Origin of the sequence: Methylobacterium endophyticum (genome assembly GCF_050591105.1) — a bacterium.
In the GTDB taxonomy this organism is placed as follows: Bacteria; Pseudomonadota; Alphaproteobacteria; order Rhizobiales; family Beijerinckiaceae; genus Methylobacterium.
Genome location: NZ_JBNHES010000011.1, coordinates 1 through 55825, shown reverse-complemented (window position 1 = coordinate 55825; position 55825 = coordinate 1). Strand labels below are relative to the sequence as shown.

At 72.1% G+C, this 55825-nt stretch carries 48 protein-coding genes and 2 tRNA genes (1 of these 50 cut by a window edge); 26 read left to right on the top strand and 24 right to left on the bottom strand.

The genetic code is table 11. From position 1 onward, the window contains the following. Nucleotides 1-157 carry the beginning of an NHLP bacteriocin export ABC transporter permease/ATPase subunit gene (locus ACP56T_RS13620; RefSeq protein ID WP_430912667.1) on the bottom strand. The gene continues 2699 nt to the left of window position 1, outside the view, so 157 of the gene's 2856 nt are visible here — the first part of the coding sequence; the start codon lies at nt 155-157; its stop codon lies beyond the left edge, outside the window. Nucleotides 158-165: 8 nt separating this feature from the next. Next, on the bottom strand, nt 166-2301 hold the full coding sequence (locus tag ACP56T_RS13615; protein ID WP_430912666.1) for an NHLP family bacteriocin export ABC transporter peptidase/permease/ATPase subunit: 2136 nt from the start codon (nt 2299-2301) through the stop codon (nt 166-168). Nucleotides 2302-2737: 436 nt separating this feature from the next. On the opposite strand from ACP56T_RS13615, the gene ACP56T_RS13610 reads away from it, so the two are divergent. After that, entirely contained in the window at nt 2738-3574 is an 837-nt protein-coding gene (locus tag ACP56T_RS13610) for an alpha/beta fold hydrolase (RefSeq protein ID WP_430912665.1), read from the top strand. 185 nt (nt 3575-3759) lie between these two features. Here the strand turns inward: ACP56T_RS13610 and ACP56T_RS13605 are convergent. Continuing rightward, nucleotides 3760-3833: transfer RNA gene (locus ACP56T_RS13605), tRNA-Gln, on the bottom strand. A 237-nt stretch (nt 3834-4070) separates the two neighbouring features. On the opposite strand from ACP56T_RS13605, the gene ACP56T_RS13600 reads away from it, so the two are divergent. From ACP56T_RS13600 to ACP56T_RS13590, 3 genes are all read left to right on the top strand, one after another. Continuing rightward, nucleotides 4071-6812 (top strand): DUF2339 domain-containing protein, encoded by a 2742-nt coding sequence (locus tag ACP56T_RS13600; RefSeq protein ID WP_430912664.1) that lies wholly within the window; start codon nt 4071-4073, stop codon nt 6810-6812. A gap of 124 nt (nt 6813-6936) precedes the next feature. Further along, nucleotides 6937-8388 carry a protein adenylyltransferase SelO gene (locus ACP56T_RS13595; protein ID WP_430912663.1) on the top strand — a complete coding sequence of 484 codons (1452 nt, stop codon included), beginning with the start codon at nt 6937-6939 and terminating at the stop codon, nt 8386-8388. Beyond that, a complete protein-coding gene (locus ACP56T_RS13590; RefSeq protein WP_430912662.1) occupies nt 8385-8618 on the top strand; it encodes a hypothetical protein in 234 nt (77 codons plus the stop codon). Before ACP56T_RS13595 ends, ACP56T_RS13590 begins: the two co-directional genes overlap by 4 nt. Nucleotides 8619-8635: 17 nt before the next feature. Here ACP56T_RS13590 and ACP56T_RS13585 read toward each other — a convergent pair whose 3' ends face one another. Both ACP56T_RS13585 and ACP56T_RS13580 read right to left on the bottom strand, forming a co-directional pair. Then, entirely contained in the window at nt 8636-9841 is a 1206-nt protein-coding gene (locus ACP56T_RS13585) for a GNAT family N-acetyltransferase (protein ID WP_430912730.1), read from the bottom strand. Nucleotides 9842-9843: 2 nt separating this feature from the next. Further along, nucleotides 9844-11274, bottom strand: coding sequence for a lipopolysaccharide biosynthesis protein (locus ACP56T_RS13580; protein WP_430912661.1), 1431 nt, complete (start codon nt 11272-11274; stop codon nt 9844-9846). A gap of 283 nt (nt 11275-11557) precedes the next feature. Between ACP56T_RS13580 and ACP56T_RS13575 the strand changes: the two genes are divergently transcribed. The 3 genes from ACP56T_RS13575 (at nt 11558) to ACP56T_RS13565 (ending at nt 15745) form a co-directional block, all read left to right on the top strand. Next, nucleotides 11558-13423, top strand: coding sequence for a tetratricopeptide repeat protein (locus ACP56T_RS13575; RefSeq protein ID WP_430912660.1), 1866 nt, complete (start codon nt 11558-11560; stop codon nt 13421-13423). 275 nt (nt 13424-13698) lie between these two features. Beyond that, nucleotides 13699-15261 (top strand): DEAD/DEAH box helicase, encoded by a 1563-nt coding sequence (locus tag ACP56T_RS13570; protein WP_430912659.1) that lies wholly within the window; start codon nt 13699-13701, stop codon nt 15259-15261. Between the two features lie 298 nt (nt 15262-15559). Further along, entirely contained in the window at nt 15560-15745 is a 186-nt protein-coding gene (locus tag ACP56T_RS13565) for a YegP family protein (RefSeq protein ID WP_430912658.1), read from the top strand. Between the two features lie 10 nt (nt 15746-15755). Here ACP56T_RS13565 and ACP56T_RS13560 read toward each other — a convergent pair whose 3' ends face one another. Continuing rightward, a complete protein-coding gene (locus tag ACP56T_RS13560) occupies nt 15756-17621 on the bottom strand; it encodes an ABC-F family ATP-binding cassette domain-containing protein (RefSeq protein ID WP_430912657.1) in 1866 nt (621 codons plus the stop codon). A 132-nt stretch (nt 17622-17753) separates the two neighbouring features. Further along, on the bottom strand, nt 17754-18647 hold the full coding sequence (locus ACP56T_RS13555) for a UDP-3-O-acyl-N-acetylglucosamine deacetylase (protein WP_430912656.1): 894 nt from the start codon (nt 18645-18647) through the stop codon (nt 17754-17756). Between the two features lie 330 nt (nt 18648-18977). On the opposite strand from ACP56T_RS13555, the gene ACP56T_RS13550 reads away from it, so the two are divergent. From ACP56T_RS13550 to ACP56T_RS13535, 4 genes are read left to right on the top strand one after another with little or no spacing between them, the layout of a single operon-like run. After that, nucleotides 18978-19664: a Crp/Fnr family transcriptional regulator gene (locus tag ACP56T_RS13550; protein WP_430912655.1), complete on the top strand. Its 687-nt coding sequence runs from the start codon at nt 18978-18980 to the stop codon at nt 19662-19664. 4 nt (nt 19665-19668) lie between these two features. Further along, nucleotides 19669-20760 (top strand): ABC transporter ATP-binding protein, encoded by a 1092-nt coding sequence (locus tag ACP56T_RS13545; protein WP_430912654.1) that lies wholly within the window; start codon nt 19669-19671, stop codon nt 20758-20760. After that, entirely contained in the window at nt 20757-21665 is a 909-nt protein-coding gene (locus tag ACP56T_RS13540; RefSeq protein WP_430912653.1) for an ABC transporter permease, read from the top strand. Before ACP56T_RS13545 ends, ACP56T_RS13540 begins: the two co-directional genes overlap by 4 nt. Beyond that, nucleotides 21662-22432 (top strand): ABC transporter permease subunit, encoded by a 771-nt coding sequence (locus ACP56T_RS13535; protein ID WP_430912652.1) that lies wholly within the window; start codon nt 21662-21664, stop codon nt 22430-22432. Before ACP56T_RS13540 ends, ACP56T_RS13535 begins: the two co-directional genes overlap by 4 nt. Nucleotides 22433-22442: 10 nt before the next feature. On the opposite strand, the gene ACP56T_RS13530 is transcribed toward ACP56T_RS13535, so the two are convergent. Next, the gene (locus ACP56T_RS13530) at nt 22443-24299 is read right to left on the bottom strand and encodes an AsmA family protein (RefSeq protein WP_430912651.1); all 1857 of its coding nucleotides are present in this window, start codon (nt 24297-24299) and stop codon (nt 22443-22445) included. Between the two features lie 366 nt (nt 24300-24665). Here ACP56T_RS13530 and ACP56T_RS13525 point away from each other — a divergent pair, with 366 nt between their 5' ends. From ACP56T_RS13525 to ACP56T_RS13500, 6 genes are all read left to right on the top strand, one after another. Further along, nucleotides 24666-25403: a CoA transferase subunit A gene (locus ACP56T_RS13525; protein ID WP_430912650.1), complete on the top strand. Its 738-nt coding sequence runs from the start codon at nt 24666-24668 to the stop codon at nt 25401-25403. Nucleotides 25404-25540: 137 nt separating this feature from the next. Beyond that, nucleotides 25541-26200 carry a 3-oxoacid CoA-transferase subunit B gene (locus tag ACP56T_RS13520; RefSeq protein ID WP_430912649.1) on the top strand — a complete coding sequence of 220 codons (660 nt, stop codon included), beginning with the start codon at nt 25541-25543 and terminating at the stop codon, nt 26198-26200. A gap of 169 nt (nt 26201-26369) precedes the next feature. Continuing rightward, nucleotides 26370-26774 (top strand): hypothetical protein, encoded by a 405-nt coding sequence (locus ACP56T_RS13515; protein ID WP_430912648.1) that lies wholly within the window; start codon nt 26370-26372, stop codon nt 26772-26774. 137 nt (nt 26775-26911) lie between these two features. Beyond that, nucleotides 26912-26987 (top strand) — tRNA-Ile (locus ACP56T_RS13510). Between the two features lie 397 nt (nt 26988-27384). Then, on the top strand, nt 27385-28497 hold the full coding sequence (gene sfnG, locus ACP56T_RS13505) for a dimethylsulfone monooxygenase SfnG (protein ID WP_430912647.1): 1113 nt from the start codon (nt 27385-27387) through the stop codon (nt 28495-28497). A gap of 47 nt (nt 28498-28544) precedes the next feature. Continuing rightward, nucleotides 28545-29804, top strand: coding sequence for an SfnB family sulfur acquisition oxidoreductase (locus tag ACP56T_RS13500; RefSeq protein WP_430912646.1), 1260 nt, complete (start codon nt 28545-28547; stop codon nt 29802-29804). A gap of 11 nt (nt 29805-29815) precedes the next feature. Here ACP56T_RS13500 and ACP56T_RS13495 read toward each other — a convergent pair whose 3' ends face one another. After that, nucleotides 29816-30937 carry a hypothetical protein gene (locus tag ACP56T_RS13495; RefSeq protein ID WP_430912645.1) on the bottom strand — a complete coding sequence of 374 codons (1122 nt, stop codon included), beginning with the start codon at nt 30935-30937 and terminating at the stop codon, nt 29816-29818. Nucleotides 30938-31013: 76 nt separating this feature from the next. Here ACP56T_RS13495 and ACP56T_RS13490 point away from each other — a divergent pair, with 76 nt between their 5' ends. The 4 genes from ACP56T_RS13490 to ACP56T_RS13475 are packed head-to-tail and all read left to right on the top strand — an operon-like array spanning nt 31014 to nt 35089. Beyond that, nucleotides 31014-31448, top strand: a complete 435-nt coding sequence (locus ACP56T_RS13490; protein ID WP_430912644.1) for a GlcG/HbpS family heme-binding protein — start codon at nt 31014-31016, stop codon at nt 31446-31448. 7 nt (nt 31449-31455) lie between these two features. Continuing rightward, complete coding sequence (locus tag ACP56T_RS13485) at nt 31456-33051, top strand: peptide ABC transporter substrate-binding protein (protein WP_430912643.1); 1596 nt, start codon at nt 31456-31458, stop codon at nt 33049-33051. Next, nucleotides 33048-33971, top strand: a complete 924-nt coding sequence (locus ACP56T_RS13480; RefSeq protein ID WP_430912642.1) for an ABC transporter permease — start codon at nt 33048-33050, stop codon at nt 33969-33971. Before ACP56T_RS13485 ends, ACP56T_RS13480 begins: the two co-directional genes overlap by 4 nt. Further along, nucleotides 33968-35089 (top strand): ABC transporter permease, encoded by a 1122-nt coding sequence (locus ACP56T_RS13475; protein WP_430912641.1) that lies wholly within the window; start codon nt 33968-33970, stop codon nt 35087-35089. The genes ACP56T_RS13480 and ACP56T_RS13475 overlap by 4 nt, the downstream gene beginning before the upstream one ends. Nucleotide 35090: 1 nt before the next feature. On the opposite strand, the gene ACP56T_RS13470 is transcribed toward ACP56T_RS13475, so the two are convergent. Beyond that, nucleotides 35091-35351 (bottom strand): hypothetical protein, encoded by a 261-nt coding sequence (locus tag ACP56T_RS13470; RefSeq protein WP_430912640.1) that lies wholly within the window; start codon nt 35349-35351, stop codon nt 35091-35093. Between the two features lie 117 nt (nt 35352-35468). On the opposite strand from ACP56T_RS13470, the gene ACP56T_RS13465 reads away from it, so the two are divergent. Beyond that, a complete protein-coding gene (locus tag ACP56T_RS13465; RefSeq protein WP_430912639.1) occupies nt 35469-36947 on the top strand; it encodes an MFS transporter in 1479 nt (492 codons plus the stop codon). A gap of 123 nt (nt 36948-37070) precedes the next feature. Here ACP56T_RS13465 and ACP56T_RS13460 read toward each other — a convergent pair whose 3' ends face one another. From ACP56T_RS13460 to otsB, 3 genes are all read right to left on the bottom strand, one after another. Continuing rightward, a complete protein-coding gene (locus ACP56T_RS13460; protein ID WP_430912638.1) occupies nt 37071-37316 on the bottom strand; it encodes a type II toxin-antitoxin system Phd/YefM family antitoxin in 246 nt (81 codons plus the stop codon). Nucleotides 37317-37396: 80 nt separating this feature from the next. After that, on the bottom strand, nt 37397-38401 hold the full coding sequence (locus ACP56T_RS13455; RefSeq protein ID WP_430912637.1) for a glucokinase: 1005 nt from the start codon (nt 38399-38401) through the stop codon (nt 37397-37399). Nucleotides 38402-38432: 31 nt separating this feature from the next. Next, nucleotides 38433-39188 (bottom strand): trehalose-phosphatase, encoded by a 756-nt coding sequence (gene otsB / locus ACP56T_RS13450; protein ID WP_430912636.1) that lies wholly within the window; start codon nt 39186-39188, stop codon nt 38433-38435. 214 nt (nt 39189-39402) lie between these two features. Here otsB and ACP56T_RS13445 point away from each other — a divergent pair, with 214 nt between their 5' ends. Continuing rightward, nucleotides 39403-40638 carry a serine hydrolase domain-containing protein gene (locus ACP56T_RS13445; protein ID WP_430912634.1) on the top strand — a complete coding sequence of 412 codons (1236 nt, stop codon included), beginning with the start codon at nt 39403-39405 and terminating at the stop codon, nt 40636-40638. Nucleotides 40639-40656: 18 nt separating this feature from the next. Here ACP56T_RS13445 and ACP56T_RS13440 read toward each other — a convergent pair whose 3' ends face one another. The 8 genes from ACP56T_RS13440 to ACP56T_RS13405 form a co-directional block, all read right to left on the bottom strand. Then, nucleotides 40657-41097 (bottom strand): GFA family protein, encoded by a 441-nt coding sequence (locus ACP56T_RS13440; RefSeq protein ID WP_430912633.1) that lies wholly within the window; start codon nt 41095-41097, stop codon nt 40657-40659. Between the two features lie 33 nt (nt 41098-41130). Continuing rightward, nucleotides 41131-41796, bottom strand: coding sequence for a DUF2147 domain-containing protein (locus tag ACP56T_RS13435; protein WP_430912632.1), 666 nt, complete (start codon nt 41794-41796; stop codon nt 41131-41133). A 223-nt stretch (nt 41797-42019) separates the two neighbouring features. Then, the gene (locus ACP56T_RS13430; RefSeq protein ID WP_430912631.1) at nt 42020-42229 is read right to left on the bottom strand and encodes a hypothetical protein; all 210 of its coding nucleotides are present in this window, start codon (nt 42227-42229) and stop codon (nt 42020-42022) included. 225 nt (nt 42230-42454) lie between these two features. Beyond that, nucleotides 42455-43075, bottom strand: coding sequence for a DUF938 domain-containing protein (locus ACP56T_RS13425; RefSeq protein WP_430912629.1), 621 nt, complete (start codon nt 43073-43075; stop codon nt 42455-42457). A gap of 26 nt (nt 43076-43101) precedes the next feature. Next, a complete protein-coding gene (locus ACP56T_RS13420) occupies nt 43102-44400 on the bottom strand; it encodes an MFS transporter (RefSeq protein WP_430912627.1) in 1299 nt (432 codons plus the stop codon). 25 nt (nt 44401-44425) lie between these two features. Further along, nucleotides 44426-44818, bottom strand: a complete 393-nt coding sequence (locus ACP56T_RS13415) for a tautomerase family protein (protein ID WP_430912626.1) — start codon at nt 44816-44818, stop codon at nt 44426-44428. A 40-nt stretch (nt 44819-44858) separates the two neighbouring features. Beyond that, the gene (locus tag ACP56T_RS13410; RefSeq protein WP_430912625.1) at nt 44859-45275 is read right to left on the bottom strand and encodes a MarR family winged helix-turn-helix transcriptional regulator; all 417 of its coding nucleotides are present in this window, start codon (nt 45273-45275) and stop codon (nt 44859-44861) included. Nucleotides 45276-45362: 87 nt separating this feature from the next. Beyond that, nucleotides 45363-46286: a LysR substrate-binding domain-containing protein gene (locus tag ACP56T_RS13405; protein WP_430912623.1), complete on the bottom strand. Its 924-nt coding sequence runs from the start codon at nt 46284-46286 to the stop codon at nt 45363-45365. Nucleotides 46287-46384: 98 nt separating this feature from the next. On the opposite strand from ACP56T_RS13405, the gene ACP56T_RS13400 reads away from it, so the two are divergent. Beyond that, on the top strand, nt 46385-47260 hold the full coding sequence (locus tag ACP56T_RS13400; RefSeq protein ID WP_430912621.1) for a pirin family protein: 876 nt from the start codon (nt 46385-46387) through the stop codon (nt 47258-47260). 70 nt (nt 47261-47330) lie between these two features. Further along, on the top strand, nt 47331-47951 hold the full coding sequence (locus ACP56T_RS13395; RefSeq protein ID WP_430912620.1) for a glutathione S-transferase family protein: 621 nt from the start codon (nt 47331-47333) through the stop codon (nt 47949-47951). Between the two features lie 288 nt (nt 47952-48239). Here the strand turns inward: ACP56T_RS13395 and ACP56T_RS13390 are convergent, their stop codons facing one another. The 3 genes from ACP56T_RS13390 to ACP56T_RS13380 all read right to left on the bottom strand — a co-directional run bounded on the left by ACP56T_RS13390 (nt 48240) and on the right by ACP56T_RS13380 (nt 53804). Continuing rightward, nucleotides 48240-50225: a TniQ family protein gene (locus ACP56T_RS13390; protein ID WP_144767101.1), complete on the bottom strand. Its 1986-nt coding sequence runs from the start codon at nt 50223-50225 to the stop codon at nt 48240-48242. 619 nt (nt 50226-50844) lie between these two features. Next, complete coding sequence (locus ACP56T_RS13385; RefSeq protein WP_144767100.1) at nt 50845-52674, bottom strand: helix-turn-helix domain-containing protein; 1830 nt, start codon at nt 52672-52674, stop codon at nt 50845-50847. Continuing rightward, on the bottom strand, nt 52671-53804 hold the full coding sequence (locus ACP56T_RS13380) for a TniB family NTP-binding protein (protein ID WP_430912619.1): 1134 nt from the start codon (nt 53802-53804) through the stop codon (nt 52671-52673). Before ACP56T_RS13380 ends, ACP56T_RS13385 begins: the two co-directional genes overlap by 4 nt. A 267-nt stretch (nt 53805-54071) precedes the next feature. On the opposite strand from ACP56T_RS13380, the gene ACP56T_RS13375 reads away from it, so the two are divergent. Further along, entirely contained in the window at nt 54072-55628 is a 1557-nt protein-coding gene (locus tag ACP56T_RS13375; RefSeq protein WP_430912729.1) for an ISL3 family transposase, read from the top strand. The last annotated feature ends 197 nt before the right edge of the window (nt 55629-55825 follow it).

Here is a 55825-nt window from a genome sequence, read left to right as displayed (position 1 = left end):
GGAACAGGTGGTGGCGCGCGCCCGCCGCCCCGCCGGGCGCGGTCTCCATCGCGAAGACCTCGACATGTCCGGCGACGACCCGGAGGGCGTCCGTCCGGCTGTCGAGCCGATGCGGGCGCCGGCTGTCGAGGGGGATCCGGGCCGGCCCCTCTTCCATCGTCTCGCTCATTGCAGGGCCAGGAGCTGCGCGTAGCTGCCGCGCCGCTCCAGGAGCTGCTCGTGCGTGCCCCGCTCGACGATCCGTCCGGCGTCGAGCACGATGATCTCGTCGCAGTCGCGGATCGTGCTGAGGCGGTGGGCGATGACGATGCAGGTGCAGCCCCGGCGGCGCAGGTTGTCGTCGATCAGCTTCTCCGTGACCGGATCGAGGGCGGCGGTGGCCTCGTCGAGCAGGATGACGGAAGGATCAGGCACGAGCGCCCGCGCGATCTCGATGCGCTGGCGCTGGCCGCCGCTGAAATTCGCCCCCCCTTCCGCCACGTAGCAATCGTAGTTGCCCGCCCGGCTGGCGATCTCGTCGTGGATGGCCGCGTCCTTCAGCGCCCGCGACAGGTCCGCCTCGCCGACGCTCCCGTCCCACAGGGTGAGGTTGTCCCGCGCGGTGCCCTCGAACAGGAAGATGTCCTGGTCGACATAGGCCAGCGAGTTCGCCAGCACGGAGGCCGGGATGCTCTCGAGGGGCAGGCGGTCGATCCTGATCTGCCCCTCCCAGGGGCGGTGGAGACCGCAGATCAGGCGTCCGAGGGTGGATTTCCCGCTGCCCGACGCCCCGACCAGGGCCACCCGCCTGCCCGGCTCCACCGTGATGGAGAGCCCCGAGATCAGGGGGGGCTCGAGCGGAGAGAAGCCGAAGGCGACGTTGTCGAGCTCGACCCGGCCCGCGAGCTTGGGCGGGACCGGTGCCTCTCCCTGCCGCTCCCGGTCCGGCACCGGATAGCCGAAGACGTCCTGCAAGCGTTCCAGCCCGCTCGCGATGGTCTGCACGGCGCCGGCCTGGTTGACGATCGTCGTGATCGGCTCGGAGAAGCTCGCCATCAGCGACTGGAAGGCGACGAGGCTGCCGAGCGTCATCGAGCCGTCGATGACGCGAAGGCCGCCGATGCCGAGGACGGCGGCCGTCGTCAGGCCGGTGAGCAGCGTCGGCATCAGCTCCAGCAGGGTCGAGGACAGTCCGAGCCCCTGCTCCGCGTTCAGCGACTTCGCCTGGATGCCCGACCAATGCGCGAAGGCCTCGTCCTCCAGGCCGCTCGCCTTGAGGGTCTCGATGCTGCGCACCGCGCTCACCGTGCTGCCGGAGAGCTTGCCCTGCTCCAGGGCGAGGCCCCGGCTGAGATCCGTCCGGTGGCGGGAGACGAGCTTGAGGGCGGCGACGTTCAGGAGCGACAGCCCGATGCCGATGGCGGCCAGCAGCGGATCGAACACCGCCATCGCGGCCCCGAAGAAGACCACCGAGAGGCCGCTCAGCGCGTTGGCGGCGACGCCGCCAGCGAGCAGCGTCGCGATCTGCTCGTTGGTTCCGACGCGGTTGGCGATGTCGCCCACATGACGCTGCGTGAAGAACTCGATGGGCAGCGAGAGGACGTGCCACAGGAAGCGGCTCACCATCACCACGGCGAGCTTGGTCTGGAGCCGCAGGAGCAGCGATTGCTGCACGGCCGCGACCAGCGCGCGGAAGGCCGCCGCCAGGGCCATGCCGATCAGCATCGGCACCAGCCAGGAGGTGTTGCCCTGGATGAGGATGTCGTCGACGAAGATCTTCGAGAAGGCCGGGATGACGATGCCGGGGACGACGAGCGCGAAGCTGACGGCGGCGAGCAGCGCCACGGCGGTCTTGGACGCGCTCAGGCCCCGCAGCAGCAGCCGCAGGACCTTCGGCCGCCCGCCGGTCTTCGCGAAGGCCGGCGTCGGCTCGAAGGTCAGCACCACGCCGGTGAAGGCGAGATCGAGCTCCTTCAGGTCCGTCTGCCGGCGGCCGATCGCCGGATCGTTGATGTAGACGCGCCCGCCCCGGATGCCCTCGAAGACGACGAAATGGTTGAAGTTCCAGTGCAGGATGCACGGCAGCGGCATGGCGGCGAGCGCCTCGGGCTCCTTGCGGAAGCCCTTGGCCGTCATGCCGAGCTGACGGGCCGCCTTGATGATGTTGCTCGCCTTGCTGCCGTCGCGGGACACGCCGCAGGCGACCCGCAGGCGTTCGAGGGGGATCCAGGCGCCGTGATGGGCGAGGATGATCGCCAGCGAGGCGGCGCCGCACTCGATCGCTTCCATTTGCAGGATTGTCGGTGTGCGCTTGATACGCATGACGCTCGCATGCCGGCCGCGTGGCCGGATGTATGCCCTGTCGGCCAAAGCCCGGCAAGGCGCCCGGTGCCGGCGGATTATTTCTTGCCGCGCCGCTCTCGAAGTATTTTTTGATTATATAGGATACAGGGAAAATATTTCGGGCGGCGTCTAGTGAAATCGCGTTGTTTCTCGATCGGGTTCTCATGGGGTGGTAGATGTATGAGCGGAACCGGGGGGCGTTCCTTCGCGATCCGCCGGATGACGTGGCCGTCTTGTGCCTGTAGGCTCTTCGGGGTCTTGCGAAAATCCTGTTTCGGCAAAGGTTTGCGCGAAGAGTGTTTTCCGCGGGGCGCCGGGATGGGCCCTCCATCGACATCGTCCCGCCGATCGGCCAGTCGTGTTCTCCGCGGGCGCGGGAACGAATCCCCTTCGCGCGCAAAGAGGAGAGAGCCCCATGACGTTCGTGACCACACGGGACGGGACGGAGATCTTCTTCAAGGATTGGGGCCCGAGGGACGCGCAGCCCCTCGTCTTTCATCACGGCTGGCCGCTCTCGTCGGACGACTGGGACGCGCAGATGCTGTTCTTCCTGGGGCACGGCTTCCGCGTCGTCGCCCACGACCGGCGCGGGCACGGCCGCTCGGCGCAGGTCTCCGACGGCCACGACATGGACCACTACGCCGCCGACGCTTCGGCGGTGGCCGAGCATCTCGACCTGAGGAACGCCGTCCATATCGGCCATTCCACCGGCGGCGGGCAGGTCGCGCGCTACGTCGCCCGGTACGGCCAGCCGCAGGGCCGGGTGGCCAAGGCGGTGCTGATCGGCGCGGTTCCGCCGCTGATGGTCAAGACCGAGGGCAATCCGGGCGGCACGCCGATGGCGGTGTTCGACGGGTTCCGCGCGGCGCTGGCCGCCAACCGCGCCCAGTTCTTCCTCGACGTGCCGGCGGGCCCCTTCTACGGCTACAATCGCGAGGGCGCGGCGGTCTCGCAGGGGACCATCCGCAACTGGTGGCGCCAGGGCATGATGGGCAGCGCCAAGGCCCATTACGAAGGCATCGCGGCCTTCTCCGAGACCGACCAGACCGAGGACCTGAAGGCGATCACGGTGCCGACGCTCGTCATGCAGGGCGACGACGACCAGGTCGTTCCCTACGAGAACGCTGCCCTCCTCCAGGACAAGCTCCTCGCCGACAGCACGCTCAAGATCTATCCGGGCTTCTCGCACGGCATGCACACGGTCAATGCCGAGGTGATCAACGCGGACCTGCTGGCCTTCATCCGGGCATAGCGCGCGCCGGACCGGTGCGGGGCGCCGCCCACGGCGAGCGCCCTGCCCCATCGGCGCGGGATCCCGGAAAGGCCCGCGAAGGGCGAGGCCGGACCGCTTTTGTCGCGAGGGCGCGCGACCGAGAGCTCACGCTGCGGGGCGCCCGCGCGAGAGGCTCAACGATCCGAATGAGTTAGGATTTTCAGTGGCTGGGGGACCAGGATTCGAACCTGGACTAGAGGAGTCAGAGTCCACTGTTCTACCGTTAAACTATCCCCCACCGAACCCGCTGGACCAGAACGGGTTTCAGGAATCGACGCGTAAGGGGCGGGCGGCTGTGGCCGGCCCCGGTGCCGATGCGGGCAGGGCATAGGCTGAATGATCGCGAGGGTCAACCGCCCCGTCGCGGCCTGCGAGGCCGCTTCCGGCGCCCGGCCGAACGCGGCGTGAGCCAGCGCACGGATTTCTTCACGTCCGGCCGCTAAGCGGCGCGATCCTCCAACGGCGCTCCCGGTCGATGTTCGATTCCGAAACGACGCTCCTGCTGAGCCTTGCCGTTCTCGCCTTCCTGGCCGCCCTCTCCGGGCCGGTCGCCTTCGTGCTGGCGCTCGTGCAGCGGGGGCGCCTCATGCGGCTGGAGGCGAGGCTGACGGAGCTGGAACGGCGCCCCCGCGCCGCGCCCTCGCCCTCTCCCGCGCCCTCCCCTTCCTCGCCCTCCCCTGCGGCGATCCCCGAGGTCCCCGCGCGCCCGGTCGGGCCCGTTACCGACGCCTGGACCGCCCCGCCTCCGCCCCCCGCTGCGCCCGTGGCCGCCGTCCCGCCGCCGCCGTCCGGGATCGCCGCCAGGGTCATTCCCGAGCCTGCCCCGAAGGCCAAGGCCGCCCGGCCGTCCTTCGAGGAACGCTTCGGCACCCGCTGGACGGTCTGGGTCGGCGGGCTCGCCCTGGCGCTGGGGGCGGTGCTGCTGGTGCGCTATTCCGTCGAGCGGGGCTTCTTCGGGCCCGCCGCGCGGATCGGCCTCGGCGTCCTGCTGGCGTTCGCACTGCTCGCCGGGGGCGAGGCCCTGCGGCGGCGCCTGCGCGGGACGGATCCCGCGCCCGGCCTGCGGCCCGACATCCCGGCGATGGTGACGGCGGCAGGCACCGTGGCGCTGTTCGGCACCCTCTACGCGGCCCATGCGCTCTACGGCTTTCTCGGGCCCTCGCTCGCCTTCATCGGGCTCGGCGCGACGGGGCTCGCCGCCATGGCCGCCGCCCTGCTGCACGGCCCGGCGCTCGCCGGCATCGGCCTCGTCGGCGCCATGGGGGCGCCGCTGCTCATCGGCGGCGGCCGGAGCGGAGCCTGGCCGCTGGCGCTCTACCTGCCCGTCGTCGCCGGCTTCGCCTATGCCTTCGCCTGGAACCGGGGATGGCGCGCGCTCGCTCTGGCGGCGGCGCTGGCCGCCGCCGTCTGGAGCCTGCTGCTCGGCCGCGCCGCCGGCACGGGGGCCGCCCTCTTCCATGTGACCGCCGAGGCGGGGCTCGCCGCCTTGGTCTTCGCCGTGCTGCCGGGGCGCGGCAGGCCGGACGAGGAGGGAGCACCGCAGCGCCTCGCCTCGGGCGCCCTCGCGGCGGGGGCGGCCGTGACCCTCCTGGTCCTGAGGGAGAATGCCTGGGGCGGCGTCGGCGCCGGCTGGATCGTCGCGGCGCTGGCCGGCATCGCGATCCCGGCCGCCGCCGCGTTCCTGTCCGCGCCGGCCTGCGCGGGCCTGCCCGTCGCCGGCGCCCTGCTCGCGGGGGCAATGATCGTCTGGCCCGCGCCGGACGGTTCGGTCGGGATGACGGAAAACCTGCTGCGCGATGCGGGGAATGCGGGCGCTTTGATCGCCGTCGCGCTCGTCGCGAGCCTCGGCGTCGCGGGCGCCGGGGCGTTGCGGCTTCTCGGCGGGAGCCGCCTGCCCCCGGCGGCGGTGCTGATCCATGCCGCAGGCGCCGCGCTGACGCCGCTCGCGGCCCTGGCGCTCGCCTATCTGCGCCTCGCCCACGGGGAGGTCGCGCCGGGATTCGCGGCGGCGGCCGGCGCCCTGGCCCTCGGCTTCGTGTGGCTCGCGGGGCTCTTCCGCCGGCAGGGAGAGGCCACCCCCTCCCCCGCCCTGCTGCTCGGCACGGGCGCCTTCGCCTCGGCGGCGGTGGCGGCGCTGGCGCTCGGGCTGGTCTTCGGGCTGGCGGGGGGATCGCTGACGCTCGCCATGGCGCTCGCCGCCCTCGGCACGGCCGGAGTCGCGCGCCGCCTCGACATCCCGGCCTTGCGCTGGTGCGTGGCGGGGCTCGGCATCGTGGTGGCGGCCCGGCTCGCCTGGGACCCGACCGTGGTCGGACCGGACCTCTCGCGCACGCCGATCCTCAACGGGCTGCTGCTCGGCTACGGCCTGCCGGCCCTGGCCTTCGGGCTGTCCGCGCGGCTGATCCGGTTGCCCGGACGCGCGCCCGACGCTCCTGTCCTGGTGGCGCAGACGTTGGCGCTGGTGCTGACGGCACTGCTGGTGTTCTTCGAGATCCGCCACGCCGCCAACGACGGCGACATCCTGGCGGGCGAGACGGGCCTCCTCGAGCAGGGGCTGATGACCCTGTCCTCGCTGGGCTTCGCGGCGGTGCTGGTCCGGCTCGACGGCGTGCATGGCTCGGCGGTGATCCGCATCGGCTCGCTGGCCTTCGGGGCGCTGGCGATGCTCCAGGGGCTGGCCGGGCTGGCGCTCGTGGCGAATCCCTGGCTCACCGACGAGCCGGTGGCGGGCGGGTTGCTCGTCAACGGCATCGTCGCGGCCTATGGCCTGCCGGCGCTGGCGGCCCTCGGGCTCGCGAGGCTGGCGCGGCCGACGCGCCCGCTCTGGTACGTGCGCGGGGCCGCCGGTCTCGGGCTGCTGCTCGGCCTGCTCGGGCTGACGCTCGCCATCCGGCACGGCTTCCAGGGCCCTCGCATCGGCCTCGACCGGACGACGAGCCAGGGGGAATGGTACGCCTATTCCGCCGCCTGGCTCGGGCTTGGGCTGGTGATGCTGGCCTACGGGGTCCTGCGGGGCTCGCGGACCGCCCGGCTCGCCTCGGCCGGCCTGGTGGGGCTGGCGACCGTCAAGGTCTTCCTGTTCGATCTCGCCGGTCTGGAGGGCCCCTTGCGGGCGCTCTCCTTCCTCGGGCTCGGCGCGGCGCTGATCGGGATCGGCCTCGTCTACCAGCGCCTCGTCTTCGCGCCCGCTCCCCCTCCCCCCGCGCCGCCGTCTTGAAACGCTTGCGCGCCCGGCGGCTTTAACCCGCAGCGTGTCTCGGGCTTTTCGGGCTGGACCCGGAGCGCGCGATCCGCGATGGACGGCATCCCGCGTTGGGGGCCGGCAGGGAAAGGGCCAGGGCTTGGAGCCGACGAGCGACGACACCGCCCCGCGCCCCTCGCGCCGGCATGCCGATCTCGGACCCGACTTCTACGACGTCGTCGCGCCCGCGCGGTTTCCGAAGACGGTGCTGCGGTTCCGCAACCGTCCCTGGGCCGAGCGCGTCGGGCTCGGTTCCTTAAGCGATGCCGAGTGGATCGCCCGCTTCGGCCTGTTCGAGCCGCTGCCGGGGAGCTTTCCCGAGCCGCTGGCGCTGCGCTACCATGGCCACCAGTTCCGCTCCTACAACCCGGATCTCGGCGACGGGCGCGGCTTCCTGTTCGCGCAGCTCCACGACCTGCGCGACGGGCGCCTCCTCGACCTCGGCACCAAGGGCAGCGGCACCACCCCGTGGTCGCGGGCCGGCGACGGGCGCCTCACCCTGAAGGGGGGCGTGCGCGAGGTGCTGGCGACCTCCCTGCTTGAGGCACAGGGCGTCGAGACCTCGAAGAGCTTCAGCCTGATCGAGACCGGCGAGGCGCTGGAGCGCGGCGACGAGCCCTCCCCCACCCGCTCCGCCGTGCTGGTGCGGCTCAGCCACGGGCATATCCGCATCGGCAGCTTCCAGCGCCTGCTGGCGCTCGGCGAGACCGACAACATCGCCCGCCTTCTCGACCACACCATCGCGACGCACCGGCCGGAACTGTGGCGCGAGGGCGTCGAGGACCGCGCCGCCGGCTTCCTCGGCGACGTCGTCGCCCGCGTCGCGCGCATGGGCGCGCAGATCATGGCCGCGGGCTTCGTCCACGGGGTGCTCAACTCGGACAACATCAACGTCACCGGAGAGAGCTTCGACTACGGCCCCTGGCGCTGGCTGCCGCGCTTCGATCCGCGCTTCACGGCGGCCTATTTCGACACGAGCGGCCTCTACAGCTTCGCCCGCCAGCCGGAGGCGCTGTTCTGGAACCTGAGCCGGCTCGCCGAATGCCTGATTCCGCTCTGCCCGCAGGAGCGGCTGGAGGCCGCCCTCGAAAGCTACGGCCCGGCCCTTCAGGAAGGATTCGCCGGCGCGCTGTTTTCCCGCCTCGGCCTCGCCCCGGCGCCGCAGGAGGCGACCGACCGGCTGGTCTCGGCGTTCTGGCGCTTCCAGACAGAGGCGCGGCCCCCCTTCGAGCGCCTGTTCTTCGACTGGTACGGCGGTCTCGCCAGCGCCGAGCGGGCGGCGGCGAGCCCGCTCTCCGAGACCTACGCCTCGGATGCCTTCGCCCCCGTGAAGCGGGCCTTCGAGGGGATCGCGCCCGTCGATGCCGGGCGGCTCGCCCTGCCCTATTTCGCGGGCTCCGAGCCCTGCACCCTGCTCATCGACGAGGTGGAGGCGATCTGGGCGCCCATCGCCGAGAGCGACGACTGGTCGGCCTTCCACGACACGCTCGCGCGGATCGAGACCATGGCCGCTGCCTGCGGCACCATGCCGAAAGGGATCGGACAGGGATGATCGTCCGGGAAACCTTCCATATCGAGATCCTGGGGCCGGAGGAGGAGGAGATCCTGAGCCGGGTCTCCGTGCGCGTCGAGGATCTGGAGGGCGCGCAGGAACGGGCGTTGCGCCTGTTCGCCCGCGCCCGCGTCCCGCAGCGTTCCGGCCCCTCGGCGGATGCCGTGCGCATCCTCGACGGTGCCGGCCGCGAGGCGTTCCGCAGGAGCCGGTTCGACGAGCCGGATTGAGGGTCCCCGGCGCCGCCTCAGCCGCCCTTGCGGCGGCGTGCCCGGAAGCGGGCGACGCTCTCGCGGGCCCGCTCCAGCCCGGCGGCGAGGGGAAAGAGCGGATCGCCGCCATCCGCCTCGATCAGGCGGTGGGCGATCTTGCGCCGGCCGGTCCAGAACATCTCGCCGAGCCGGTAGTCCGGCGCCGCGCAGGAATCGACGAAGGCCGGGGTCTTCGCGGACAGGATGTCCCGCGTCAGCCGGTGGACGAGCTGCACGCCGGGGGAGTGGCGCGCCTCGGATTCGTCATGGGCGATCTTGAGGCACCAGGCGGTGTCCCGCGTGGCGAGCAGGACCGAGGCGGCGAGCGTGCGCCCGTCGCGGCGCAGGCGGTCGATGCGCACGCCGCCCCGCTCGCCGAGCCCGGCCACCATCGCGCGCATGAACGCGGTCTCGGCCGGCGAATCCGCGATGGCCGTGCCGGCCGCGCCCTTCCAGCCGGCCGCCTCGAGGGCGATGTAGTCCTCGATGCCCGCCGCCAGCGCCGCTGGCGCGCGCAGGGTCTCGAAGGCGACCGGCCCCGGCTTCTCCAGGCGTGCTAGGCGCTGGCGGAGCTTGCGGCGGCGCTCCCCCGGCATGTGCCCGAGATAGCCCGCCCGCTCTTCGGGGCTCAGCCCGGAGAGGTCGAGGAGCGCCCGCTCGTGGCTCCAATAGGCGGCCGAGCGTGTATCGGCGCGGGCGAGATGGCGCTCGAGCAGCGCCGCGAAGGCGCCCTCGCGCGGCAGGTTCGGCATCAGCAGGCGCGGGCTCAAGGACAGCGCGCGCGGCGCCCGCAGCAGCGCGTCGAGCGCCCGCTCCGGCTCGGCCCCGTCGAGGAGCGGCACGCCGTAGGCGCAGAACCCGTGCGTCCAGCCCATCAGCACCGGCAGCGGCAGGCCCCAGCGCGCCCGCACCCGCCGGAACGGCCAGGCCGCCAGCAGCCGCGCGCCCGGCGCTTCCGGCGGCCTGTCGGCGATCATGAGGAGGCTCACGCCCTCGCCGAAGGCTTGGGCTGCGGCAAGCGCGAAATCCGCCTCGTAGAAGGGGTTCTGCTCCAGCGCGTCGCGGCCGAGGGCGGCCCAGGCGTCGCGCCAGGGGGCGGCGGGGTCGAGGGGCCGCAGGCAGGCGAGGAGGCCCTCCCCGAGCGCCGCGTCCGTCGCGCCGGGGGGGCGCGCCGCCGGGACCGGGGGCAGGAGCGCCGGCATGATCACGCGGCCTTCCTCGCGGCCCGGATGCCGTCGGCGATGCCCGCGAGGTTGAAGCGCCAGGCGGCGGCCGCGAAGCCCGCGACGAGCAGCACGAACTTCACCGCCCGCACCATCGGGGCGCTTCCTCCCGGCAGCATGCCGAGGGCGGCCATCAGCCCGGCGCAGGCGAGCGCGCAGGCGACGATGCCGAGCAGGTCGGCCACGGGCAGCGGCATGCGCGGACCCGCGCGGCCGGGCCCGATCCGGCTTCCGGCGATGAACACCGCGCAGCCCGCCGCCTGGCCGCAGGCGAAGGCCACCGCCGCTCCGGTGACGCCGAGATGCGGGATCAGCGCGAGCGACAGCGCGCCCACCGTCAGGAGCATGACGAGGGACACCACCGCGTCGAGATGGCTGGTGCGGGTGAAGTAGATCACCTGCCCGAAATAATAGGCCCGGAACATCATGATCACGCTCGCCGCGATCAGGATCGGGGCCAGAGCGAGCGCCTGCGCCCGGTAGGCCGGTCCGAGCAGGATGCCGACCACCACGTCGTCGAAGCTCAGGAAGAACACCGTCCCGAAGGCGGCGATGAGGGTGAGCGTGCGGGCGGCGTCGTTGAGCACGCCCTCGGCCGCCGCCATGCCGCCGGCGCGGGCGTCGCGCTTGGCGATGGAGATCATCGAGAAGGCGATGCTCTCGCCGAAGACGAGGAAGCTCTGCTTGAGGAAGTCGGCGATGGCGCCGTAGGCGCCGAGATCCTCCGCGCCGATGGTCTTGCCGATGACGAGGCGGTCGATGGTCTGCGCCAGCGCCGCGATCCCGAAGGAGAGCACCAGCGGCCAGCCATAGGCGAGGAGGCGCCGCGCTTCCGCGAGGCTCGGCTTGCCGCCCATCATCGGCGCGACGACGCGCGCGGCGGGGATCGCCGCGAGGATGTTCGCGGCCGCGACCGCGAGGGCCAGATGGACCGGGTCGCCGGTCAGCTTGAGGCTGGCGCTGCCGAGCACCAGCACCAGGATGCCGCGCGCCACCACGGAGGCCGCCACCGGCCCCGCCGACAGCCGCGTGCGCGCGATCTCGGTGGCGCCCTCGAAGACGGTCATCCCGGCGGCGGCGGCCACGATGGCGAAGGCGGTGCGGGGGGCGGCGAAGCCGAGGGCGACGGCGAGCCCGCAGGCGAGCGCGGCCAGCGCCAGCGTCCCGCACAGGATGCGCACCACCGTGTCGACCTGCCCTGAGCCGCGCGCCTCGTCGTAGAGGGCGAAGAACGCGAATTTCGGCCATTGGCAGGTGGCCCCGTAGACCACCAGCGCCCAGGAGAAGATGTAGAGATAGGTCCCGTAGCTCTCGAGCGGCGCGAGCCGGGTGAACACCGCCACCGAGCCGAGGTTCAGCGCCGCCGCGAAGGCGCGCGAGCCCACATAGGTGACGGTATGGCGCGCGAGCATCGGACGTCCCGGAGTGGCCCGGCCGGCCGATCCGGGGGCGTCGGCCTCCCGCGAGGCCGGGCTCGCGGAGGCGCCTTGTAGCACGGCGGCGGCCGGGCGCGACGCCGGACGTTCCGGCTTGGCCCGGTCGCTGGACCGGTCATGTGTCGTCGCAGGACGAAAGGCGGCGCTGATCTGCATGATGGCGAGCGTCAGCACGCGCCGTGCCGAACCGGTTGACGCGGGGCGCGCGACGCGTCTCCATGGTTTACGGTCGGCGGCCACGGGGGAGCGGAGCGGGAGCATGCGAGGGGCCGGCGTCGTCTCGTGCGTGCGGGCCTGCCTGGTCCTGCTCGCTCTCCTCCTCGCCGGAGCGCAGGCCCCCGCTGCCCAGAGCGAGGCCGAGCGCGCCTTCCAGCGCGGCTACGCGGCCAAGGAGCGGGGCGACCTCGACGCGGCGCTCGCCGCCTATACGGAGGCGGTGCGGCTCGACCCGAACTCGGCCAAGAGCTTCAACAACCGCGGTATCGTGCTCAAGGAGAAGGGCGAGACCGATCGGGCGCTCGCCGATTACGACTCAGCCATCCGCGTCGATCCGAGGCACGCCAAGGCGTTCTACAACCGGGGCGTCCTGAACAGGGACCGGCGCGAGCCGGCCAAGGCGCTCGCCGATCTCGACGAATCGATCCGGCTCGATCCGACCTTCGCCAACGCCTTCGCCCATCGCTCGGGGCTCTACCGCGAGCGGGGCGATCTCGACCGCGCGCTGGCCGACGCCGACGAGGCGGTGCGGCTCGATCCGAACGGCGTGCGCGGCCTGTTCGCGCGCGGGCTCGTCCGGCACGCCAAGGGAGACCGCGACGGCGCCATCGCCGACTACACCGCCACCCTGCGCCTCGATCCGAAGAATGCCAACGCCGCCTACGATCGCGGCCTCCTGCGCAAGGACAAGGGCGATCTCGACGGCGCCGTGGCCGACTACACCGAGGCGCTGAGGCTCGATCCGACATACGCCAAGGCGTTCTACAACCGGGGCATCGCCCGTAACCTCAAGGGAGACCGCGCCGGGGCCATCGCCGACTATGCCGAGGTTCTGCGGCTCGATCCGGGCTTCGCCAACGCCTATCGCAACCGGGGCTACCTGCTGCGCGACGCCGGCGACCCGGCCGGCGCCGCGCGCGACTTCGCCGACGCCCTGCGCCTGAACCCGGCGCTCGGCCGCGATCCGGCCTTCCTCCGGGCGCGGAGCGAGCTGTCCTCCGGCGGGACGGCGCCCGCCGTGCCGCCTCGCTCCGGGACGTCCGCCTCCGTCAGCGCCTCGGTGGCGTCGGCCGCCGCGTCGGTCCTGGCGGCCTCCGAGGGCGTCGCGCGCCTCTCCGCGCGCCCCGCCCAACCCGCGCCGGCCGCTCCGCCGGCGGCGATCCTGCCGCCCGAGACCCGCGTCGCCCTGGTCGTCGGCAACGGCGCCTATGCCAGCGTCGGGCGGCTCGACAACCCGCTCCGGGACGCCGCCACCGTGGCCCAGGCCCTGCGCGAGGCGGGGTTCCGCACCGTCCATCTCAAGTCGGATCTCGGCTACGACGCCCTGCGCCGGGCGCTGGCCGACTTCTCCACCGAGGCCGAGCAGGCGGATTGGGCGCTCGTCTACTATGCCGGGCACGGCATGGAGATGGGGGGCGTCAACTACCTCGTCCCCGTCGATGCCCGCTTGAAGAGCGACCGGGCGGTGGCCTTCGAGACTGTCCCCCTCGATCAGGTGCTCGCCAGCATCGAGGGGGCGCGGAAGCTGCGCCTCGTCATCCTCGACGCCTGCCGCGACAACCCGTTCCTCGCCCAGATGACCCGCTCCGTCGCCTCGCGCGGCATAGGGCGGGGCCTCGCCCAGGTCGAGCCGCAGGTCGGCGGGACGCTGGTCGCCTACGCGGCCAAGGCCGGCCAGACCGCCCTCGACGGGGCGGCAGGCGCCCGCAACAGTCCCTTCGTGGCGGCGCTCACCCGCAACATCGGCCGGCCGGGCATCGAGATCCGGCGCCTGTTCGGGCTGGTGCGCGACGACGTGCTCGCCGAGACCGGCCGGAAGCAGGAGCCCTTCGTCTACGGCTCGCTCGGCGGCGACGAATATTTCTTCAGGGCGCCGGGATCGGCGCCGCCGGCCCAGCCCGTTCGTTGACTTCGCACCTGCGAAGGCGCATATCGCTCCTTGCAGCGTCGGCGTCTCGAAGGAGCGCGCTTGAGAGGGCTGCGTGACGGATTGATCGAGACCGCCGGCATCAGGCGGCACGACCCGGTCCGGCCCCTCTCTTCAAACCTGCATGCATCCGGGCTGCCCCTTCACGCGGGCGGCCTCCTGCCAGGACGGACCCGATCCCCGCATATCCATGCCGACGCCTCGCCTGAACGAGGCGGCAGGTCGGGGTTCCGTTCCACACGAGAAGTTTGTCAGACTTGACCCAGTTCACCGATTTCGGTCTCGCCCAGCCCGTGCTGCGGGCCCTGGAGGAAGCCGGCTACACCGCGCCGACCCCGATCCAGGCGCAGGCGATCCCGCCGGCCATGGAAGGTCGCGACCTCTGCGGCATCGCCCAGACCGGCACCGGCAAGACCGCCGCCTTCGCCCTGCCGATCCTGCACCGGCTCTCGCTGGAGAACCGCCGCGCCCCGCGCCGGGGCTGCCGCGTGCTGGTGCTCTCCCCCACCCGCGAGCTCGCCAACCAGATCGCCGAGAGCTTTTCGGACTACGGCCGCCACCTGCCCTACACCAACACCGTGGTGTTCGGCGGCGTCACCATCTCCCGCCAGGAGCGGGCGCTGGCGCCGGGGGTCGACATCCTCGTCGCCACGCCGGGCCGGCTCATCGACCTGATCGAGCGCCGCTCCCTCACCCTGGAGGGCGTCGAGATCCTCGTCCTCGACGAGGCCGACCAGATGCTCGACCTCGGCTTCATCCACGCCCTCAAGCGCATCGTGCGGATGCTGCCGGCCAAGCGCCAGAGCCTGTTCTTCTCGGCCACCATGCCGAAGAACATCGCCGGCCTCGCCGACCAGTACCTGCGCGACCCCGTGCAGGTCGCGGTGACGCCGGTGGCCACCACCGCCGAGCGCGTCGACCAGACGGTGATCTTCGCACAGACCGGCGTGAAGCAGGCGCTCCTCGCCCATATCCTGCGCGATCCCAGCTTCGAGCGGGTGCTGGTCTTCACCCGCACCAAGCACGGGGCTGACCGCGTGGTGCGCAACCTCGACAAGGTCGGCATGGTGTCCGCCGCGATCCACGGCAACAAGTCCCAGCCGCAGCGCGAGCGGGCGCTCGCCGCCTTCAAGGACGGCGACTGCCGGGTGCTGGTGGCCACCGACATCGCCGCGCGCGGCATCGACGTCGACGGCGTGAGCCACGTCGTCAATTTCGACCTGCCGAACGTGCCGGAATCTTATGTCCACCGCATCGGCCGCACGGCCCGCGCGGGAGCCACCGGGCTCGCCATCTCCTTCTGCAATGACGAGGAGAAGGCGTATCTGCGCGATATCGAGCGCATCACCCGCCAGAAGGTGCCGGTCTCCGGCTTCCCCGAGGGGTTCGTGATGCCGTCGCGCGCCGAGGCCGACCAGCTCGCCGCCGAGGACCGCGATCGTCCGCGCGGCCAGCGCCCCGGCGGCGGCCAGCGCCAGGGCCAGGGCCGTGGACCCGGCCGTCCCGATCAGGGCCGTCCGAACCAGGGCCGCCCCAACGGCAACCGGCCCCAGCAGGGCCGCCCGCAGCAGAACCGCCGCCCGGAGGGCGCCGCCGCTCCCCGCGCGGACGAGCGCCGCAACGACGGCCGTCCGGCCCAGCGTCCCGCCACCGCGCATCACGAGGGCCGCAACGGTCCCCGCGCCGAGCAGCAGCGTCCGGCGGGCAACCGCCAGCCGGGCGGTCGCGGACGGTCCGAGCAGCGCGGCGCCGAGGGCTCGCGCTCGCGCGGCGAAGGCGGCCAGAGCATCGCCTGGCTCGATCGCGGCTCGCGCAACTGAGAAGCACGGGTACCCCTCTCCCCTCCGCGGGAGAGGGTGGCCCGCGAAGCGGGTCGGGAGAGGGGAGCGACGGTGCCGCACAGCGCGCTCCCCTCTCCCGACCCTCGCTTACGCGAGGCCCACCCTCCCCCGCAAAGGGGGGAGGGAGACGCATCTGGGACCGAAACCCGTATGAGTCACGAAACGCCGTCCGGATTCTCTTCGGGCGGCGTTTTGCCATCCGGGTCCGGTCCGCACATTGCGCGGGCACCGGCGCGCGCCATCTAGACAGCGTAGACCGACCGACGAGGACAGACGGATGCGCTTCGAACTCTACCGGGACGCCTCCGGCCACTGGCGCTGGCGCCTGCGGGTCCAGAACGGCAACATCATCGCCGATTCCGCCGAGGGCTATGCCCGCCGCGAGGATTGCGAGCACGGCATCGCGCTGGTGAGGAAGAGCGGCGAGGCGAGCCTCGTCGACATGACCACCAAGATCGCCTGAACGGGCGCCCTCAGCCCGCCTCGATCTCGCCGCTCAGCGCCAGCCACTCCTCCTCCGCCGCGCCGAGCGCGGTGACGGCCTCCGCGCGCATGCGGGAGATGTCGCCGGCCTTCGCCGCGTTCTCGCGGAACGCCTTGCCGTCGGCCAGCGCCGCGTCGATCTTGGCGATGGCCTCCGAGAGCTTGGCCATGCGGGCCTCCGTCGCCTCGAGCTTCCTGCGCAAGGGGGCGAGCGCGGCCCGGCGCTCCACCGCCGAGCGCCGCTCGGCCGCCTTCTGGCCGCCGGACGGCTCGGCCGACTTGGCGTCGGTGGGCTCCGGCCCGGCGAGCACCAGCTTGCGGTAATCGTCCATGTCGCCGTCGAAGGCCTTCACCGAGCCGTTCGAGACGATCCACAGCCGGTCGGCGCAGGCCTCGATCAGGAAGCGGTCGTGGCTGACGAGGATCACCGCCCCCTCGTAGTCGTTGATCGCCTCGACCAGCGCCTGCCGGCTCTCGATGTCGAGATGGTTCGTCGGCTCGTCGAGGATGAGGAGATGCGGGCCGGCGAACGCCGCGAGCCCCATGAGCAGCCGCGCCTTCTCGCCGCCCGAGAGCTGCGAGACCGGCGTATCCGCTTTCGAGGCCGGGAAGCCGAGCCGGGCGGCGGCCGCGCGCACCCGCGCCTCGGGCACGTCCGGCATCAGCGAGCGGACATGCGCCACGGCGCTCTCGGACGGACGCAGCTCATCCAATTGGTGCTGGGCGAAATAGGCGACCTCCATCTTCGAGGAGCGCCGCATCGTGCCCGAGAGCGGTTCCATCCGCCCGCCGATGAGCTTGCAGAAGGTCGACTTGCCGTTGCCGTTGGCGCCGAGCAGCGCCACCCGATCGTCGGGGGCGAGGCTCAGATTGAGCCCCGAGAGCACGACCCGCTCGCCGTAGCCCGCGTTCACCCGCTCCATCGCGACGATGGGCGGCGAGAGGGGGCGCTCCGGGCTCGGCAGGTGGATGACGGGCACGTCGTCCTCGAGCAGCGCCGCGATGGGCTCCATCTTGGCGAGCCGCTTGACGCGCGACTGCGCCTGCCGGGCCTTCGTCGCCTTGGCCTTGAAGCGGTCGATGAAGCTCTGGAGATGGGCGCGCTCGGCGTCCTGGCGGGCCTTGGCCTTGGCCTGGAGCACGCGCTTCTCGGAGAGCTGGCGCGCGAAGGAGGTGTAGCCGCCCCGGTAGATCGTCAGCTTGCCCCGGTCGAGATGCAGGATGTGGTCGACGGAGGTATCGAGAAGGTCGCGGTCGTGGCTGATGATGATCGCGGTGCGCGGGTAGCGCTCGAGATAATCGTAGAGCCAGAGCGTGCCCTCGATGTCGAGATAGTTGGTGGGCTCGTCCAGCAGCAGCAGGTCGGGCTCGGAGAACAGCACGGCCGCGAGCGCCACGCGCATGCGCCAGCCGCCGGAGAAGTCCGAGCAGGGCCGCGCCTGCGCCGCCGCGTCGAAGCCGAGGCCGTGCAGGATCGCCGCTGCCCGCGCGGGCGCCGAATGCGCGCCGATATCCACGAGCCGCGTCTCGATCTCGGCCCGGCGCACCCCGTCGGCGTTTTCCGCCTCGGCCATCAGGCGGGCGCGCTCGGTATCGGCGGCGAGCACCACGGCGTGCAGGGTCTCGGGGCCGGCGGGCGCCTCCTGCGCCACCGCGCCGATGCGCATGCCTTTGGGGAGCGAGACGGCGCCGGCATCGGTGGGCAGCTCGCCGAGGATGGCGCGAAACAGCGTGGTCTTGCCGGCGCCGTTGCGCCCGACGAGCCCGACGCGGGCCCGGTCGGGAATCGAGAAGGTCGCCTGGTCGAGGATCAGGCGCTCGCCGATGCGGTAGGAGAGGTCGTTGACGCGCAGCATGGGCGCGTTCTGGCCGCGCGGCGCCCCGAGGGCAAGCTGTCTCGGTCTCCGCTCGGCGGATGCCCCGATGCTCGGAGCATCCGCGTTCGCCGCATGGGCGGCGGCGCGCGGTTGCGCTTGCCTTTCCGGAGCCTACACCAGCTCCCAGGCGCCCTCCTCCCGCATCAGCTTGGCGACCAGCGCGTGGTTCACCTCGTGGCCGATATGCGCGCCGGTGAGCCGTCCGAGGATCGGGTGCCCGGCAAGCGAAAGGTCGCCGACGAGATCCATGATGCGGTGGCGCACGGGCTCGGCCGGCAGCCGCATGCCGCCGACGACGCGCCCTCCCACGATGGCCGCGGTGGTCTTGAAGCTCGCCCCGCGCAGCAGGGGCTTTCGGGTCACGAAGCCGTAGATCTTGGCCGGCAGCGCCCATTTCAGCCGGCCGAAGCTGCGCGACGGCGCAAGTTCGCGCGCAAAGCTTTCCGGCGTGATCGCGCCCTCCCAGGCCATCTCGCCAAAATGGGAGAGCGAGAGACGGGCGGCGATGGCGAGCTGCTCGGCCGACGCGATCGAGAGGCTGCGGCGCCCGTCCTCGAAGGCGACCTCGCGCAGAACGCGGATATAGCGCCTCGGCGCGTCCTGCTCGACGCGGCCCGCCTCCCGGATCGCCTCGCACCAGGGCGTGGCGCTGCCGTCGAAGATCGGCAGCTCCTCCGAGTCGATCTCCACCAGCGCATTGTCGATGCGAAAGGCGCTGAGCGAGGCGAGCAGGTGCTCGACGGTGCGCACCAGCGAGCCGTCCGGCGCCTTGAGCGCCGTGCAGAGCGGCTGTGAGACGCGGCAATGCCAGGAGGCTGGCACGCTCACGACGCCCCCTCCCCGCAGCGTGCGCCGGAAGACGACGCCCGAGCCGGGCTCGGCCGGCGACACCCGCACCGTGGCGAAGCGGGCCGTGTGCAGGCCCCGGCCGGAGCGGGTGAAGCTCCCGGCGAGCGTCGCCTGCCGGGCGGGACGGGGGCCGGATGCGGGAGGGCTGTCGGTCATGCCAAGGCCATGGGCGGCCTTGCCGCCGCCGGGTTGCGGGCCGGCAGGTAGCCGATGCGCCGCCGCCTGGAAAGCCGGCCGCGCCGCGCCGTGCTGCGTCGTCGCGAATTCGGCTGACGATGCAGACGCTTCATCCACCCGATCCGGCCCGGCGCGACTTGACCCCCGCCGGCCCTGTCGTCACCATCCGGCGAGCTCGGCGGTGGAGTCCGGCGCGACCGGGGACCGATCCGCGTGACGGGGGGAATCGGCCGCCGTGCCGATCGGGCCGCGTGGCGGGACCGTGGACCGGTCGGTCGCCGCGCGAGGGTATGCGGGGGTTTCGAGGTCATGGCGCGTCTGGGTACGATACCGTTCTTCAAGGAGCCGGGGATCGACCTCGCCCCCTTCGAGACGCGCTGCCATTGGCGCAAGTTCGACGAGAACGAGGTGCTGGTCGATTTCGACGACGTCTCGACGGACGTCTATTTCCTCGCCTCGGGCGAGGTGCGCATCCTCAACCGCTCGCAGTCGGGCAAGGAGGTGATCCTCGGCGAGATGCGCGGGGGCGCCTTCTTCGGCGAGCTCGCGGCGCTCGACGGCGTGGGCCGCTCGGCCAACGTCACCGCGCTGACGCGCGGCGAGGTCTGCGTGGTCTCCGCGCCCGTGTTTCGGCAGATGGTCTTCGCCTCCGAGACCATCGCCGACCGGCTCTTCCGCCTGCTCACCAAGCGCGTGCGCGAGCTGAACACCCGCCTGATGGAGCACGCGCTGCTGGATCTGCGCCACCGGCTCTACGCGGAGCTGCTGCGCCTCTCGGTGCCGCGCGCCGGGGGCGGCGACGAGCGGGTGGTGACGCCCCCGCCCTATCACCATGTGCTGGCCGCCCGCATCGGCTGCCGCCGCGAGCAGGTGACGCGCGAGTTCACGGTGATGGCCAACGAGGGCCTCGTCGACCGCACCCGCGGCGCCCTGGTGCTGCGCCGGCCGGACCTCCTGGAGGCCCGCGTCGCCGAGGCCCTGCGCGAGGACAGCTAGGCCCTTGCCGCCCGAGCTTGCGCCGGACGGCTCCGCCCTCCTGCGGATCGAGGGCGTGACGAAGCGCTTCGGCGCGCAGGCCGCCGTGGACGACGTGTCGCTGGCCATCGGGCAAGGCGAGTTCGTCTGCCTGCTCGGGCCGTCGGGGTGCGGGAAGAGCACGCTGCTGCGCCTCGTCGCCGGGCTCGACGCGCCGACATCCGGCCGCATCCTGCTCGACGGCGCCGACATCACCGGCCTGCCCCCGCATCGGCGGCCGGTGAACCTGATGTTCCAGTCCTACGCGCTGTTTCCGCATATGAGCGTGGCCGGGAACCTCGCCTACGGGCTCAAGGGGCTCGGGTTGGGCAAGGGCGCCATCGCCGAGCGGGTGGCGGGGCTGCTCCGGCTGGTACGCCTCGAGGGCCTCGGCGAGCGCCGTCCCGAGACCCTCTCCGGCGGGCAGCGGCAGCGGGTGGCGCTCGCCCGCGCGCTCGCCCGCGAGCCGAGGGTGCTGCTCCTCGACGAGCCGCTGGGCGCCCTCGACCGCTCGCTCCGGGAGGAGACCCAGGCCGAGCTGCGCGCGCTCCAGCGCCGGCTCGGCGCCGGCTTCGTCGTCGTCACCCACGACCCCGAGGAGGCGATGGCGCTGGCCGACCGCATCGGCGTGATGGAGGGCGGCCGGCTCGTGCAGATCGGCCCGGCGGCGGACCTCTACGAGCGGCCGGCGAGCCGTTTCGTCGCGGCGCTGCTCGGCGACGTCAACCTCGTCGCCGGCCGGCTCGGACCGGCCGGGCCGGGCCCCCTGCGCGCGGTCGGGACCGCGTTCGGAAGCGTCCAGGCGCGGGCGTCGGAGACCGATCTGGCGGAGGGCGCCGAGGTGGTGGTCGCGCTGCGCCCGGAGCGGATCGTGCTGCGAGACGCCTCCGGCGAGGGGCTGCCGGGCGTGCTCACCGAGGCGACCTTCCTCGGCGAGCGCATCCGCCGCCTCGTGCGGCTCTCCGACGGGACCGTGCTGCGCGCCAGCGCTCCCGCGACGGAGGCCGCCGGCCCGGCCGTGGGCGAGGCGGTGCGGGTCGCCTTCGCGCCGCGCGACGCGGCGATCCTGCCGGCATGAGGGGCGCCCGCGCCTTGCGCTTCCTGGCGCGGCTGCCGCCCCTCCTCTGGCTCGGGGCGTTCTTCCTCGTGCCCTTCGCGATCACCCTGAAGATCGCGCTCTCGGAAGCCGCCACCGCGATGCCGCCCTATCTGCCGGTGCTCGACTGGCAGGGCGGGCTCGACGGCTGGTCGACCTTCCTCGAGGCCCTGAACTTTCAGAACTTCGAGGCCCTGGCCTCCGACGCGCTCTACCGCGACGCCGCCCTCTCCTCCCTGGCGCTGGCGGGCACGGCGACGGCGATCCTGGTCGCGCTCGGCACGCCGCTCGCCTATGCCATGGCCCGCGCTCCGGCACGGTGGCAACCGCTGCTGGTGGCGCTGGTGGTGGTGCCGTTCTGGACGAGCTTCCTGATCCGGGTCTACGCCTGGATCGCCATCCTCAAGCCGGAGGGGCTCCTCAACGCGGCCCTCCTGAAGCTCGGGCTGATCGCGGCCCCGCTCGAGATCCTCAACACGCAAGTCGCCGTGCTGATCGGGCTGACCTACGCCTATCTGCCCTTCCTGGTGCTGCCGCTCTATGCGGTGATGAGCCGGCTCGATCCCGACCTGCGCGCGGCCGCCGCCGATCTCGGCGCCTCCCCGGCGCGGGTGTTCTGGAGCGTGACGCTGCCGCTCTCGGCGCCGGGGCTGGTGGCCGGCGCGCTGCTCTGCTTCATCCCGATGGTCGGCGAGTTCATCATCCCGGACCTGCTCGGCGGCTCGGATACGCTGATGCTCGGGCGCGTGCTGTGGAGCGAGTTCTTCTCCAACCGCGACTGGCCCCTCGCCTCGGCGGTGGCGGTGATGATCCTCGTCATCGTCGTGGTGCCGGTGGTGTTCTTCCGGGAGGCCGAATCCCGACGCGCCGAGGCGACGCGCCCGTGACCGCCTTCACCCGCACGGCGCTGACGCTTGGCCTGCTGTTCCTCTACGCGCCCATCACGGTGCTGGTGGTCTATTCCTTCAACGCCTCCGCCCTCGTGACGGTGTGGGGCGGTTTCTCGACGCGCTGGTACGCGGTGCTGCTTCAGGATCGCGCCTTGCTCGACGCCGCCCGCGTCAGCCTGCTCGTGGCGCTGCCGGCGGCGGGGATCGCCACGCTGCTCGGCACGCTCGCGGCCCTGGCGCTGGAGCGGCACGGGCGCTTCGCGGGACGGGGGATGTTCACCGGCCTCGTCTACGCGCCGATGGTGATGCCGGAGGTGATCACCGGGTTGTCGCTGCTGCTGCTCTTCGTCGGCGTCGGGCTCGACCGGGGCGTCGTCACCATCGTGATCGCGCATGCCACCTTCGGCACCGGCTTCGTCGCCGTCGTGGTCGCCGCGCGTCTGCGCGGCCTCGACCGGAGCCTGACGGAGGCGGCCGCCGATCTCGGGGCCGGGCCGGCGCGGGTCTTCCTCACGATCACCCTGCCACTGCTGGCGCCCGCCGTCGCGGCCGGGTTCCTGCTCGCCTTCACCCTGTCCCTCGACGATCTCGTCATCGCGAGCTTCGTCTCGGGGCCGGGCGCCACGACGCTGCCGATGCGGCTCTACAGCCAGGTCCGGCTCGGGGTGAACCCGGAGATCAACGCCGCCTCGACCCTGCTGCTCGCCGGCGTCGCCCTGGTGGTGCTCGCGGCCTCCTGGCTCGGCGCGCGCCGCGTCGCCTGATCCGAACCGGTCAGGGCGCGTAGGCGCGGGCGGAGGCCGGCAGGCGCAGCGCCGCCGGCGAGGTCGCCGGCGGACCCTGGAGGACCGGATCGGTCTCGCCCTGGTCGAGGCGGGTCGCCTTCACGGAGACCCCGTCCCAGGGGCCGGAGATGTCGAACAGGGTGCCGCGCCGGGGCGCCTCGCCGCCGACGGCGCGCGGCTGCAAGGTCACGCGGGCCGTGAAGCGGCGCTCCGGCAGGGACAGGTTGCCGCGAATGGCGGCGTTGACCGAACCGCTCCTGAGGAAACCGTCGCCGATCTCGCCGACGCCGTTGGCGAATTTCAGGGACACCGCCGCCCGCTCGAAGGTGGTGCGCCCGTTGCGCCGCGCCAGCGCCCCCGGCGCCAGCGCGCCGTTGCGGTGGATCACGTCCGAGAGGTCGAGCCCGGCGATGGCGCCGCCCTCCATGGCGAAGGCGGCGCGCCCGGCCACATGGGCGGTGAGCGCGGCGACGTCGCGCCCGCTGCTCTCCAGGGCGAACTGCCCCTGCGTGGCGCCGACCACCCAGCGCTCCCCGCCGATCTCCGCGAGGAGCGCGCCGATGTCGAGCCCGTCGAAGGTGCCCTGCGCGCGCAGCTCGGTCTCGTCCGCGTCCTCGGCGGCGGCGGTCAGCGCGAGCCGCGCCTTCACCGTGCTGCCGGAGACGCGCGCCCGGCTGAGCGATGCCTCGACGGATTCGCCGCGCACCAGCACGCTGGCCGCGATATCCTCCACACGGACCGGCCCGATCCGGCTGGAGCCGGCCGAGAGGCGCAGGTCGAGATCGCTGCCGGTGAGCGGCTTCAGCGCCACCGGGCGCGGGCCGGCGCCCTGCTCGGCGTCGAGCAGGCGCACGAGGCCGCCGAGCAGCGGTCCGAGATCGAGATCCTCCGCCGCCAGGGTCGCCTGCACGGCGGGACGGCCCTCGAAGGAGGCCGACACCGCCCCCTCCAGGCTGCTGTTGCCGATGCCGACGCGCACGCGCGGGATCATGATGCCCGTGGCCGAGCCCTCGAAGGCGCCGTCGAGGGACAGGCTCCGCACGATGGGCGAGAGCGCCATGTCCGCCCCGATCCAGGCGAGCGTCCGGGGAAGATCGCGCGCGTCGAGCCTGCCATGCCCGGAGAGGGCCGCCTCGGCGCCGAGCCGCGCGCTGCCCTCGACGCTGAGCGTGCCCTCCGGCCAGGCGAGCATGGCGGAGACCGGGCTCGTCCGCCCTTCCGCGAGATCGCGCGGCCGCAGCCCGGCGAAGGCGAAGCGCGTCCGCGCGCCGTGCCAGATCAGGCTGCCGGCCGCGTCGAGGCTGGCGCTCCACAACGGCCAGGACAGCATCGCCTCGACCTCGCCCCCGCGCTCGGACGAGCCCTCGGCATCGGTGGCCGTCACCGTGCAGCGCGTGAGCGAGACGCGGCGGGGATGGGACGAGCCGCTCCCGGCGAAGCGTTCCGCGAGGCCGCGCAGGGGGCCGCCCGGAAGGCCGTCCCCGTCGAGGCGGCCGAGGTCGATCCTGGCGCCGTCGAGCACCACGGAGGCGAGCTCGGCGCGGCCCGACAGCAGCGCCGTCGGGGCGAGCTCGACGGTCAGGCGGCCGCCTTCCGCGAGGGAGGTCCCGTCGGCTGCGGCGATCCGGGTGCGCGCGAACCCGATGCGCGGCAGCGGCAGCAGCGTCAGCTCGGCGGCGCCCTCGGCGGAGAAGGCGAGCCCGTAATCGGAGAAGGCGCGGGTCGCGAACCCCGTCACCCGCGCCGCCGGCACGGACCAGGGCATGCAGGCCGCCACGATCCCGGCCGCCGCGATCACCGCGAGGCACAATGCGGGGGCGAGCTCGCGCGCGGATCGCCGCTTCATCGGGGCCGGCCGCCGGAGAAAGGGAACGCGCAGGGGCAAACGGACTCCGTTCCGTCGGGACGGCGGGCGCCGGCCGGGGCGGATGCGCCGAAGAGCGCTCCCGCAAGCGGCCCGGACGCGGTGTCGCCCCCACGACACCCGCGCACACGACGCCCGCGCGGCCGGAAGCGCGCGACCAGCGTCTTAGAACCTCCCGCCGCCTTTGTCTTCCCGGCGCGCTTCATGCTTCACGATCTGTGACACCGCGCGCCCGCCGCCGACTGGACCGGCGCGCCGAAATCGGAAAAGAGCTTCTTTCCGCGCGATGCGACATCATTGAGGCCGGTCCCGTCGTGGGACGGAAGGCCCCGGAGGGGACGCCAGACGATGAAGAAGGTCTATTCGGACGCGGCCGCCGCGCTGGCGGGCGAGATACGCGACGGCATGACCCTGATGTGCGGCGGCTTCGGCCTCTGCGGCATCCCGGACGAGCTGATCGAGGCGGTGCGCGAATCGGGCGCGAAGAACCTCACCGTCATCTCCAACAACGCCGGCATCGATGGCGTCGGCCTCGGCAAGCTGCTCGACACCCGGCAGGTGTCCAAGATGATCTCGTCCTATGTCGGCGAGAACAAGGAGTTCGCCCGCCAGTTCCTCGCCGGCGAGCTCGAGATCGAGTTCAACCCGCAGGGGACGCTGGCCGAGCGCATCCGCGCGGGCGGCGCCGGCATCCCGGCCTTCTTCACCAAGACGGGCGTCGGCACCAAGGTGGCCGAGGGCAAGGAGGTGCGCGAGTTCGACGGCGAGCACTACGTGATGGAGCGCGGCCTCTTCGCCGACATCGCCCTCGTCCACGCCCATCGTGGCGACACAGAGGGCAACCTCTCGTACCGGATGACGGCGCGGAACTTCAATCCGATGATGGCCACCGCCGCGAGGATGACCATCGCCCAGGTCGAGCATCTCGTGCAGCCCGGCGAGATCGATCCCGATACCATCCACACCGCCGGCATCTTCGTGAAGCGCATCATCCACGTCCCGATCCGCGAGAAGCAGATCGAGCAGCGCACCGTGCGCAAGCGCCAGGATGCCGCCTCCGCGGCGGCCGGCGGCGGCGCCGTCTGAGGCCTCTCCTCCCCCTTGCGGGGAGGAGCCGGAGGTGGGGTCGGCCCGGACGTCGCTCTGCGGTTCCGCCTGAACCACCCCCACCCTGACCCTCCCCGCAGGGGGGAGGGAACCCATCCTGTGAGGAGACCCCATCCATGGCCTGGACCCGCGATCAGATGGCGGCGCGCGCCGCCAAGGAGCTGGAGGACGGCTTCTACGTGAATCTCGGCATCGGCATCCCGACGCTGGTGTCGAACTTCATCCCCGAGGGCATGTCGGTGCAGCTCCAGTCGGAGAACGGCATGCTCGGCATGGGTCCCTTCCCCTACGAGGGCGAGGAGGACCCGGACCTCATCAACGCCGGCAAGCAGACCATCACGGCGCTGCCGACGACGAGCTACTTCTCCTCGGCCGATTCCTTCGGGATGATCCGGGGCGGCCACATCAACCTGTCGATCCTCGGCGCCATGCAGGTGGCCGGCAACGGCGACCTCGCCAACTGGATGATCCCCGGCAAGATGGTGAAGGGCATGGGCGGCGCCATGGACCTCGTGGCCGGCGTCAAGCGCGTGGTCGTGGTGATGGAGCACGTCGCCAAGAACAAGGACGGCTCGGAATCCCCCAAGCTCCTGAAATCCTGCGACCTGCCGCTCACCGGCACGGCCGTCGTCGACATGGTGATCACCGATCTCGGCGTCTTCACCATCGACAAGAAGGGCGGCGGCGGCATGACCCTGATCGAGCTCGCCGACGGCGTCACCGAGGACGACGTCCGCACGCGCACCGAGGCCGAGTACAAGGTCGCCCTCTCCTGAGGGCGGCGCGCCGCCCCGTTTCGGGACGCCCCGGCGTCCTTTCCGGGCGGCATGGCTAAGCGACCATTAAGCCGACTCGGCGGATTCTCCCGTCCGCCGGGCCGCGACTTCCACACGTGCCAGCCGCCCGGACGAGTCGTTTCGCGTCGGCACGCGGGTGGTGAAGCGTATGGGTTGCGTATCGAGCGCCGCAGACAACGTCGTCCCCTTCCGCCGCATTCCGGCCGGCGACCGGCCCATGGCGGCCCATATGGCGGGCCATGACGGCCGCTCCCGCCGGCGCACCGAGCAGCGCGCGCTGATGGATACGGTCTATGCCAGCGGCGCCCTCTCCGTGGCGGCCGGCGACCGCGACACCAAGCTCACCGCCTCGCGGCTCCTGGTCTACGGGTTCCTGACCATCGAGGAAGTCGGCGAGGACGGCTCCTTCCGCCGCCTGCGCCCGTCCGAGGCGATCCGTGCGGGGGGCGAGCGTCCGTGGCGCCTGTCGAAGCCCGCCTACGCGGCCGGCCTCGCGGTGACGATCCCGGCGGTGGACGGCTTCCTGTTCGAGACGATGGGCCTGCCCGCCTGAGCGGGCTGGCCCGCTCAGGCGGGCTCACGGCTCTTGCCTCCGGTCCGAGGCGCGGCTACCCCATCGCGGGATGCCCGTCGCCGGACGCGTCGGACCCGCGCGGCGATCGATCCCGGTGTTTTCCATGAGAACACTTCGGGCCTGTAGCTCAATGGTTAGAGCCGACCGCTCATAACGGTCTGGTTGCAGGTTCGAGTCCTGCCGGGCCCACCATCTTTCAGCGACGCGGCGGACGGTGCCGGCCGCCTCTTCGATTCGTCGGATCCGGCTTCCGGCCGTCCCCTCTCACATCCTCCGGCGCCTTTCGGGCTCGAACCGGCATGGGCCGCCCTCTCTCCTGGCATGGCGGTGTGCCGCGATGCGCGGACCATGGAGCCGAACGGATTTTCGTCTCGCCGGCGAAGTCGATCGAGAACGATCCGGTCCAGGGAAGTAGAAAAAGAGAAACCGCTTCCTTTGACCCTGCGCATTCGGCGTGGGATGCTCGGCGGTATCGAAATTCATCAGACAGGAATTTCGATCTTACAGATGTGATGCTTGGAGTTGCTTGCCGCCTGCTGCTGCCGGCGGCGGGGCTGCTCCGTGCCGTCAACCGTCCGAGGGGCCGTCCATGACCACGCGTTCGACCGTCGCGCCGTCCGATCCGATCCGCTTCGCTTATTGGGTGCCGAACGTCTCGGGCGGGCTGGTAATCAGCCGGATCCCGCAGCGCACCTCGTGGGATGCCGACTACAACCGCACGCTCGCCCGGATCGCGGAGGAGGCCGGCTTCGACTACGCGCTGACGCAGATCCGCTTCACCGCCGGTTACGGCGCCGAATACCAGCACGAGTCGGTGGCCTTCAGCCACGCGCTGCTCGCGTCGACCTCGCGGCTGAAGGTGATCGCGGCGCTGCTGCCCGGCCCCTGGAACCCGACGCTCGCCGCCAAGCAGGTCGCCACGATCAGCCAGCTCACGAACGGGCGCATCGCGGTCAACGTCGTGTCGGGCTGGTTCTCGGGGGAGTTCCGCGCCATCGGCGAGCCCTGGCTCGACCATGACGAGCGCTACCGCCGCTCGGAGGAGTTCATCCGTGCCTTGCGCGGGATCTGGACGCAGGACGGATTCAGCTTCCGCGGCGACTTCTACCGCTACACGGACTACACCCTGAAGCCGAAGCCCGCCGCGCCGCTGCCCGAGATCTTCCAAGGCGGCTCGTCGCGGGCCGCGCGCGACATGGCCGCCCGCGTGTCGGACTGGTACTTCACCAACGGCAACACGCCGGACGGCATCAGGGCCCAGGTCGACGACATCCGGGCCAAGGCCGCCGCGAACGGACATTCCGTCAAGGTCGGCGTCAACGCCTTCGTCATCGCCCGCGACACCGAGGAGGAGGCCCGCGCCGTCCTCCAGGAGATCATCGACCATGCCGACCCGGAGGCGGTGAAGGCGTTCGGCCACGAGGTCAAGAACGCCGGCAAGGCGTCGCCTGAGGGCGAGGGAAACTGGGCGAAGTCGAGCTTCGAGGATCTCGTCCAGTACAACGACGGCTTCAAGACGAACCTCATCGGTACGCCCGACCAGATCGCCGAGCGCATCGTGGCGCTGAAGGATGTCGGCGTCGATCTCGCGCTTCTGGCCTTCCTGCACTTCCAGGAGGAGGTCGCCTATTTCGGCGAGCACGTCATTCCGCGCGTGCGGGCGCTGGAAGCCGCGCGCGAGCGCCGGGCCGAGGCGGCCTGACCGCGCCACGCCGGCCTCCCCCTGCCCTCACCAACCGGAGAGATTCCATGAACATCGCCGTCAGCGCTGCGCAGGTCGAGGCGGGCCGTCGGGCGGAGGGCTCGCCCGGTCCCGCCCGTCCGGCGGGAGCCGCGCATGTCATCCGGGACGACGCGGAGGCGATCCGCGTCGCCCATGCCCTGGCGGCGGAGTTCCGCAAGGGTGCAGCCGCGCGCGATCAGGCCGGCGTCCGCCCCTTGCGCGAGCTCGACGCCTTCTCGCAGAGCGGGCTCTGGTCGATCAACGTGCCGAGGGCGTTCGGCGGGCCGGAGGTCTCCTACGCGACCCTGGCACGGGTGATCGCGATCGTCTCGGCGGCGGACCCGTCCATCGGGCAGATCGCCCAGAACCATCTCGGCATCGTCGCGGCGATCCGCACGGTGTCCGACGAGGCGCAGCAGACGCTGCTCTTCGGCGAGGTGCTGTCTGGCACCCGCTTCGGCAACGCCTTCTCCGAGAAGGGCACCAAACGCGCCGCCGATTTCGAGACCCGCTTCACCGACCACGGCGACCACGTCGTCGTCAGGGGCCAAAAGTTCTACGCCACCGGCGCTCTGCTCGCCCATCTCGTGCCGATCGTGGCCGTCGATGACGAGGGCCGGGCCTGGTACGCCATCGCCGAGCGCGACGCGCCGGGGCTCACGGTGATCGACGACTGGTCGAGCTTCGGCCAGCGCGGCACGGCGAGCGGCACCGTCCTCATCGAGGACGTGCGGGTGCCGAAATCCCATCTCGTGCCGGCCTGGAAGGGCTATCAGGCGCCGCGCTCGGACGGGGCGATCTTCCAGATCATCCAGGCGGCGGTGGATGCGGGCATCGCCCGCGAGGCGATCGACGAGACGGTCGCCTTCGTGCGCGACAAGGCGCGGCCCTGGATCGACAGCGGGCTGGAGCGGGCCTCCGACGACCCCTACACGATCCAGGCCGTGGGCGCGCTGACCATCCAGCTCCACGCGGCCGAGGCGCTGCTCGAGCGGGCGGGCCTCGCCATCGACGCGGCGCTCGTCGCGCCCGATGCGGCGACCGTCGCCGCCGCCCAGCTCGCGGTGGCGGAGGCCAAGGTGCTGACGACGGAGGTGGCGCTGGCCGCCACCAACAAGCTCTTCGAGCTCGCCGGCACCCGCTCGACGCTTGCCGAGCACAATCTCGACCGCCACTGGCGCAACGCCCGCACCCATACGCTGCACGATCCGGTGCGCTGGAAATACGCCATCGTCGGCAACCACGCGTTGAACGGGGTCAACCCGCCCTTCCACGCCTGGAGCTGACGCGGCTCGCTTCAGCGGACCCGCCAGCGCGAATCGCCGACGATGCGCTCCACCGCCGCGACGCCGCGCTCGGCGAGATAGGCCGGCGCGCGCTTCCAGGCGGGTAGCGCGCGGAAGCCGAAATGGCGCACGGTCTCGCGCATCAGGAGGTCGACCCGCTCCTCCTCGTCGCGCGAGATCGGCCGTGCCGCGAGCTCGTTCGGCGGCTTGGCGGGGGCGTCCTCGACCACGCGGGACCACGCCGTTCCCCAGAGATCGCGGGCGAAGGCGTCGCTGGTCCGGGCGAAATGGTTCTCCATGCGCTCCTTCACCTCGGGCGCGTCGCCCCGGATCGGCTCGGGGTCGAGCCCGCGCGACCAGGCGGCGCCGTCGAGGACATGGCCGATCGCGCGGGAGTGGCTGCCGACCTGCCGGTGCACCCGCATCGCGCGGAGACGGCGCGAGGCTTCCACCGCCAGCGGCCCCGGCGAGCGGTTGGTGACGAAGGTGACGTCGGGCTCGCCGAGCAGCGGGGAGACGCGCTCCCACAGGCGCAGATCGCGAAAGATCCGCTCCATCAGCGGGGCCGGCGAGCGCGCGTCGCGCAAGGGAATCGCGGTGACGCGGCCGCCGCAGGCCGTGCGCCAGGGCGCGATCAGGCCGGCATAGTCGAAGCGTCCCGAGTGCCAGTGGGCGCGCCCGAAGGCGCGGAAGTCGCGCGGCTCGACGACGAGCTGGGCCCGGTGCGCATAGGCCGAGTTCAGCTGCTCGAAGGGCGGCTTCACCACCATGGCCGTCTCCATGGCGAAGCCGCGCCGGGCGAAGACCTCGCGCAGGGTGGCGGGCACGCGAAAGCGCGGCTTCTGCACGGCGAAATCCTCGTAGGAGAGGATCACCGTGTCGGCATCCGTGGCGCGCAGCGCGTCCGACAAACGCTCCAGGCTCGGGGCGCGCTCGGCGCGCGGGCGGCGCCCGTCGAGGGCCTCGCCGAGGGGCTGGTGGTTGACGTCTGCGCCCGCATGCGCGCCGGGGAGCGCCAGTTCCGGATAGAGCAGGCCGATCCCGGCGAGGCGCGGCCGCAGGGTCGCGAGCAGGGTCTGGAACGAGGTGGACCCCGTCCTCGGCATTCCGATATGGATGATCGCCCGACGCATACGCGTTCCCTCGTCGCCCGGTCCCTGCCGTCCGCCCCGGCCGGCATCGCCTCGTTTCCCTTCTCAGAGCCCGCCGATGCCCGACCTGACCCTCGCCGCCGCCCGGACCATCGTCGCCACCGCCCTGGAGACGGCACGCGCACGGGGCCTGAAACCGCTCGCTGTGGTTGTGTATGACGCGCGCGGGTCTCTGAAATGTGTCCAGGTCGAGGACGGCACCTCCCTACGCCGCCCTGAGGTCGCGGCCGGCAAGGCGAACGGCGCCCTGGCGCTGGGGATGGGCTCGCGCGCCATCACCGCGCGGTCGGAGGCGCAGCCCCAGTTCGTCGCCGCCGTGAGCCATCTCGTCGGCCCGGCGGCCCTGGTGCCGGTGCCGGGCGGGGTGCTGATCCGCTCCGGCGGCGGCGTGATCGGCGCGGTCGGCATCTCCGGCGACACCTCCGACAACGACGAGATCTGCGCGGTGGCCGGCATCGAGGCGGCGGGGTTCTCGGCCGAGACCGGCGCCTGAGCCCGCCATGCGGCCGCGCCGCCGCGACTGGCTGGCGGGCGCCGCCGCCGCGCTCCTCGGCGCCCGTCGGGTGCGGGCGGAGGCGGAAACGGTCTACCGGCGCGGCAACGACGCCGATCCCGAGACGCTCGATCCGCACAAGTCCTCGACGGTGGCGGAGGCGCATATCCTGCGCGACCTCTTCGAGGGGCTGCTCACCTACGACAACCGTGGCGCGATCGTCCCCGGCGCTGCGGAGAGCTGGCAGGTCTCCGACGACGCGCTGACCTACAGCTTCCGGCTGCGGGCGGATGGCCGCTGGTCGAACGGCGACCCGGTGGCGGCCGAGGATTTCGTCCACGCCCTGCGGCGCATCCTCAGCCCCGCCACCGCCGCGAAATACGCCGAGGTGCTCTACCCCTTGCGCAACGCGGCCGCCGTGAATCGCGGCGCGATGCCCCCCGAGGCGCTCGGGGTGTCGGCGCCCGATGCGCGCAGCCTCGTCGTCGCGCTCGAGAAGCCGACGCCCTATCTGCTCGAGCTTCTCACCCACCAGACCTCGATGCCGCTGCACCGGCCCTCGCTGGAGCGATACGGCGAGCGCTTCACCCGGCCGGGCAACCTCGTCTCCAACGGCCCCTACCGGCTGGAGGAGCTGGTGCCGAACGACCGCATCACGCTCTCCCGCAACCCGCATTTCCGCGACGCGGCCCGGATCGCGATCCCGCGCGTGGCCTTCGTGCCGGCGCCGGACCAGTCGAGCGCGGTGCGGCGCTACGCGGCCGGCGAGCTCGATTCGCTGTCCGACCTGCCCGGCGACCAGATGGCCTCCCTGAAGGCGCGGTTCGGCGATCAGGTCGTGCTCGGGCCGGCGCTGGGCGTGCTGGCGCTCGCCGTCAACACGCGCAAAAAACCCTTCGACGACGCGCGGCTGCGGCGCGCCCTCTCGCTGGTGATCGACCGCGACTATCTCGCCGAGGCGATCTGGGGCGGCACCATGGCGCCGGCCTTCTCGCTCTGCCCGCCGGGGCTCGACCACTACCGCGATCCGCCGGAGATCGAGGGCGCCCGTAGCCTGCCCATCGACAACGAGGCGCAGGCCGCGCGTCTCCTGGAGGAGGCCGGATTCGGGCCGGGCGGCCGGCCGCTCGTGGTCGAGTACCGCTTCAACACCAGCGACAACAACCGCAACACGGCGGTGGCCATCGCCGACATGTGGCGCGGCCTCGGGATCGAGACGCGCTTCGTCTACACCGATGCCAAGACCCATTTCGCCCATCTGCGCGACGGGGGCGATTTCGACGTGGCGCGGATGTCCTGGCTCGCGGACTACTCCGACCCGCAGAACTTCTTGTTCTTGCTCAAGACCGGCAACGACGGCCTGAATTCCGGCCGCTACGCCAACCCGGCCTACGACGCGCTCTTGAGCGAGGCGGATGGCGAGCGCGACCTCGGCCGCCGCACCGACTTGCTCTTCCGGGCGGAGACCGTGGCGCTCGCCGAGCTGCCCTGGATCCCGCTGCTGCATTACCGCTCGAAGGCGCTGATCTCGCCCCGCCTGAAGGGCTACACGGCGAACCTGCGCAACGTCGCCCCGACCCGTTTCCTGAGGCTCGAGGCGTGATCGCCTATGCGCTGCGGCGTCTGGCCCAGGGCGTGCCGACGCTCCTCGTGGTGGTCACGCTGAGCTTCTTCCTGATGCGGCTCGCCCCCGGCGGCCCCTTCGACCTGGAGCGGCCGCTCTCCCCCGCCGCCATGGAGAACCTGCGCCGGGTCTACGGGCTCGATCAGCCCCTGCCGGTGCAGTACCTGCGCTACCTCGCCGCTCTCGCGACGGGCGATTTCGGGCCCTCCTTCTCCTTCCGCGACCTCTCCGTCGCGGACCTCTTCGCGCGCGGGCTGCCCGTCTCGATGACGCTGGGCGCCCTTGCGCTCGGGCTCGCGCTGGTCCTCGGCGTCGGGCTCGGGACGCTCGCGGCCCTGCGGCGCGGAGGCGTTGCCGACCGGATCGTCGGGCTGCTCGCCGCGCTCGGCCTCTCGGTGCCGAGCTTCGTCGTCGCGCCGCTCCTCCAGATCGCCTTCGGGCTGCTGCTGCGCTGGCTCCCGGTCGGCGGCTGGGGCGGGGGAGCACCCTCGCATCTGGTGCTGCCGGCGATCACCCTGGCGCTGCCGCATATCGGGAGCGTGGCCCGGCTGACGCGGACCTCCCTGGCCGAGGCGCTCCAGGCCCAGCCCGTGCGCACCATGCGCGCCATGGGCCTGCCCCCCGGCCGCATCGCCCGCCATGCCTTGCGCGGCGCCCTGCTGCCGGTGGTGGCGATCCTCGGGCCGCTGTCGGCGGCGCTCCTCACCGGCTCCGTCGTGGTGGAGACGATCTTCGGCCTGCCCGGCATCGGGCGCTACTTCGTCGACGGGGCGCTCAACCGAGACTACACGCTGGTGATGGGCACCGTGGTGCTGGTGGCCGCCCTCGTGATCTTCCTCACCATCGCCGCCGATCTCCTCGCCGCCTGGCTCGACCCGCGCGTGAGGCTTTTCGCGTGAGCGCGGCCGCCGCGTCCTCGCGCCCTCCCCCCGGCCGGTCCGTCCTGCGGCGGCTCCTGCGCGATCCCGGCGCGGTGGCGGCCCTGCTCGTCCTCGCCGCGATCGCGCTCGCCTGCCTCGCCGGGCCACGGCTCGCGGGCCACCCGCCCGAGCGCGCCTATCCCGACCTGCGCCAGCTCCCCCCTGGCCTCGCCGCGCAGCCCTCGGCGGCGACCCTGCGGCCGGCCCTCGACCGCCTCGCCTTCCGCATGCGCGCGACGGTGGAGGACGCGTCGGAGACGGGCGGGCGCCTGCGCCTGGTGCTCCGAGCCCGCGAGGGCGGCCCCGCCATCGACCCGCGCGGCCTCGTCTACCTGCCGCGCTCGGACCTGTTCGGCGAGCCGGTGATCCTCGCGCGTGAGGACGAGGGCCGGCGTCTCGTGGTCGAGGCGCCGGTGCGCCGGCTGCGCTTCCTCCTCGGCACCGACGTGCATGGCCGCGACCTTCTCGCCCGCAGCCTCGTCGCGGGGCGGGTCTCGCTGCTGATCGGGCTCGTCGCGACGGCGGCGGCGCTGTCGATCGGCGTCGTCTACGGGGCGGTCGCCGGCATGGCCGGGGGCGCCGTCGACGCCGCGATGATGCGCTTCGTGGACGTGCTCCACGCCCTGCCCTTCGTGTTCTTCGTGATCGTGCTGGTGGTGTTCTTCCGCCCCTCGCTGGGGCTGATCCTCGTCGCCGTCGCGCTGGTCGAGTGGCTCGACATGGCCCGCATCGTGCGCACCCAGACGCTCTCCCTGCGGCGGCGCGATTTCGTGCGCGCGGCGGAGGCGCTCGGCCTCTCCACCCCGGCCCTGCTGCGGCGGCACATCGTGCCGAACATGCTGGGGCCCGTCACCGTCGCGGCGACGCTGCTGGTGCCCCGCGTGATCCTGCTGGAGAGCCTGCTGTCGTTCCTCGGGCTCGGCGTGCAGGAGCCGGCGACGAGCTGGGGCGTGCTGGTGGCCGAGGGCTCCCGCGCCCTCGAATCCGCGCCCTGGATGGTGGCCGTCCCGGCGGGGCTGCTGGTCGCCTCCCTCGTCGCGATGAACCTCCTGGGCGACGCGCTCGCGGACGCCCTCGCCGTGAGCCGCGACAGGTAGCTCAGCGGGCCTCGACCAGCGCCGGATAGACCAGCCGCACGTTGCGGCGCGCCTCGGGCAGGGGCGTGGCGATACGCGCCTTCGGCTCGGGCGCCACGGTCGGGACGGGCATGGCGGGGCGAAGCCGCCAAAGCTCGCCGCCGGCCACCGGCACCTTCGGTCTGTCGGGCGCGAGGGTCCCGTCCGCGCCCTGGGTCGGCATGACGGTGAAACCGCCGAGGCTGGTGGTGACGAGGATCGCGAACCGGAGTGGGGCGTTCATGACAGGCGCTTCCGCGTGAGCGCCTGAACCTTCGCTGGCGACGGTCAACCACTCCCGAATCCGACCGATTCGTTGCCCCGTTCCCAACAGATGTCTTGATTCAGGGTAAACGACACGATGGCGAGCAGAAGCGAGACGGCCCCCGGCACGCAGGCGCCGGAGCGCGCGGCCTTCGGCAGCGTCGTCGACACCGACATCGCCGCCCGGCTCGACCGCCTGCCCTGGGGGCGCTTCCACGTCCTCGTCATCGTGGCGCTCGGCATCACCTGGGTGCTCGACGGGCTCGAGGTGACGCTCGCCGGCGCCCTGGTCGGGGCCCTGCGCAAGCCGCCGATGTCCTTCTCCGAGTTCGACGTGGGGCTGGCGGCGAGCTCCTACCTCGTCGGCGCCGTGACGGGGGCGCTCGGCTTCGGCTGGCTCACCGACCGGATCGGCCGAAAGAAGCTCTTCTTCATCACGCTGGCCCTCTATCTCGTGGCCACCGCCGCGACCGGGCTGTCCTGGGACATCTACAGCTTCTGCATCTTCCGCTTCCTCACCGGCGCGGGGATCGGCGGCGAGTACACGGCGATCAACTCGACCATCCAGGAACTGGTGCCGGCCCGCGTGCGCGGCTGGACGGATCTCGTCATCAACGGCTCCTTCTGGATCGGGGCGGCGCTCGGCTCCTTCCTGTCCATCGCCGTGCTGCGGCCGGACTGGGTCGACCCGACCTACGGATGGCGCATCGCCTTCTTCGTGGGCGGCGGCATCGGCCTCGTGATCCTTCTCCTGCGCTCGTGGATTCCCGAGAGCCCGCGCTGGCTCGTCACCCACGGTTACGCGGCGGAGGCCGACCGGGTCGTGACGGGCATCGAGAAGCGCTTCACCGATGCCGGCGTCACCCTGCCGCCGGTGGACGAGGGCAAGCGCATCAAGCTGAAGGTCCGCAGCCACACGCCGCTCTCGGAGGTGGCCGGCGCGCTCTTCGTCACCAGCCGCCGGCAGACCGTCGTCGGCCTGGCGCTGATGGTGGCGCAGGCGTTCTTCTACAACGCGCTGTTCTTCACCTACGCCCTGGTGCTGGAGCGCTTCTACGGCGTGCCGGGGGGCCATGTCGGCTGGTATCTGCTGCCGTTCGCGCTCGGCTCCTTCCTCGGCCCGCTGCTGCTCGGGCGCCTGTTCGACACGGTGGGACGGCGCCCGATGATCGCCTTCACCTACGGCATCTCGGCCGTGCTGCTCGCCGTCACCGGCTACCTGTTCAAGATCGAGGTGTTCGGGCCGGTGGGCCAGACGGCGGCCTGGATGGTGGTGTTCTTCTTCGCCTCCGCCGCCGCGAGCGCGGCCTATCTGACGGTGGCCGAGACTTTCCCGCTCGAGATCCGGGCGCTCGCCATCGCGGCCTTCTACGCGCTCGGCACCGGCATCGGCGGGGTCTCGGGGCCGCTGCTGTTCGGAACCCTGGTCGAGACCGGCTCGCGCGACTGGGTGCTCGTCGGCTACCTCGTCGGCGCCGCGCTGATGGCGGTGGCGGCGGTCGTCGGCGGCCTCTACGGCACGGCGGCCGAGGGCAAGTCGCTGGAGAGCGTGTCGAAGCCGCTGGCGGCGGCGTGAGGGAGGCTCAGACCCTGAGAGGTATCGGCCAGACACCTCAGGATAGGAGCCGCGCGGCCTCCGGCGGAAGCCTCTCCGGCAGGCCCGCCGCCCACAGAAGGAGATGCGTGTCGAGAAGAAGCCTCACGTCCCGCCGAACAGGCGGTCGATCGCCGCGTCTCCCATCCGGTCGAAATCGTCCGGCACGGCGATCTGGCCGGCCAGGAAACCGAGACGCCGGTGCGGTGCCGGACCGTCCGGCGGATCGACGGCCACGACCTTCACCCGCGGCTTGCCGTCCTCGGTGATGACGACTTGTTCGCCGCCGGCCGCGCGCTCGACGAGGCTCGCGAGGTCCGAGCCGGCCTCCTGAAGCGTCACGACATGCATGATGCGGCGTCCGTTCCCGGAATACCCCTTTTCAGATCCGCCACAGTGACCTGCCGCCCGGCGGGATGCAACGTTCCGGTTCAGGCGTCCTCCCGCCAGACCTGCCCGTGATAGACGAAGGTGTCGCCCTGGCTCGCCAGCGCGGCGAGGCCGGTGAAGGCCGGGTCGTGCACGGTGATGACGCTCGTCGGGATGTCCCGCATCATCTGCGCGAAGGGCGCCTTGCGCTCGAAGGCCGCGCGGAACCCGCCGGCGTTCAGCACCTCGACGATGCGCGGCGCGATGCCGCCGCCGATGAACACGCCTCCCGTCGCCAGGAAGGTCAGGGCGAGATCGCCGCAGACCCGGCCGAGGAGCTTGGCGAACAGCGCCAATGCCTGCCGCGCGTCCGGGTCGGCGCCGGAAAGGCCGCCCTCGGTGACGGCGGCCGGCTCGATCTTCTCCGCCGGGCGGCCGCTGCGGGTCGCCGCGATCGCCGCGTGCAGCCGCGCGAGGCCGGGGCCGGAGAGCAGCGTCTCCACGGTGACGCGCCCCTCCACCCGTTCGAGAGCGTGCCAGATCGCCTCCTCCTCGGCGTCGCTGGGGCCGAGCTCGGTGTGCCCGGCCTCCGTGGAGACGATGGCGAGGCGGTCGGCATAGGGCACCAGTGCCGCCGCGCCGAAGCCGGTGCCCGGCCCGAGCACCACCTTGGCGCCGCCGGGCGCGTCGCCATGCGGGCCGACCGGGGTCAGGTCGTGCGGCGCGATGCCGGCCGCCCCCGCCGCGACGGGCACGTAATCGTTGACCACCACCGCGCTCGACAGGCCGAAATCGGCCCCGATCCGCGCGCCCTCGATCACCCAATGCGCGTTGGTGAGCTGGACCTTCGGCCCGTCGACCCGGCCGGCGATGGCGAGGATCGCCGCGCGCGGGGCCGCCCCCTCCCCGCCCTTGGCGAGCGCCGCGCGGATGGCGCTCGACGGGTCGGGATGCCGGGCCGTCGCCTCGTGAGAGAGCAGGCGCGGCGCGGCGCCCTTCGCCTCCACCAGGGCGAAGCGCGCGTTGGTGCCGCCGACGTCGCCGACGAGAACCGGGAACTCGAACATCGCGGGGGGCGCTCCTTGGCGGCGTGGCGGATCAGGCGGGCTGGAGGACGTCGGGATCGATGGGGGACCCCTCGGCCCAGCGCTCTAGCAGGGCCCGTACCGCGGCCGGGTCCGCAAGGCGGCGCGCCGCCACCGTTTCCCCGGAGCCGACGCGGATGCTGACCCCGCCATCGGCGTTCACGGTCTCGAAGGCCCACTCGTCGGTGCGGTCGTCGCCGAGGAAGACGGGGCGGCGCCCGGCATAGGGCGCTTCCCGCAGGAAGGCGCGGATGGCGTGGCCCTTGGTGGCGCTCGCCGGCACGATCTCGCCCACCGCCTTGCCGAGCTGGAGCCGGTACGCGCCGGCGAGCTCCGCCGCGACGGCCTCGACGGCGCCCTGCGCCCGCTCCGCGTCCGCCGGGGTGGCGAGCCGCCAGTGCACGGCGACCGAGGCGCCCTTGTCCTCGACCAGCACCGCATCGAGCCCGCCGACCATCTCGTGCAGGCGGGCGATGCGGGCGCGCAGCTCCGGGTGATCCTCGGCGCCCCCGCCCGAGACGGCGCCGTCGAGGCGCCGCTCGACCCCGTGCAGCCCGGCGGTGTCGAAGCGGGCGGGCGCCAGGAACTCGTCGATGACGCCGATGGGACGGCCGGTGACGATGGCGAGCGCTCCCCCGAGCCGCGCGCGCAGCAACTCGAGGGTGGGCACGAGCCCCGGCGCGACCACCACCTGATCGGGGCGCGGCGCGATCTCCACCAGGGTGCCGTCGAAGTCGAGGAAGAGGGCGAACGCGCTCGGGTCGGTCACGCGGGGGGCTCCTGCTGGGACGGATCGCGCCGGGAGGGATCGTGTCCGCGTTGCGCTATCACGGGATCGCGCGCGGGCGAAGGCCAAGCATCGTGCGACCTGCGCCGAGCCCGTCCCGCCCAATCGCGCGCGGTCGATGGGGCCAGATAGGGGTTTGGCGCGGCGCGGCGAGCCCGCTACATCCCTCGCGACGACGCATGAGACGAGGGTTCCGATGCCGGACGCCGGAAGCGCCATGGTGGACACCGATCCCGCCGCCGTCGGCCTCTGCGCCGAGCGCCTGGAGCGCATCGACGGCTGGATGAGCCGCCTCGTGGACGAGGGCAGGCTCGCCGGCCTCTCCGTCATGGTGGCGCGGCGCGGCAGGACGGCGTTCTTCCGCGCCCACGGATCGGTGGACATGGCGCGCGGGACGCCGTTCCGGGCCGATACCCTGACGCGCATCTACTCGATGACGAAGCCGCTCACCTCGGTCGCCGTGATGATGCTCTACGAGGAGGGGCGCTTCCAGCTCGACGATCCGGTCGCGCGCTTCCTGCCGGAATTCTCCGAGATGCGGGTGCTCACGGGGGGCAACCGGGCGAAGTTCGAGAGCGAGCCCGCGCGCCGGCCGATCACCATCCGAGACCTCCTCACCCACACCTCCGGGCTGACCTACGGCTTCATGGAGGCGACCCTCGTCGACGAGCTCTACCGGCGCGAGGGCATCGACTTCCACCGCTCGGATGCCAGCCTTGCCGAGGTGGTGGGCAAGGTGGCGAGGCTGCCGCTGCTGGCCCAGCCCGGCGCCCAGTGGAACTACTCGGTGGCCACCGACGTGCTCGGGCATCTCGTTGCGGTGGTCTCCGGGCGCGACTTCGCCGAGTTCCTGCGCGAGCGGGTGATCGCGCCGCTCGGCATGGCCGATACCGATTTCTTCGTGCCCCCGGAGAAGATGCCGCGGCTGGCCGCGAACTACCGCTACGACCGCGAGCGCCGGCTGACCCTCTACGACGACAGCGTCGAGACGGCGTATGCCAAGCCGCCCGCCATCGCCTCGGGCGGCGGCGGCCTCGTCTCGACGGCGTCCGACTACATGCGCTTCTGCCGCTTCGTCCTCAACCGGGGCGAGCTCGACGGCGTGCGGCTCCTCGGCCGCAAGAGCGTCGATCTGATGCTGATGAACCACCTGCCGGGCGATCTCGCCGCCATGGGCACGCCGCGCTTCGCCGAATCCTCCTACACCGGTGTCGGCTTCGGCCTGGGCTTCTCGGTGATGCTCGACCCGGCACGCGCCCAGATCCTCGGCACGCCCGGCGAGGTCGCCTGGGGCGGCGTGGCGTCGACCGCCTTCTGGATCGACCCGGCCGAGGACATGGCCGTGGTGCTGCTGACCCAGCTCGTCCCCTCCTCCGCCCTGCCGATCCGGCGCGAGCTGCGGGTGCTGACCTACGCCGCCGTGGTCGACTGATCGGTCTCGGGCCGGGCCTCAGCCGCCGGCGAGCAGCCGGTAGGGCAGCGGCGAGCCGTGCGCATGGCGCGGCAGGCCGTCCTCGGGCAGCGCCCAGGGGATCGCCTCCGAGGTCCAGACATGCATCTCCGGCAGGATCGCGCCGGGGTCGTCGAGCGTCGCCAGGGGGATGCCGATGCGCGGCGCGTCGCGCGGCTCGAGGAAGAGCCGCGTGCCGCAGCGCGGACAGAAATGGCGCAGCAAGCGCTCGGATGAGCGCCAGCGGGCGGTGGTGCCCTGCCAGGTGAGCGCCCGGCGCTGGAACTGTGCCTGGGCCAGGAAGGGCGAGGCCATGGCCAGGCGGCAGGCGTCGCAATGGCAGATGCGCGCGCCGACGGTCGGCGCGCTCGCCTCGTAGCGGACCGCGCCGCAGAGGCAGCCGCCGCGATAGGGCGGCGGCGCGTTGCGGGGGGCGGTCATGGGCGGCCCTCCCTCAGGCGGGTGCGCCCGTCCTCACTCCGCTTCGGCCGGGGCCTTGGCGGGGGCGCCGGCGGGCTTCGGGGCGGCGGGCTTCGGCGCGCTCTTGGCGGCGGCGCTGCCCGTGGTGGCGCCCGCCCCGGCGGCGGTCTTGGGCGCCCATTCCGCATCGGCGCGCGGGCCGCCCGGCCCGTTGGTCGGGCCGCCGAGCTGGCCCGGCAGCATGTCGGTCACGCGGGTCCAGGTCTGCGAGCCGCAGAGGAAGCCGAGCATGCAGCCCTTGACCGAGAGCTCGGAAGCCTGCTCGGACCAGATCGTCACGTCGTAGGACTTGCCGTTGTCGGCGTTGTAGATCTTGCCCTCGTAGCGGCCGTCGCCGTTGAGCTTCAGGCCCATGACGAGCTGATGCCCGAGGGACGGGCGGGTCGTCTTCTTCGGATCGGGGTTGAACTTGTCGACGCGGGGCTGGCCCTGCTCGTTGAGGGGCACCTTCAGCCAGACGACGTAGCCGCAGAGGTGCTTCTCCTGCGGGCCGCATTTCTCGACGCGGATGCGGGCGCGGCCGTCCTCGGTGAGCCAGACGCCGCTCGGGTCCGCCGAGCCGGCCAGGACCGGGCCGGCGACGCCTGCCAGCGCCACGAGCGGGAGCGCCATCGCTGCGACGATGCGCGCGGCGCGGACGCCGATCCCTCGAACCATCATTGCGCACAACTCCCCTGCTTCGCCGCGCGGCGGCCACCGGGACGAAACACGCTCGTGAAACGTCCCCGACCGGGATGCGCATCCTCCGCGGATGTGTCCGGATCATGACCGCAGCGCCCCGCCCGGCGAGAATCCGGTGCGGAGGCCGCCGCGCGATCACGAACGGAAAAGGGCCGGCGCGCGAGCACCGGCCCTTCCGAGCTTCGTCCGGGTGAAGGCGGCCTTACTCGGCGGCGGTCATCTCGGCGGTGAAGTGACCGCACCAGTCCTTCGAGGCGACCACCGGCCAGAGGCCCTTCGACTCGGGAGCCGGCTGGCTCACCGGCGGGTTGAAGCGGCAAAGGCCCTGGTCTCCGGCGGCGTGGCCGCCGTTGCCCTGGTGCTCGTCGAAGAAGCGGCAGCTCTCGCAGGAGGCGCTGTGGGTACCGGCCATGGGATGTCTCCGTCGATGTGTGCGAGGGCCGCCCGAGCGGCCCGTGTGTCGTCCAGTTCTTAATTAGAATAGATCCAATGAAGCGTCAACGGCGCATCCCCCCGCGCGGTTCCGGCGGTGGTTCAGAGGCAGCGCGAGGGGCGCGCCGGGAGAGCGGGAAGGACGCGTGAAGGGGGCGCCATCGGCGCGCCGGAAAGCGGATCGGCGCTCCCGCGACGGGGGCCGTCAGCCGGCCTTGCGGAAGACGACGCCGAGATTGTTCGCCGGCATCGCCACGCGCTCCTCCAGGGCGAGCCCCCCGGCGGCGGCCGCCGCCGCCACCCAGGCGAGGTCGCGCAGGCCCCACTCGGGGTTGCGGGCGCGCAGGTCGGCGTCGAAGGCGCGGTTGCCCGGCGCGGCCTCCTGGTCCGCCTCGACGAAGGGGCCGTAGAGGAAGAGCAGGCCGCCCGGCGCCAGCACCCGGCCCGCCCCGGCGGCCAGTCCCCCGGTCGCGGCGGGCGGCGCGATGTGGATCATGTTGATCGCCACCACCGCGTCCGCCGCCGTCACGGGCCAGGACGCGGCCTGCGCGTCGAGGAGGACGGGCTCCGCGAGATTGGGAAGCCGCGCCGCCGCCCGGTGCGCGCGGATGCTGCGCAGGGCCTCCTCGTCCGGGTCGCTCGGCAGCCAGTCCAGCCCCGGCAGGTTGCGCGAGAAATGGACCGCGTGCTCGCCCGAGCCGCTGGCGATCTCCAGCACGCGGCCCCGCGCGGGCAGGATCCGGCGCAGCACCGCGAGGATCGGATCGCGGTTGCGCAGGGTCGCGGGGGCGTGCAGCGCGTCTCCCGAGGCGTCCCAGCCGAGCATGTCCGTCGCCCTCCCCGCGCGCCGAGTCAGGCGGGCCGTGGCTCGCCCGCAAGCGCCGGGGCCTGCGGATGGCGGGCGATGAACAGAGCCATCAGCGCCGCCACCAGGCAGAGCAGCCCCGCCGAGACGAAGGCCGCGAAATAATCCCCCGTGCCGGTGCGTACCGTGCCCGCCACCCAGGCGGCGGCGGCCGCGCCGATCTGGTGGGAGGCGGCGATCCAGCCGAACATCAGCGCGGCGTTCTCCTCGCCGAAGGACTTGCCGGCGAGGGTGACGGTGGGCGGCACCGTGGCGATCCAGTCGAGCCCGTAGAAGATGGCGAAGACCGGCAGCCCGTAGAAGCTGATGTCGAAGGCGTAGGGCAGGAAGATCAGCGACAGGCCGCGCAGGCCGTAATACCAGGCGAGCAGCTTGCGGCTGTCGAAGCGGTCGGTCAGCCAGCCCGAGGCGGTGGTGCCGACGAGGTCGCACAGGCCCATCAGCGCCAGCAGTCCCGCCGCCGTCACCTCCGGGATGCCGTGGTCGATGCAGGCCGGGATCAGGTGGGTGCCGACGAGCCCGTTGGTCGAGGCGCCGCAGACGAAGAACGTGCCGGCGAGCAGCCAGAAATCGCGGGAGCGCAAGCCCATGGCGAGGCCGTCGAGCGCGCGCCGGGCCGGGTTGCGACCGCCGGTCGCCGGCGGTTGCACGGCGCGCTCGCCGTAGCGGGGAAGGCCGAGGTCGGAGGGCCGGTCCCGCAACGCGAGGGCGGCGAGCGGCACCAGGGCGAGGGCCGCCCCCGCCACCGTCAGGGCGACCACGCGCCACCCCTGCGTGACGGAGAGGCTCGCCAGCAGCGGCAGGAAGACGAGTTGCCCGGTGGCGCTGCTCGCGGTCAGCAGCCCGAGCACCAGCCCGCGATGCGTCGCGAACCAGCGGCCGGCCACCGTGGCGCCGAGCACGTTGGCGATCATGCCGCTGCCCGAGCCGACCACGATGCCCCAGAGCAGGGTCATCTGCCAGGGCGCGCTCATCAGGGTGGTGGAGGCGGTGCCGGCGGCGAGGACGACGAGCGCCGCGCAGACCGAGCGGCGCAGGCCGAAGCGCTCGATGATCGCCACCGCGAAGGGACCGACCATGCCGTAGAGGAAGATGTTGAGGGCGATGCCGACGCTGATCGTCGCCGCCGACCAGCCGAACTCCCGCTCCCACGGCACGATCAGGACGCTCGGCGTCGCCCGGATGCCGGCGCCGACCAGCAGCACCACGAAGGTGACGGCGACCACGATCCAGGCATAGTGCAGGCGCCCGGCGAGAGACGGGCCGAAGGCGGTTCGGATCGGCATGGGCGGGTCCTCGGCGTCGCGTCGGTTACGAATCGGCCGGCGCGTATTGCGCCTCGCCGTTGCCGAAGGACCAGTTCTCCTTGGCCACCTCGGCGAGGCTGACGAACACGTCCTCGCGGCGCAGGCCGAGGCGCTCGTGCAGTCCGTCCGCGACCTGCCGGTAGAAGGCGCGCTTCTGCTCCAGGCTGCGGCCTGTGTTCAGGGTGAGCTGGATGAACACGCAGTCCGGCGTGCGGCGGATGCCGAGATAGCCCTCGTCCGCCACGAGTTCCCCCGGCGGATGCTCGGTGATGATCTGGAAGCGGTCGTCCTTCGGCGCGCCCAGGGCCGAGACGATGGCCTCGTAGACCACCTCTCCGATGGTGCTGCGATAGGCTGCGGGCTTGCCTGCGGCGAGGTCGATTCGGGCGAGCGGCATGGCGTCTCCTGGCGGGTCTCTCTCTCGGAACGGGCGGTCGTCAGGCGTTGCGGGCGGCGCCGAGGCGGTCGGCGAGGCGGATGACGGCCTCCGCCTGCGGGTCGGCGGCGAACCGGCGCTGCGCCGCGATCCAGAAGGGCGCTGCGGCGTCGATGGCTGCCACGCCCGCATCCGTGAGGTGGACGACGCGCTCGCGCTGGTCCTTCTCGCCCACGGCGATGCGCACCAGGCCGCGCCGCTCCAGCGGATCGAGATTGCGGCCCATGGTGGAGCGGTCGAGGGCGGCCTCCGCCGCGAGCCGCGTCACCGCGACGGGCCCGATCCGGTCCAGGGTGCGCAGGATGGCGAACTGGGTGATGCGCAGGCCCGCCGGCCGCAGCGCCTCGTCGTAGGAGGCGGTGACGGCGCGGGTGATGCGCCGCAGCGTCGTGCACGTACAGGGGGATTCGGAGGCCATGGTTGCGGGTATATGCCCTTGTCCGGCCGTGCCGCAACGCGCGCCGGGCGCATGGAGAATCGCGCCGGCATGCAACGGCCGGCGGCGTCAGGACGGGTCGGACCGCGTGCCGGGGTCGAGGAGCCTGTATTCCGCGACGATGTGCTCGATGAAGGCGCGGGTCGCCGGGAGCAGCCCGCGCCGGGTCGGGAAGACCATGTGGATCCGGCCCGCGCCGGGCGCCCAGTCGGGCAGCACGTCGATCAGGCGGCCCCCGGCGATGTCCTCGTCCGCCACCATCGACGGGAGCTGCACGATCCCCACCCCGTTGCGGGCGGCGCGCAGCAGCGAGATCATGTCCTCGGTCACGAGGCGGGGCCTGTGACGGACGACGGCCCTCGCCCCGTCCTTCCCCTCCAGCTCCCAGACATGATCGCTCGCGCCCATGCTCCAGGCGAGGCTGGGCAGGCGCGAGAGGTCGGCCGGCGTGAACGCGCCCTCATGCGCGGCAAGCAGCGACGGGGCCGCGACCAGCCGCTGCGGGCTGGCCCCGAGCTCCCGCATGACGAGGCCGCTGTCCTCCAGGGGCGGGAAGCGGACGCGGAAGGCCACGTCGAAGCCCTCGGCGATCACGTCCACGCGCCGGTTGGTGCTCTCCAACTGCATCTCGACGTCCGGGCACCCGGACATGAAGCGGACGATCATCTCGCCGACCTGGAAGAACAGCAGCGTCCCCGGGCAGCTGACCCGGACCACCCCGCGCGGCTGGGCGCGGCGCCGGTCGATGACCTCCTGGGCCGCCTCCGCCTCCACCAGCATGGCGACGCAGTGCCGATAATACTCCCGGCCGAGATCCGTGACCGCGAACTGGCGCGTCGAGCGCTGGATCAGGCGCACGCCTAGCCGCTCCTCCAGGAGGCCGATGCGGCGGCTCAGCCGCGAGCGCGGCATGTCGAGGCGCCGGGCGGCGGCGGCGAAACCGCCCTCGTCCACCGCCTGGACGAAATAATAGAGATCGTTGAGATCCTGCATGCACCATCGTCCTATCCGTGGGACGATCTAGCCCATGTATCCAGCTTCTGAAACGATTGTCTCGGGAATAGCTTGTCTCTCGAAAGGAGCGCCTTCCCATGAGACGGATCATCGGCATCTACAGCGCCCCCCGCCAGCACTGGGTCGGGGACGGATTCCCGGTTCGCACGATGCTCTCGCATCACGACCAGGGGCGGGCCATCAGCCCGTTCATCATGCTCGACTACGCGGGGCCGGCGACCTTCCCGCCGACGACCCAGCGTCGCGGCGTGGGCCAGCACCCGCACAAGGGCTTCGAGACCGTGACCGTCGTCTACGAGGGCGAGGTGGAGCATCGCGACTCCACCGGCTCCGGCGGCGTGATCGGTCCCGGCGACGTGCAGTGGATGACGGCCGCCTCCGGCATCCTGCACGAGGAGTATCACTCCCCGGCCTTCGCCGCGCGGGGCGGCCCGTTCGAGATGGCCCAGCTCTGGGTCAACCTGCCGGCCAAGGACAAGTCGGCGGCGCCGGGCTACCAGAGCCTGCTCGACGCCGACATCCCCGGCGTGGCGCTGCCCGAGGGCGCCGGGAAGGTGCGCGTGATCGCGGGCGCCTTCGGAGAGGCGAAGGGACCGGCGCGGACCTTCACGCCGATCAACATCTGGGACGTGCGGCTCTCGGCCGGCGGGTCGGTCGTGCTCGATCCGCCGGCCGGTCACACGCTCTCCATCGTGATGCTGTCCGGTGACGGCGTGATCGACGGCGGACAGGCCGTCCATGCGGCGCAGACCGTCCTGTTCGAACGCGAAGGGGGCTCCGTGACGGTGACGGCGACGCACGATGCCAAGCTGCTCGTCCTGACCGGCGAACCCATCGACGAGCCCGTCGCCGCGCAGGGGCCCTTCGTCATGAACACCGCCGCCGAGATCCGGCAGGCGATCATGGACTTCCAGGCCGGCCGCTTCGGCCGGATCGCGGCTCCGTCCGCCTGACCGAGACCCCTCCCCGGCGCCCAGCCAGGGGGCACGCCACCCAGTCCGCCTGAAACCCAGGAGATGTGCGATGATCAGGCTCTTCTACGCTCCCGGCGCGTGCTCCATGGCGCCCCATCTGGTGCTCGAATGGATCGGCGCCCCGTACGAGGCCGTGCGGGTGCGCTACGGCGCGCCGGAATTCCTGACGATCAATCCGGCCGGCGCGGTCCCCGCCCTCGATACCGGCGAGGGCTGGACCCTGACCCAGGCGGGGGCGATCCTGCATTATCTCGCCCGCCGGTTTCCCGAGGCGAAGCTCGCGCCCGTCGACGACCCGCGCGCGGAGGCCGAGGCCGACCGCTGGTCCTCGTTCTTCACGGGAGACCTCCATCCGTCCTTCTACCCGGTCTTCATGCCGGACCGGTACACGACGGCGACGGACGCGGCGGCCCTCGACGCCGTCCGGGAGGCGGGCCTGATCCTTGTGCGCAAGCGCCTGCGGCTGCTCGACGACCACCTGCGGGGCAAGGCGTTCATCCTGGGCGACCGGCGCTCGGTGATCGACGCCTATGCCTTCCCCATGCTGCGCTGGGCGAGCGCCAAGCTGCCCGAGGGCCTGTCGGACTTCGCCGAAGCCCGCCGGCATCTCGAGGCGATGTCGGCGGACGGAGCGGCCCGGAAGGTTTTGGCGGACGAGGGGCTGGCCTGATCGGCCGGCCTCCGAGGGGGGCGCGGGGACATAACCGCGCCCTCCCTCTGGGGGAAAGCGAATAAGGAATTCCCCAGCCGTTGATTCATAAGGGTTTCTTCTGGAAGATGAAAGCGATTGCAAATTAATCCGAAACCGAATGCGTGCTGAAACGGAGTGGCTTGAATGCGATAAAATGTTCAGACGGATGTTCGGCGCCTTGCTCGTGGTGACTTCGCGGCGCTAGCCGTCCCTACCGCATGAGGACGGCCCCTATGACGATGGCCGACGGCCGCGCACCACAGAAGGCTAGCCAGCGCCGTTCGTCACAGTGGGAACCGTTTGCACGCCTTGCGTGGGCAGTTTCTTCAAGAATGCCCTCAGGGCATCCGTACGCCGGTAGATGCGACCTCTCGCTCTATCCGGGTCAAAAGCCGGCTTGTACCCACGCCTGCGCATGAGGTGGTACACGGCGATAAAGTGCAGGCCGAGCATCTGTCCGATCTTGACTGCCGATATGTACCCCCTCTGAAAGGTCTCGACACTCTCGGGGGTGGCGCGACGCGAGCGGCGGTCCGAACCGGAGGTCTTCAGGACGCCCTCTCGTACCAGGAATTGAAACGTTGCGCCGCCAATCCCAAGCAGCTTGCAAACCTGATCCCGTGTTGGCGCCTGAGCGGGTCGGCGTTGCGCCATCAATCCCTCGACGTCCGACCGTTTGAGGAGGATTCGGGATAGGCCTTGGCCACGGTCGCGCAGGCCTGCCAACGGCACCGTGCGGCGCGTCAGGGCCCGGAGGAGCCGCTCAAGGCCCAGGAAGCCGTGGCCATCCGTGAACTGCGTTGCGGCGGCGGCATCGATCAGGTCGATGGTGTCCGCGGCAGCCAGGACCGGCGCAGACCCCGCTATGTCGAAGAGCAGGTACTCGATCTCCACACGGCTATACCGGTAGCTACTCTTGTCGTGAGGGTTGTCCTGCGTTGACAGGTAGCCGGCAGCCTGCAGCGTCGACACGCCGTTCAAACTGACGCCGAGCAGGTGTGCAGCCTGTGTTCGCGTGAGGGCGTCGTCGTACATCTCCTTGACCGTTGGCAGGAGCGACCGGGCGAGCTTCACCCTAGTGTGGTTGACCTTACCCGGACCGACGACGCCGAGATCGTAGAGGATTGGGTAAAGTTCGCCGGACCACGGTGTGAGCCCGCAGGTCTCGTTCGCGTAACCGAGGGTGACCCAGCGCGACGCTTCCGCCGGGCACCCGAAGATCACTGTCTTCGGGCCTGCGGGAACGTTGGCCAGGAAGTGCCGTTCGTACTCCTCGCGCAGCGGCTGCGCCCCAGGCAAGTTCCATCCATCGAGCCTGTGCCCGAACAGGCGGTAGGCCCGGCTCGACCCGTCGTCCCGGCGAGCGGAACTCCCGAGGTTGTCCTTCGCGAGCCGGAAGAGGCTGTCCAGGAAGCGCCAATAGGCCCGAGGCCAGTGACGGAGGATGCGGAAGCTGGCCATCTTCGCCGAGAGCTTGGCTTCCCGGGAAGCGCCTCGCTTCCACAGGGTGCCCTTTGTTATCTCGGGCCATGGCGCTGGGGACGCCCCGTCAGCATGGCGACCGCTTCCTGCCCGGTACCGGTTGTTCCCGACCTGCCATCCCAGGGAAAACATCAACGCCGTCGCCTGCCCGAGCGGCATCGCGTCGAGCAGCGGGACGGCGCGGTGGGGTCTGCCGAGAAGCCGTCCGAGGATGTACGCGTCCGCCCGCGCATCCAACGGATCGACCCGCTCCGGTTCGACACGGGCCAGGTCCGCGCCGCATTCGCAGAACCGCACGTCCGCCGGCAGAAGCGTGAGGTGCCGTCCGCAGGACGGACACCGGTCGACCAACCAGGCCGAGTGCCTCGGGCAGACGTCGATGGCTCGCAGGTCCCACCAGCAGCGCCGGTGACAGCAGGCATAGGGGGCGGCTGCCTCGCCGTGCAGGCTCAGGTCGTCCCGAAGGCAGGCGACGCAGACCCGGCGTTCGGCGTGCACGAACCAGTCGTTGTTGTGGAACTTCTCGCCTCGGAAGTGGCGCGCGTGCCAGTCGGGCGTCGTGGTCCAGGATCGAACGAGGCCAGGTTCGAAACCGGCCAGTTCGGCGATCAATGAGGCGGCACTTCCGCCGACCGTGTCCTGATAGGACAACCCCACGTCGCCGGCGAAGGTGCGAAGGTCCGCGCGTCGGTGCCGAAGGGCCAGCCTCGCCAACAAGCCATAGGCGGGCTCCTCCTCACGGAAGCGGACCCGGAGCGCCAGCGAAGCCAAGTCGGTTTCCTTCCAGGCAGGTCCGGCGAGGCGGCGGACGCGGCCTTCTCAGGGACGGTTCCATCCTGCAGGGCGGAGCTGAAGAACCGGTTTCGCTGGTCGGCCTCCGCTCCCGTTGACGGTCGTTTCGTCCTCATTCGCCGCGCCGGTCCTCGTCATGCCTGGGGCCTGCCCGCTCGGCAGCACGCCGCCGGGCCCTCGCGGGGATGGCAGCGACCGGGCGTCGGCATGCCTCACGACCTGCCCGGCGTCCGTCGTCCAGGCCGGCCCATCGGGCGCGCGTCGCGCAGCACCACACAGCGGACCCGACCGGTGCACATCGCGCAAGTCCGGGCGAGGCGCGACACCGACGCCCCGCTCGCCCGCGCCTGTGCAGGGAGCGGCCGCCGGAGGGCAAGCCGGCGAACCCGACGGCCCCGTTCCGGTACGGGGCCGCCGGAACGAGCAGTGGTACCGCAGCTGTGCCTAGCCGCCGCACTGGCTGGACCCGACGGCCTGCCTCCTGGCATCCCTGTCCTCCTGACGCGGTCGCGGAGCGGAAGCCTCCGGCCGGTTCGGCGTCGCCGCACCCGCCTTGCCGCATCGGGCCAGGTCTGCCCGATGCCGTCGACAGGGTACCTCACGGCCTTGCCACCGCCAGCACTTGTCGCTGGGCGTCCGCGCGGAGGTAGAAGGTCTGACGGCATGTGGGCGGCCCAGCCGCGACGGCGACCTGCCGTTCGGCCATGAGCCTGGTCGCGCGCTTCGGGGAGGTGCCGAGGAGGCGCGCCGCCTCGCTGGCCGGCATGTACCGGCGCGCGAACGCGTCGACCTCGCCGCGCCGGAGGGAGCGCCGGCCCGGTCGGACCCGGCCCAGCAGGCCCGAACGCCGAAGCGACCGCACCGCCTCGTGGTGGACGCCCAGCGCCTTGGCGGCCTCCTCCACCGTCAGGCCATCGTCCTTCCGAAGCCGGCGGAGGTCCGCGGGCCTTACCATGATCGCCGCCAGGGACAGGCGCCCGGGCGCGACGCCGGTCGCCCGGACGTCGCCCTCCCGCAACCCGGTGCAGGCGACCTCGACGGGAACGCCCGCGGAGCGGCAGGCGCCGGCCAGCATGGCCGACCCATGCGGGAGCTTACGGCGAACCGGGACGCCCTCGATCAGGGTCCTCAGGAAGCGCTCGGCGGCCGCGACCTCGAAGCGGCTGGCCGCCCCGCCTGGTCCGCTGCCCACGGGCGGCACCAGCCCGGCCCCCACGATGCGCCGAGCCTGTGCCTTGCCGACCCCCAGGATCGCGCGCAGCCCCTTCGCGTCGGCCGTCCGATCCAAGGCCTCCCGCAGGCGGGTGAGACCCACGCCGTCGATGGGGAAGGCGACGCTCCGGCGGATGCCGTCGGGCAGCATGCCTCCCCGCCCCAGGATGGCCCGGGCGCGGGCGTGCCCCATGCCGAGGGACGATGTCGCCGTCGCGAGGTCAACGAGTGGCCCGCCGAGGCCGCCGCCGAGTGCCCGTTCCCGCTCCGGGATAACGCCGTTCGCCACCGCATGCTCCCGCAGGGCGGACTTCAGCATCCTGCCGAACTCGTCGTCCGGCAGGTTGGCGATCCAGAGCTCATAGATCCACCCGTAGGACCCGATCAGGCCTGGCCGCCCTTCCCGCGCCCGTCCCTCCGCCAGGACCTGGTCCAGGGCACGCGCGAGGCCGTGCCTCCGGTCGGCGAGGAGCCCCATGCCGGCATCCCGACATGCCGCCGCCTCGCTCCCGCTCAAACGTGGCTTGCGAGCGCTCCATCGCCCTGTTGCGACGAGCCCGAGCCGTTCCAAGGCGCGAACCGCGTCCCGGTAGGTCAGGGCATCGACGAGGGAAGTCCCCGAACGGATCCCGGTGAGGCGCCCCGCGAGGTAGTGGTCTGCCGGACTCGGCCGGCAGCCGTTCGCCTCGGCGGCCGGCAGGAGCGATGCCCCGCAGGGGCACCGGTGCACGGGACCGGCCCAGCCAGGTCCGCGGCCGCAGGCCGCGCACGTCTGCGCGAGCGGGACGCCATGCACCGCGCAGCCGAAGACCGACTTGACGTCCCACCAGAACCGGTGATGGGCGAGCCGCTCCGTCGGCAGGCCCCGCCCGAGTGCGAGCCGCGCGTCGTCGGCGAGGCAATGCGGGCACCAGCGACGGTTCGTCGTGGACCAATCGCCGAGCGCGATGCGCTGCCCGCCCAGGTCGACCGTGCGCCCCGGGGCGTTGACCCGCGGCGAGCGCTGCCCGAGCGCGAGCGGGTCGAAGCCCGCCAGGCGTGCCACGGCGTCGGCGCCGCCGCCGCGCAGGACGCTGCGAAAGGACAGGCCGCAATCCGCCGCGAAGCCGGCCGCGTCGCCGGGACGTCGGTGACGCGCGGCCAGGCGCATCAGGGTGCCGTGCGCGGGCTCGCCGGGCATTTCCGGCACGCGAAGCGCGAGCGGAGCGGCGCTCACGCCGGCCTCCCGAAGGCGCTCGGTGGTGCAGCCTCCTTCGTCCTGTGCGCCGTCACCCGCGACTGGTCGGCAAGGCGATCGCCGGCCATCTTGCGCCAGAGCGCGCGGAACGCTTCGCCCTGCGCCAAGTAGGGGTTGTCGTCCGACGCGGCCTCGGGGCCGGCGTTGCGCGCCCTCCCCTCGGCCTCTCCCGTCCGCCCGGCCGGGACCTCGTCGGGGAACCCAGCGTCGAAGTCCAGCAGGACGGCGGGCTTCCGCTTGAGGACCAGGTCGGCATACGCCCCGGCCATGAGCGGCAGGTCGATCCGGGACTTGCCGTCGGCCACCGCCGTCTCAAGCGCCAGGCTGAGATGAGCCGAGATGATGCCGACATGGCCGCCCGTCGCGCAATAGATGCGGGCGGCGAAATCGAACCCGATGAGGTTGGACGGCTCGGGCAGACCGAGGTGCCGTTCGAAGAATGCAAGCATCCCGAGGTACTTCCTGCGCCCCGTGCGGTCGCTCCAATTGTAGGGATCCAGGTGCACCGGCGGCCGGAAGCGCCGACGCAGCTGCCGGAGCTTCTTGGTTTCGGGGAGGACGCCGAGGTGCGGCAGTCCTGCGAGCACGATCTGCGTCGAACACATGTTCAGCAGCTGCTTTAAGAATTCAGCTGCATCCTCCAGGTCGTCCGTATTCTTATGGTCGACGATGTGGTGCGCCTCGTCGATCATGAGCACCTCGACGCCCATCTCCTCGCAGAGCATCTTGATCTCGCTGAGGATGCGCGCGGTGTTCCATCCGTCACGCAGTCGGTACCCAGGTTCGAGGGCATCGAAGATCGCCGCGGCGAGCTGACGCGGCGTGGTCCGCTTCGGGGCCTCGACGAAGATCACCGGCCGGACGTCGCCATCCTCCGTGGCCCGCTTCGGGTTCTCTTCCGCCAGGGTCTCCAGGATGAAGCTCTTGCCGGCTCCGGGCTCCCCGAGGATCAGCAGCGCGCGCGCCTTCAGCGGCTTGACCCCCTTCGGACGCCAGCGCCGACGCAAGGTCTCGATGGCGCGCCTCCCCTTCTTGAACAGCTCGTGGGGCACCACGGCATGCTCGAAGGTCTTGACCCGCTCACTGATATCCGCGTCCGTCGGCGTCATGCCCGGCTCCATTCGTCCATGAGGGCGTCGAGGTCTTCCGTCAGGCTCTCGTGGGCGGAGCTGGCAGAGGGGGGCGGCGCCGTCGGCGCCGGGGCGGAAGGCGTATCCGGCGCCACGGGCGCAACCGCGGTGGGGACCCGCTCGGCCGCCGGAGTGTCAAAAAGCGTTGGAACGGGGTTCTTCCGCAGGTTCGGTGCTGAGCGCCTTGTGAAGCGTTGATCCCTGGGGTGGCGGAGGGAGAGCGCGATGCGGATCTCGAACCCGTTATTGCCCTCGGTTTCAGAAGGTGTGCAGGTCGACGAGCTTGCGCTGGACGCCGATGCGCTGACGATCACGGCCAGGACTACCGCAGCCCGCGCAGCCTGTCCGCATTGTGGGCGATGGTCGGCCCGGGTGCATAGCTCGTACTGGCGAACCCTGAAGGACCTGCCCTGGCAGGATCGCTCGGTCACGTGGCGGGTGAAGGTACGCCGCTTCCGCTGCAGCCATTGTCCGGGCCGCATCTTTGCCGAGCCTGTTCCCGGCCTCGCCCGTGCGAGGGCACAGCGCAGCGATCGCTTGGCCGAGGCACAGACCGATATCGGCATGGCGCTCGGCGGCGAAGCCGGCGCCCGCCTGTCGCGACGGCTTGCCATGCCGGTCAGCGGCGACACCGTCCTGCGACTGATCCGCCGTTGCAAGAGCGCAGGGTGCGCGTCCCCGCGTGTGGTCGGGATCGACGACTGGGCTTGGCGGCGGGGCCGGCGCTACGGCACGATCGTCTGCGATCTGGAACGGGGTCGCGTCCTCGATCTCCTGCCCGGCCGCGCCTGCGAGCCCGTGCGGGATTGGCTCGCTGCGCATCCCGACATCGCTGTCGTTAGCCGGGATCGAGCGGGGCCGTACGCCGAGGCTGCGCGGCTCGGCGCGCCGCAGGCGATCCAGGTCGCGGACCGCTGGCACCTTCTCGTCAACGCCTCCGAGGCGCTGCGTTCACTCGTCGAGCGGCATCAAGCAGAAATCCGGGAGGCCGCCCGCCAGGCAGCGTTCCAAGACGCTCCAGCCGCCATCGTCGCGGTCGCTCCTGCTGACCCGCCTCCGGAGCAGGATACTGGGCACGGTGGCGGCCGGCGACGACAGCGCTGCGAGGCGGGGCTACGCCTGCACGGTGAGGGCGTGGCGATCAAGACGATCGCGCGCACGCTCGGCGCCTCCCGCAACAGCGTACGACGCTGGCTACGCTTGGGGGCGTTCGTGCCCTATCGCCGGGCGCCGGCCCCGAGCCGGCTCGATGCTCATCTGCGCTTTGTCGAGGCGCGCTGGCAGGAGGGTCAGCACAACGTGGCGGGCTTGTATCGCGAGCTTCGCGCCATCGGGTTCGAGGGCGGCTACGAGATCGTCCAGCGCTGGGCGAAACGACGGCGCCGGGACCTTCCAACCCGACCGCCCTCGACCCGCATCCCGTCGACACGCCGCATCGCGCGGTGCCTGACAAGCGATCCGGCCAGCCTCCCGCCCGCGGATCGCCGCTTCATCGCAGCGCTGTGTGCTCTTGCGCCCAGGCTGCAGGCCGCGGCCGAGCAGGTACGCGGCTTCGGGGCAATCCTGCGCGCCCGCGATCCGGCCGCATTGAAGCCGTGGCTGGAGGCGGCCGCCGCGAGTGAACTCGGTGGCTTCGTCGCCGGGCTGCGGCAGGACGAGGCCGCTGTCCACGCGGCCATCGGCGAGCCGTGGAGCAACGGGGCGGTCGAGGGGCAGGTGAACCGCCTGAAGCTGATCAAGCGCTCCATGTACGGCCGCGCCGGCCTCGACCTGCTCCGGCAGCGCGTCCTTCACGCTGCGTGAGGCGGACCAGAAACCGCCCGACAAACCAGACTGAGCACCTCCCACCGTCAGCACCGAACCTGCGGAAGAGCCTGGAACGGGACCCCGGATCGGCGTGCAATGGGGACCCCTTCGCAAGCTCGGCACGGTGCGGCTGAGCTGATCCGAAGCCCAGCTTTGGCGTCGTAGGTTCTGGCCTCAGGCGCGGTTCTTGAAGC

What these genes read in the sequence shown, in the direction of transcription:
- ACP56T_RS13490 (WP_430912644.1), top strand. Translation starts at nt 31,014, where the DNA reads ATGCCCGACCTGACCCTCGCCGCCGCCCGGACCATCGTCGCCACCGCC.
- ACP56T_RS13410 (WP_430912625.1), bottom strand. Translation starts at nt 45,275, where the DNA reads ATGGCCTCCGAATCCCCCTGTACGTGCACGACGCTGCGGCGCATCACC.
- ACP56T_RS13600 (WP_430912664.1), top strand. Translation starts at nt 4,071, where the DNA reads ATGTTCGATTCCGAAACGACGCTCCTGCTGAGCCTTGCCGTTCTCGCC.
- ACP56T_RS13435 (WP_430912632.1), bottom strand. Translation starts at nt 41,796, where the DNA reads ATGATGGTTCGAGGGATCGGCGTCCGCGCCGCGCGCATCGTCGCAGCG.
- ACP56T_RS13515 (WP_430912648.1), top strand. Translation starts at nt 26,370, where the DNA reads ATGGGTTGCGTATCGAGCGCCGCAGACAACGTCGTCCCCTTCCGCCGC.
- sfnG (WP_430912647.1), top strand. Translation starts at nt 27,385, where the DNA reads ATGACCACGCGTTCGACCGTCGCGCCGTCCGATCCGATCCGCTTCGCT.
- ACP56T_RS13565 (WP_430912658.1), top strand. Translation starts at nt 15,560, where the DNA reads ATGCGCTTCGAACTCTACCGGGACGCCTCCGGCCACTGGCGCTGGCGC.
- ACP56T_RS13395 (WP_430912620.1), top strand. Translation starts at nt 47,331, where the DNA reads ATGATCAGGCTCTTCTACGCTCCCGGCGCGTGCTCCATGGCGCCCCAT.
- ACP56T_RS13550 (WP_430912655.1), top strand. Translation starts at nt 18,978, where the DNA reads ATGGCGCGTCTGGGTACGATACCGTTCTTCAAGGAGCCGGGGATCGAC.
- ACP56T_RS13520 (WP_430912649.1), top strand. Translation starts at nt 25,541, where the DNA reads ATGGCCTGGACCCGCGATCAGATGGCGGCGCGCGCCGCCAAGGAGCTG.
- ACP56T_RS13425 (WP_430912629.1), bottom strand. Translation starts at nt 43,075, where the DNA reads ATGCTCGGCTGGGACGCCTCGGGAGACGCGCTGCACGCCCCCGCGACC.
- ACP56T_RS13430 (WP_430912631.1), bottom strand. Translation starts at nt 42,229, where the DNA reads ATGGCCGGTACCCACAGCGCCTCCTGCGAGAGCTGCCGCTTCTTCGAC.
- ACP56T_RS13380 (WP_430912619.1), bottom strand. Translation starts at nt 53,804, where the DNA reads ATGACGCCGACGGACGCGGATATCAGTGAGCGGGTCAAGACCTTCGAG.
- ACP56T_RS13470 (WP_430912640.1), bottom strand. Translation starts at nt 35,351, where the DNA reads ATGAACGCCCCACTCCGGTTCGCGATCCTCGTCACCACCAGCCTCGGC.
- ACP56T_RS13540 (WP_430912653.1), top strand. Translation starts at nt 20,757, where the DNA reads ATGAGGGGCGCCCGCGCCTTGCGCTTCCTGGCGCGGCTGCCGCCCCTC.
- ACP56T_RS13590 (WP_430912662.1), top strand. Translation starts at nt 8,385, where the DNA reads ATGATCGTCCGGGAAACCTTCCATATCGAGATCCTGGGGCCGGAGGAG.
- ACP56T_RS13585 (WP_430912730.1), bottom strand. Translation starts at nt 9,841, where the DNA reads ATGCCGGCGCTCCTGCCCCCGGTCCCGGCGGCGCGCCCCCCCGGCGCG.
- ACP56T_RS13610 (WP_430912665.1), top strand. Translation starts at nt 2,738, where the DNA reads ATGACGTTCGTGACCACACGGGACGGGACGGAGATCTTCTTCAAGGAT.
- ACP56T_RS13465 (WP_430912639.1), top strand. Translation starts at nt 35,469, where the DNA reads ATGGCGAGCAGAAGCGAGACGGCCCCCGGCACGCAGGCGCCGGAGCGC.
- ACP56T_RS13560 (WP_430912657.1), bottom strand. Translation starts at nt 17,621, where the DNA reads ATGCTGCGCGTCAACGACCTCTCCTACCGCATCGGCGAGCGCCTGATC.
- ACP56T_RS13400 (WP_430912621.1), top strand. Translation starts at nt 46,385, where the DNA reads ATGAGACGGATCATCGGCATCTACAGCGCCCCCCGCCAGCACTGGGTC.
- ACP56T_RS13445 (WP_430912634.1), top strand. Translation starts at nt 39,403, where the DNA reads ATGCCGGACGCCGGAAGCGCCATGGTGGACACCGATCCCGCCGCCGTC.
- ACP56T_RS13525 (WP_430912650.1), top strand. Translation starts at nt 24,666, where the DNA reads ATGAAGAAGGTCTATTCGGACGCGGCCGCCGCGCTGGCGGGCGAGATA.
- ACP56T_RS13615 (WP_430912666.1), bottom strand. Translation starts at nt 2,301, where the DNA reads ATGCGTATCAAGCGCACACCGACAATCCTGCAAATGGAAGCGATCGAG.
- ACP56T_RS13460 (WP_430912638.1), bottom strand. Translation starts at nt 37,316, where the DNA reads ATGCATGTCGTGACGCTTCAGGAGGCCGGCTCGGACCTCGCGAGCCTC.
- ACP56T_RS13495 (WP_430912645.1), bottom strand. Translation starts at nt 30,937, where the DNA reads ATGCGTCGGGCGATCATCCATATCGGAATGCCGAGGACGGGGTCCACC.
- ACP56T_RS13485 (WP_430912643.1), top strand. Translation starts at nt 31,456, where the DNA reads ATGCGGCCGCGCCGCCGCGACTGGCTGGCGGGCGCCGCCGCCGCGCTC.
- ACP56T_RS13415 (WP_430912626.1), bottom strand. Translation starts at nt 44,818, where the DNA reads ATGCCGCTCGCCCGAATCGACCTCGCCGCAGGCAAGCCCGCAGCCTAT.
- ACP56T_RS13575 (WP_430912660.1), top strand. Translation starts at nt 11,558, where the DNA reads ATGCGAGGGGCCGGCGTCGTCTCGTGCGTGCGGGCCTGCCTGGTCCTG.
- ACP56T_RS13420 (WP_430912627.1), bottom strand. Translation starts at nt 44,400, where the DNA reads ATGCCGATCCGAACCGCCTTCGGCCCGTCTCTCGCCGGGCGCCTGCAC.
- ACP56T_RS13555 (WP_430912656.1), bottom strand. Translation starts at nt 18,647, where the DNA reads ATGACCGACAGCCCTCCCGCATCCGGCCCCCGTCCCGCCCGGCAGGCG.
- ACP56T_RS13405 (WP_430912623.1), bottom strand. Translation starts at nt 46,286, where the DNA reads ATGCAGGATCTCAACGATCTCTATTATTTCGTCCAGGCGGTGGACGAG.
- ACP56T_RS13500 (WP_430912646.1), top strand. Translation starts at nt 28,545, where the DNA reads ATGAACATCGCCGTCAGCGCTGCGCAGGTCGAGGCGGGCCGTCGGGCG.
- ACP56T_RS13440 (WP_430912633.1), bottom strand. Translation starts at nt 41,097, where the DNA reads ATGACCGCCCCCCGCAACGCGCCGCCGCCCTATCGCGGCGGCTGCCTC.
- ACP56T_RS13530 (WP_430912651.1), bottom strand. Translation starts at nt 24,299, where the DNA reads ATGAAGCGGCGATCCGCGCGCGAGCTCGCCCCCGCATTGTGCCTCGCG.
- ACP56T_RS13455 (WP_430912637.1), bottom strand. Translation starts at nt 38,401, where the DNA reads ATGTTCGAGTTCCCGGTTCTCGTCGGCGACGTCGGCGGCACCAACGCG.
- ACP56T_RS13580 (WP_430912661.1), bottom strand. Translation starts at nt 11,274, where the DNA reads ATGCTCGCGCGCCATACCGTCACCTATGTGGGCTCGCGCGCCTTCGCG.